This window comes from Spirosoma endbachense (assembly GCF_010233585.1).
GTDB classification, from domain to species: domain Bacteria; phylum Bacteroidota; class Bacteroidia; order Cytophagales; family Spirosomataceae; genus Spirosoma; species Spirosoma endbachense.
This window is the reverse complement of record NZ_CP045997.1, coordinates 9,644,165-9,696,774: the sequence shown is the minus strand read 5'-3', so window position 1 is coordinate 9,696,774 and position 52,610 is coordinate 9,644,165. Positions and strand designations below refer to the sequence as shown.

The window sequence follows — 52,610 nt, the reverse complement described above, 5'->3', positions numbered from 1 at the left end:
ACCAATCATTTTGCCTTGAAAGGGCGGTTATACCTCAAAGCCCTGCAAGCGGCTTTTGCGGAACTGGCCGTCCTCAAAAATCAACTCAGCCAACATCCACAAATGGAGTTGGCGTAACATCAGTTAATATTTTCTATTTCCGAATAAAGCTTTACTAAAATTTCGACAAATAATACAAAAAGGCACCTCCATGCGGGGTGCCTTTTTTGTATTATTTCAAGTCGATAAAAATAACCGCAAAAACCGATAGCCACAAAATAAATGTTTATACACGATTCATTTTAAGCAAAAAAGAAAATAATCCAATACCGGCCCATTTTTCCATTATCTATTCTATTCTATCTTAACATAATCAAAATCAGACCAATAGGACAATTTTTCCGCTACTATTCAGGCATCTATCTGTTTGTTAACTTGCCTAAAGAGTCAGTACATTTTTCCATCTCAGATCGATGTATACCTCAACAGGTGTCTTATCCAACAAACTAGTAGCGGTTATGAAAAACGTATATCTATTTAGCAAAATAGTACTAATTATAGTTTTCTTTTCGCCTGTCAAGTCGTCGGCTTTACCATCCTCAGTTTGGCATAAGGGCCAGATGATGCTCTTCAATAAAGTTACACTTGAAGGAGAGTTATCGTATAACTGGAAAACAGAGATCGTATTATTGCGCCAGTCTGACGGCCGCGTCCGTGCCTTCTCCGCTACTCAGGTCCAACAATTTGGCTGGTTTGATTACTCGTTTCATAAACAACGAAACTTTCTCGTTCTGCCAACTTTAGTCAATAAACAAGCGAAATCCGCATTTTTTGAAATCTATATGGATGGTTCATTAGCCGTGGTTCGTCGACTACGAAAGTCACAGGGCTTATTCAAGCGCCTGTTCAACCATCCAGCTTATTACAACGATCAACCGTCGCTCGCTCAAACCAACGACTTTTTTGACTACTTTGTCTACGATGCTGGTCAGTTGAGAGCATTCGACCGATTCAATCTGGACATCTACGAGCCTCTGCTAACCGCTTATGGCGAAGAGATGCGGCAGTACATAATAAGCCATAACATCAATGACCATACACTGCTTGGTCGACTGGTATTGATCGACCATTACAATTTTTTAGTACAGCACGATCCCAAAACGGCTTCAGCCAGAGGAGCTGGCTACACGCAGGAGCCCGCTCCTGTTAGCTATCCATAGGCGTTTCAGGCCCGCTTTCCGGTGTGTCTTTTGGGCGTTTTTTTCGTTTTCGAAGGGCATCGTTCAGCAGGTATTCAATCTGCCCGTTCACACTCCGAAATTCTTCCTGTGCCCAACGCTCCAGTTCCTTCAGGGTTTCAGGCTGAATACGTAATACAAAAGCTTTTTTTTCTGCCGCCATAATCTCAATAGGCAATAAGAGCAGGCAGCAGGCAAGGCGTAGTAGGCAATTCACGGATGGGATTCACACTGTCAACTGCCTATTACGCCTTGCCTGCTGCTTACACTTATTGATAAAGCGTTCCTGCATTCACAACTGGGCTAACTGATTTTTCACCACATAATACTACGAGCAGGTTGCTCACCATAGCGGCTTTACGTTCTTCGTCCAGTTCAACGACTCCTTTTTCGGCCAGTCGCATCAGTGCCATTTCAACCATGCCGACCGCTCCTTCAACAATCTGCTTCCTGGCCGCCACAACGGCCGTAGCTTGCTGACGTTGTAGCATCGCACCCGCAATTTCGGGTGCATACGCCAGGTGACTAATGCGTGCCTCCATAACGCGAACACCCGCCTGGCTCAATCGCTCGTCCAGTTCCTGCTCCAGAAATTTGTTAATCTGACCCGTATTGTCCCGCAAAGTAACTGCTTCGTGTTCGTCTTCTATGTTGTCGTATGCGTGCGAACTCGCCAAAAATCGTACGGCCGCTTCGGATTGAATCTGCACGAAATTTACGTAGTTATCGACATCAAATAATGCCCTTGCCGTATCGGATACCTGCCAGACAACGACAGCCGCAATTTCGATCGGATTCCCCATTTTATCGTTCACTTTCAGGGTCTGTCCATTCAGGTTCCGGGCACGTAAGCTAATCTTCTGTTTGCTGTATAATGGATTCACCCATTGCAGGCCCGTTTGCTTGATGGTTCCGACATAATCGCCGAAGAAGGTAGCCGCCAGTCCTTCATTGGGATAAATAATCATAATCCCTTTCAGGATAAAAGCGCCAAGCAAAGACATGAATCCCCCCAGGATGGGGCTGTAGGCAAACAGAAAGACGGCTAATCCAAAACAGCCTAAACCCAGTAGTAAAAACAGATAACCCGAAATCGATGTAAGCTTTTTCTCTTGCATAACCGTAAAATCTAAGGCCAGGAAATGATATCATTTTGATAGTACAATAGTAGCCTATCCGTTGTTGATTTTCAGCCACTTTTTGTACGAACGGTTATGTTTAATGATAGGCTCACTAAAATGGCAGCCAGCAACTCAACCAGCAAGTGGCCTGGCAACAATGGTCTGGCTCACAAGTAAATTTGTGGCTGATTGTTATAAATTAACCGAATAAAATGGGGTAGAATTAGAGAAGAGAGCCACCTGATAGTCAGGCAGCCTAAATAAAGCCAGCGACTCAAAAGTTCATCGCTTTCTGCGCTACTTTTAGCCTTTACTTAAACTACTGCAACTGGAGGACTTCCTGAGTTATACCGATCCTGTAAACAGGCGTTTCCTCATACCGGGAAGCTACAATAAGCTGGGTGTTCTGCATATGAGGAGTAAATAAGTCCCGAAGCAGGTCTGGCGAATTATTGTCTTTTGACAAGTGAGACAGCAAGACATGGCTCATAAACGAAGGCTTATGGTTTTTAAATAAATCCAGTGCCTGCTGATTAGAGAGATGCCCTTTATCCCCGCGAACTCTACGTTTTAGATAATAAGGATAGCTTCCTTTCTCTAGTAACTCATCATCATAATTAGCCTCCAGAAAGGCGGCATGACATTGACTAAAGTGGTTGATAACGTGTTCGCATGGCGCGCCAATATCGGTAAGTACCCCTATATTGATACCTTTATACGTAACAAGGAAGCTATGCGGATCGGAAGCATCATGCTGCTTGGGGAAAGCAGTGACGCAAAGTTCACCAATCCAGACGGGTTCATACCCTCGTAAGGGTTTGACAGGAAAATCGCGTTGGGGTATTCTTGAATTGTTGAGCGTGCGGGGTGTAATGAAAACAGGCAATTGATATTTCTTAGCCAGTTGCGCAACTCCGCGGATATGGTCGGTATGTTCGTGGGAAATAAAAATGGCCTTTACGGTATGCATAGACAAGCCCAGGCGCAGCATTCGCCGTTCAGTCTCCCGACAGGAAATTCCGGCATCGATTAAAACAGCCTCCTGCTCGTTTCCAACATAATAGCAGTTTCCGTTGCTGCCCGAATTTAAGGAGGTAATAAACAATTGCATAGTACTACAAAGAAACAGCTTTTTAGGGATTGTTTCTAGTGGCAATTTTTACAAAAACAGGAGTTTGTTGAGCATTAGGGGCAATCATTAACGCCCGGTTGTTGCCTTGAGAATGAACTCAACGATCGGTGTTGGATTGGGTAGGCTATGCGGATGGTGGCCGATGCCCGGTTTGTGAATTACCTGAATGTCACCCCCACTCTCCCTGACTTTCTGCTCAAAAGGGGCCGTATTCTCGCTCACCAGAACCAAATCGTCAGCGTCTCCCACCACGTGCAGGAGTGGATAATGGCCTTTTACTATATCGGCAACTTTATCCATCGGATTTCCTTTAAAGGCCATTGCCTGCTCGTCGGTTGTCAGCTCGAAATCTTTTTTAAAAATCTCCCAATCGCTCGGGCTACCCTTGCCCTGCCCTTTGCCTCCCGGCCAGCTTTTCAGATCGAGTACGGGCGCATCGACGTATACACAAGCTACCTTCTCCGGATTTTCGGCGGCCCAGTTATACGCGTAAACACCCCCGCGACTCAATCCTTCCAGTGCTACTTTTTTAGCTAATCCCGCCTGTTGGGCAAACGCATAAAAATGATTCCAGATTGACACCGCCTGAGCATTACCGAATAGCTCGGCCACATCGCAGTAAACAACATGAAAGCCACGATCCAGCAGGGCAATATCTGTTTGTGGTTCATGCCCCCAGAATCGGGCACGCCAGACCCAGGGCAGGCCTTTCGCTGGTCGTCGTGGTTTAACTACTTTACAGGCTCTTCCTTCAAAGGAAAAATCAGCGCAGTCGTAGCCATAGAAGGAGGAAACGCTGTACTCTCCTTTTATTTTCGGAAAGAAATCGAAGCCATTCTCTTCCTGCGCATTTATGGCTTCGTACAATCGTTTTGCGATAATTGTTGCGCCCGACGAGTTGGGGTGCAGTTTATCCGGAAATAGCTCCGGGTGATCGACAAAAAGCGAATGCAAATCAATGAGTTCACACTTTTCGTCGAAGGCTACCTGACGAATTCGCGGCATGATCAGCTTGGTTATGGCTTGATCGGTTTGTCGGGTCGTGTCGGTCAAAAACGACGCCACCGGCAGTAACAGGACAATACGTGGATTTGTCGGCAGCCCCTTAAAAGACCGAATCAGGGTTTTATAATCGGTGGCGAAGCTATCGATCTGCAAACGGTAGGGCAACCGGCTATCATTTGTTCCGAGCTTGATAAAAACCAGATCAGGGCTACTCTGCAAGGCTTCTTTATAGGCCGGAGTCGCCATGTACGAATTACCCGTCTGGCGAATTACTGTTCTGCCGCTCACACCAAAATTCAATACTTCATAACGGCTGCCTAACAGGTTCTGCAATTGGCTGGGATACGAATTTTGTTCCCGATTCTCTAGTCCGCTCCCGTAGGTGATGCTATTGCCAACGCAGGCAATCCGTATTTTTTTCTGAGCAACCGCTACAGAATATGACAACAGAAAGCAGCTAATAAAAACGAACAGACGCGAAAAATGAGAAGTCATAATTCAGTAATGAAGGTCTATTTATGCACAAGGACGCCATCCGTCTTTCTTACCCAATCGGCCATTATTCTTGCTTATCTATGCGTCTAATTGGGCTTCTGTCGGTCAAAGTACTGCCGCATGAATAGCAATTGGTAGTTTATTGCATTGTTCCAGTAGGCCCAGTTATGACTACCGGGCCGGGCAATGTAATCATGCGCAATGTTGCGTTCCAGAAGCTTCTCGTGCAGATTGTTATTGACGCGAAAGAAAAAATCGTCACTACCACAATCAATAATCAGCGATAGAGCACCCGGCGTAAGCAAATGAAGCAGATTAATGACCGTATTTTGCTCCCAACGTTCCGGAAACTGGGCGTACGTTCCCAGTCGCTTGGCCATATCCCAATTGTTGGGGAATGGCCGGATGTCGACACCGCCACTCATGCTTCCGGCAGCCCCGAAAACGGTCTGGTGCCGGAATGCGAGATACAAAGCGCCATGTCCGCCCATGCTAAGCCCCGTAATCGCCCGGCCCGACCGATCTTTAATCGTTTTGTAATGGCTATCGACCCAGGTTACGAGTTCACTGGCTACGTAGGTTTCGTACCGGAAGGAAGGATCGGCAGGACTATCGAAATACCAGCTGCCAATATTACCATCAGGACACACAATAATCATCTGGTGCAGATCGGCGGCATTGCGAATAGAAGCTGCTTTTTTGACCCAGTCACTATAATTACCGCCATAGCCGTGCAGCAGGTATAAAACAGGCAGTTCCTTATCATTTGTATAGGTATCCGGGGTCATGATAACGGCCTTGATCGACTTCTTCATCGACGTGCTATAGGTTTCTACCGTATCAATTTTAGCCGCCTGTACCGATTGATTTACTAAAAACAGAATTCCTAAAGCCAGCAGCGTACGCAGATAATGCATTGTGTTAAGGTTTACAAAATGAGTTGCTAAATTAAACTAGAGATGGCATAGCAAGGAGCAGTGATTTTCGTATAAAGTGACTCGTCCCGATCTATTTCCTCAAAATTCACCGTCCCGGCTTTGTCACCTTCGCTCACGCCAAAACACATAAAGCCCTTTTCGGCTATAGTCTATTCAACCTTATACCTGTAAACGCCAATCCTTTTCACTATTTTTGCGCCCTCAAATAGTGGTCAGCCCATTCAGTTGGCCGACCGACACATTGACTATCATGCTACTGAGCGAACAAGAGATAAACCGCCGACAAAAACGCGAAGAATTAATACGGATGGGTATTGATCCCTATCCTGCTGAATTATTCGATGTAACAACGACCATTGCCGATATCCGCGCTGCTTTCGACAAGGGCCCAGGAACTGAGATTGCCCCCGAAATGGACCTTTCTGGCGACGAACGCTGGGGAAACGTTCAGTTGGCTGGTCGGCTGATGGGTTTTCGTATTATGGGAAGCGCATCCTTCGCCGAAATTCAGGATTCTACCGGACGGCTTCAGTTTTATTTCCGGCGCGATGACATTTGCCCTGGCGAAGACAAAACGCTGTATAACACGGTATTTAAGAAACTGCTTGACATCGGCGATATTATTGGTGTCCGTGGGCATGTTTTCTCGACCAAAACCGGCGAACTGTCGGTTTACGTGAACGAGTTCAAGGTATTGAATAAGTCGCTGCGGCCCCTGCCCGTTGTAAAAGAAGTGGTGAACGAGAAAGGCGAAAAGGAAACCTTCGACGCTTTTACCGACGCCGAACAACGCTACCGGCAGCGCTACGTTGATCTGATCGTGAACCCGCACGTGCGCGATGTGTTCGTAAAACGGACCAAGCTGGTCAATTCAATTCGTCAGTTCCTGAGCCAGAAAGGTTATCTGGAGGTCGAAACCCCAATTCTTCAGCCAATTCATGGCGGAGCAGCGGCACGGCCATTCCGTACGCATCACAACTCGCTCGACATGACGCTTTACATGCGGATTGCCAACGAGTTGTACCTGAAACGGCTCATTGTAGGCGGCTACGACGGCGTATTCGAATTCGCGAAAGATTTCAGGAATGAGGGAATGGACCGAACCCACAATCCGGAATTTACGCAGGTGGAATTCTACGTTGCCTACAAAGATTATCTCTGGATGATGGACACCATCGAGGAAATGGTCGAAAAAGTGGCATTAGACGTGGCCGGAACGACGAAAGTGACCGTTGGCGACAACGTTATCGACTTCAAACGCCCCTGGAAACGCCTGACTATGTTCGAGGCCATTCAGGAATATACGGGTGTTGATGTGTCGGAAATGGAAGAAGCGGAACTCCGGCAGGTAGCCGAAGGTCGCGGAATAAAGGTCGACAGCACAATGGGCAAATCGAAATTGATCGATGAACTCTTTGGCGACGCCTGCGAACCCAACCTGATTCAGCCGACATTCATTACCGACTACCCGGTTGAAATGTCGCCCTTAACCAAAAAGCACCGGAGCAAGCCAGGACTGGTCGAACGTTTCGAGGCTATCTGTAATGGGAAGGAGATTGCCAATGCGTATTCTGAGCTAAACGACCCGCTGGACCAGCGCGAACGCTTCGAGGAGCAATTGCGACTGGCCGAACGGGGCGATGAAGAAGCGATGGCCCTGGATGAAGATTTTCTGCGGGCTCTGGAATATGGAATGCCGCCAACAGCGGGCGTTGGCCTGGGCATCGATCGGCTAACGATGATCATGACCAACCAGCCCTCCATTCAGGATGTACTCTTTTTTCCACAGATGCGCCCCGAAAAGAAACTGGAGCAATCGGATGAGAGTGATTTTGTTGCGGCTGGCGTTCCGGCAGAATGGGTACCGGCGGTACAAAAGCTTGGTTTCCTGACCGTTGAGCAACTCCGCACGGCGAACCCCAACAAACTCTTTAACGATTTGGGGGGTGTACGCAAAAAGCTCAAACTAGAAGTTCCGATGCCGAACATCGCCGACGTTCGTAGCTGGACGGGGCAATAAACAAACCGGCACTACCAGAGTTATAGATAAGCCTTTCGCAGAGAAGCGTGCCACGGTTCTTAATCGAGCTCATAAAAACCGTGGCACGCTTCTCTGCGAAAGGCCTAATTGAAAAACCCCGCTCAGATATTGGGCGGGGTTTGTTATTCCGTGGTCAGAGGAGAAGGTTTAATAATCTGACTCAATTTTTTTCACTTTTACGGCGTTGAGGCCTTTTTTGCCATCAACAACTTCGAACTGCACCCGGTCCTTTTCGCGGATGGTGATACCATTGAGACCCGTAATGTGGACAAAAATGTCACGATTGGAATCATCCTCAACGATAAACCCGTAGCCTTTGCTTTCGTTGAAAAACTTTACTACACCTGTTTGCATAAAACTAAAAAAAATTAAACTAATTAAACATACAAAGGGACAGAGAGTAACAAAGGACGCGAAACAGGCACCAAAGCATACAGCAGAGATAATACTTGGCTGAAACTCAACGGACTTTGTTGACAATAGCAAGCCAGTAGTTTAAATAACCACTGCCCACGCTACAACACAAAGTAAATAAATTTGTTCCAAATTCAAGGCGAAAACCACCTATTTTTAGGTAGTTTTACCCGATATGTTGCGTTTTTCTGTGTAAACGGCAAACAATCTATTGATTTCGTTCGTTAGCTTTGTCATAGCAGTAATAGCGTATAAACTTTTAGAGCCATACGCCAACTGAACTAGTATGGATAAACTTAGGTATTTTGTCGAGAAACAGGCATTTGGGGTCTGCACGTTACTGGGAGAGAAAATGAACATCTCGGCCAGCAGCATCCGGCTGTACTTTATCTACACCTCGTTTCTAACGTTAGGATCGCCGGTTGTCCTCTATCTAATTCTGGCCTTCTGGATGGAAATGAACAAGCATCTTCGTCGGCATGCCCATCCGACCATTTGGGAGTTGTAAATTACTGAGTAGTTTCAGTTTCCCGAACGGCCCTAACCAATGTCAGTTTTGAGAAACTGACGCCACATCGCGCATCTCCTTAAATAGCCTCTCCCCTTTCATAAAGTAGGACCAGACAATGCTGTGCGGATACAGAACTGCATCGGCTTTCTGTTGCTGCATTAAAGCCCTGCGTTGTCTGTGCAACTCCGGCAAATGGCGATAAAAAGCAAAGTGCGCCCGGATAATGGCCAGCACATCACGCCATTGCCCCACCTTCAGGAAAAGCAACGACGACACGCCATCCAATACGAGCCGTAGTAGAAATTTGCCCCACAGCCAGCCATCGGCAGGCCAGTTCTTATACAACATGAACAGGCTGTTTCGGTAATTCAGGTAGGTTTTTTGGGGATTCGATTTATGGAGCGTGCCACCACCCACATGATAAACTGTCGATTGGCCGCATGCCCAAACATGGTAACCTAGTCGTTGCAATCGCCAGCATAGGTCTATTTCTTCCATGTGGGCAAAGAACGATGCATCGAAACCGCCAACCTGATGAAACAAATCAGCCCGTATGAACAGACAGGCGCCCGTTGCCCAGAAAACCTGTCGATTGTCGTCGTATTGCCCATGATCGGTTTCGAAGGTAGCAAAAATACGCCCCCGGCAAAAAACGTAACCAAGCCAGTCGACAAAGCCACCAGCCGCCCCTGCATGTTCGAACTGGTCGCGCTGGCTATACGAACGGATTTTGGGCTGACACGCTGCAATCTGTGGATTAGCCTCCAATAGCGCCAATACGGGCGGGATCCAGCCAGGTGTAACTTCAATGTCAGAATTAGGGAGAACATAGTACCGGGCTCCACCGTAGTGAGTCCGAATGTAGTCAAGAGCCATATTGTAACCACCAGCGTAGCCGCCGTTATAAGGTAGTTCAATAAGCCGAACGTTGGGGAAAGTAGCCCGAACATATGCTACGGAATGATCTGTAGAGGCACTATCGGCGACATAAACCGGGTACCCTTCAGCATAGGTAAGCACTATCGGAAGAAACTTGGCTAAGAAAGATTGACCGTTATAATTAAGAATGACAATTGCGAGGGTATCCAAAATTAGTTTGCAGTTTGCAGTTTGCAGTTTTACAGTTGCAGGAAATAAGCCGACTGTAAACTGCAAACTTAAACACTTTACCCCATTAGCCCGTCCAGATTGAGGCCGGGAATATTTGGTAATAATCCTTCAGTAGCTTTCCGGAGGTGTTCACGGGCTTTGACTTCTACATTGGCCATTGCCTTATTGGTGGCAGCTACGATCAAATCCTGTAGCATTTCCCGGTCTTCGGCCGGAGACTTGATCAGATCAGGATCGATCTCAATTTTCAGAACATTTTTTAAGCCATTGACCGTAACTTTAACCAGCCCAGCCCCCGATTCACCAGTTTCGGTAACGGCGCTAAGGCTCTGTTGAGCATCCTGCATCCGGGACTGCACTTCCTTCATTTTTCCGAACATATCCATCATAGCGGTATCTTTTAAGGGGTTCTGGGCGTTGAAATTTTGACGTCAGACTGCCAAACCAGTCAACTGCCGTTGTATCTAACGTACTAATAACAACGCACCGTTACGGACAGTTTTCTGATCGGTAAAATCTATTACTTCAACCCGGTACATATATTGCCCGGCATTGGCTGGTTGCCCGTTAACCATACCATCCCACCCCTGGTTTCGATCGGTCGTTGTATAGATTGGCTCGCCCCATCGACTGAAAATTGTCAATCTGAATTTATCAAAGAAAGTACCTCTTATCAGAAACGTATCATTAACGCCATCTCCATTGGGTGTAAAGGCATCGGGCGCAAAGATTTTAGGGTCTCGCCTTAATGTAAAGAAATTCGAATAACTAACCACTCCATCAGCCGATTGAGCAACGACCCGGTATTGCTGCGATTGCAGGTTTGGATCGTTCGGGTCAGGTTCATAATGCGTATTACCGCCAAGTATGATTGTCTTACTTATGTTATTGACAGAATCGACTACTTCAAGCGAATAGCTGGCTACGTTGCCCGGAGAAAAGGGCGAGCCAGTTGTCCAGTCAAGACCCGTTGGCGACTGCGACGATAAAAAGACCGAACAAACAGTTTCCGACGGAGCCGATACCTGCCCACAGTTATTCTGATAAGTCAACTGATAACAATAAGACCCTGCCGACGCATCGGCACTCTCATCAGTAAATGTATTTTTAGAGGCTGTCCCAACGACCTGAAATGGACCTGACGGACTACTTGCCCGGCTTATTGTCATTGTATAACTAGTCGATGTATTGGTAGTGGGCAAGGCCGCAATCAAAAAAGGGTGGTTATTTTGAACGGTAACTAAAATATCGCCAAAATTCCCCGGTTTTTCGGTATTCGTTCCTATTACGCAGGTCTGTGCAGACCGAACAATGGTTTGTGCAGTTCCCGTAATCGTAGCTTCGATCGAATAACAATATTGGACTCCGCACTCAATCTTGTTATTGTCAGTATAGGAAGTTGTAGTCTGGCTAAACGTCGATCCAATGGGGGCACTTCCTCTAATAATCTGATACCTCCGGACGGGAGCGCTTCCTGAATACTGTTGCCAGGTCAAGTCATTTTGCTTATTACCGGCTTTGGCATTAAGCACGAGACTACAGACTTGATCTGATTTAATTATGTTCGAGTTATCACAAGCATCCTGATACTGTAAATCAAAACACTGAACTTGCTTAGCATCCGTCTGAACGGTAAACGTGCCAGAACCTGTACCCGTTTGCCCAGTTACCGTGTAAATGCCCGATGCGTCTTTCTGACGTAGTTGAATAGGTATACTAACATCAGACTGATACTTTATTGATATTGAGTTATCGCTCGTTGTTGTTAGTTCCGTAATTAAAGGTGCCGACGGAGTAGATACGGGCCGTATGGAAACATTTTCTTTGGGTGGTTGACACGCAACTGGTGCATTATAAAGCCCCTGGACAGTTACGACATAAGATGATCCGGCACCACTATTGGTATAGGTATGAGAAGGCTGGGCAACCATCTCGGCGCGTGTTTTTTGTTCCCGTACACCATCACCCCAGTATACTTCATATTTATCGTATTGCCCAAGCGTAGTTTCATCAGGCACAACAACAGCTTTCCGCCCTGAACATAATTTAACCGTAAACTTAACCGGGTCAACGGCCAATACCGTAACGACTTTACAGGCAATTGACCCTGAGCCAGCACTACCAACCTGTATAATCGTGTAGGAGCCTGGTTTAGTATAACCTGAATAACTAGTAATATTAGTAGGAGTCAGCGGTATACCTTTTCCGCTGTAATCATAATTATATCCGGCATTGACAACATTCGGCTGTACGGCTGTTATTCTAACTGTCTCTCCAAGACAGATCCTGTCTTTTTCCAGAGTGAATCCACCTTCGGCTGTTCCTTTTCGGTCTACACAGTAGTTATTGTTAGGGTCCTGTGCCTGTGCCACTAAACCTACAACCAAAAACAAGCCGGTCCAGAAAGCGGATAGCCATCTGGCTTTCACCCCAATTTCAATCGGCCACATTCGTAAAATTCGCACAAGGGTAGAGTTTTTTTCAATGATAATGATCTGACGGTTTCTATTCCTAAAAACGTCATAACGGACATTTTCGCGTCCAGCGAAACGTATCTTTCCCAAAAACAGTTTTGAGCATAAAAGTAAGTAGTTTTGGGCATTCAATAGACTAAAAAATCCAGAACTATAAACGCATATGCTAAAAGTTGGCACAGTTCCGCCTACACGCATCGACCAAACCAATGAGCAATAATAATACCAACATTACCGGAACCGAACCAGGGAATCAACCCGAACCGGATGCTATTCGCCTGGATCGTATTGAAGATGCTATCGCCGATATTAAGGCGGGCAAAATCGTATTGGTAGTGGACGACGAAGATCGCGAAAATGAAGGCGATATGATTTGCGCGGCTGAAATGATCACGCCTGAAATGGTCAATTTCATGGTTCGTGAAGGTCGCGGCCTTATGTGCGCTCCTCTTACTCAGGAGCGTTGCGATGAACTTGGATTAGACATGATGGTGACCAGCAACACCTCTGTTCATACGACACCATTCACCGTATCTGTCGATTTACTGGGTCATGGCTGTACGACTGGCATCTCGGCCTCCGATCGCGCCAAGACCATCCGGGCGCTGGTTGATCCAGCCACGACACCCGAAGATCTGGGTCGACCAGGGCACATTTTTCCGTTGCGCTCGGCCGAAGGAGGAGTCATTCGCCGGGCAGGCCATACCGAAGCCGCCATCGATCTGGCCCGACTGGCAGGGCTGGCACCGGCAGGCGTTCTGATTGAAGTTTTGAACGAAGACGGCACTATGGCCCGCCTGCCGCAGTTGCGTGTGATGGCCGACCGTTTTGGCATGAAACTGGTTAGTATTCAGGATTTAATTGAATACCGGCTGCGAACCGAGACCCTGATTCGACGCGAAATTGGCGTGGATATGCCTACGGAATGGGGCCACTTTGATCTGATTGCCTACAAACAAAGCAATACGGGCGACACACACCTTGCCCTGGTAAAAGGCAGTTGGGAGCCTAATGAACCCGTTCTGGTACGTGTCCACTCGTCCTGTGTTACGGGCGACATTTTTGGTTCGTGCCGCTGCGATTGTGGTCAGCAACTTCACGCAGCTATGGAAATGGTTGAAGCCGAAGGCAAGGGCGTTGTGGTCTATATGTTTCAGGAAGGCCGGGGAATTGGCCTGCTCAATAAGCTCAAGGCCTACAAACTACAGGAAATGGGCCGCGATACCGTTGAGGCTAACCTCGAACTTGGTCTGCCAATGGATTCCCGCGATTACGGCGTTGGGGCACAAATACTACGTGATCTGGGCATCCGTAAGCTCCGGCTTATCTCGAACAACCCTAAAAAACGGGCGGGCTTAATGGGTTATGGTCTGGAGATCGTTGACACGGTTCCGATTGAAATTCCATCCAACCCCTACAACGAGCGGTATCTACGCACCAAGCGTGACAAGATGGGCCACACGATCATGAATGAGCCTATTAATGAAGAACAATAAGTAGTGTGCGGTTCTCAGAAAGCAGTTCATTATAGGCTGCTTACTGAGAACTGCACACTGTTTATCTAAACCCGCCAGTGTCATAGAAACTCCGACGGCGGCTTAGTTTCAGTTCCTGAAGAATGGCCGACCGCACCCGCAGGTCAAACGAGTAGTTGCCCGACCGAATATTACTGCCCGAATAAGGAGTCCAGTTAAAGGCCATTTCCCAGCAATGCAGATCACGGTTAATGCCAATGGTTGTCAGCGTTGGGCTGTTGAACTGGAAATCATAACCCGTGTTGAATGTAATTTTCCATTTAGGTGTCAGACTTAAATCTCCCGTCAGGGTAAGGGCCTGAATCACCTGCGAAATTTCGGGCGTCAGTTTGGTCAGCCCAAACGTATAACTGATATTGAGCGACCAGGGAATCGTAAAATCAACGTATAATTCGGGATTGTTGTTGATTGACTTTAGGGTCGCGTCGGTGGCATTGGGGCTGGTTTTCTTTTTGTCGGCTTGCTTGGGGGCCAGGCGCGTACTCACATAGGCCTGGAGGTTGGTTAGCCGTGCCAGCCCCTGCCCATCCTGAAAGGCATACAGATTTGGCACACGAGCAAACTGCTGATCGCTGTAGCCAATTGTTCGCAGAAGTAATTGCGAATAGGTGTCGGGCGGAATCGCCGTTGAACCCGATGTAGCGGCTAACAATGCATAATAGGCCGTTCCGCCGTAGGGACGGGATGCATAGGGATCGAACGTAGACGAGAAGTTAAAGCTAACATTCTTGAAAATCTGCGTATTGGCACTGATTGAAATGGGCGACAGTTTATAATCAGGCGCAAGCAGATTATAGCTGCCGTTGATACTAATGTTATCAAAAATCGGAATCTTCTTAAAGTCCTGACCCGCCGAATCACCCCGCGTGCGCACTTTCATTTCCAGCTGGTTCACGATACCAAACGTGATAAACGCCGACTCAGTGCTACTGCTGGAACCGCTACCACCCAACCCACGAAATACCGATAGCGTCCGGCGGTATTCGGGCAGACTGGCGAGGCTTCCTTCGGCTGATAAAACCTGAAACTGGCCAAATGACGGGTTGGTAAAGTCAGGAACATAGCTGAAAGAAATGGAAGGTGCTACCGTATGACGAATGGCTTCAATACGCTTTCCCCGGATGAAATACGTACCGTAGAAGCGTGTATTCATACTCACGTTAGCCGAAAAATTATAGGACGGGAAGAAACCCCGCATCGTATCGATCCGAACCTTGTTCCGATCCGATAAATACAGCCCCGTAGTTGGGTCGATTGCTACTGTATTTTGGTAGCCTAAATAGGTATACTTGAGCTTCTTGGTATAAATGCTGCCCTGCAATGAAAACCCTGGTGTGAGGTTTATGTAGCGAAGCAGTTTAAAGTTCGGCAACGATATAGGAATGCTGTAATTAGCCTGAATGGTACGATTTTGCCAGATCCGGTTCAGGTTCGCCATGTTAAACGCAATCAGGTTCGGATCGGATCTTACTTCGCCATTTCGGATAGCCGTTGCCCGCGCAATACTGTCCAATGCCCGTTGAACACTGCTGATTGATCTTAGGTCTGTAACAACGGGGAAGCCCAAACCACTGGTATCGACCTGCGTGCGAATGGTGTTACTGATACCGATGGAACCACTAACGTCTAACCCAACGCGGAAGCTTTCATACCAGCGACCAGTGCCCCCTTTAAGTGCAAAGGGCGCAATCTGATTGATACCGAAGTTGAAATCCGACGACACATCCGTTTTACCATTTTCGCGAATGAGCGTTTGTGGGTTTACCTGCCCGAACTGCTGGTTTACCCGGATGTTGGCACCCGCCCGCGCATACTGTCCGAACTGACGGCTATACTGCACCGACGACCCCGCCACATTGGAGATATAAGCGTTGCTGCCCGTGCCGGAGTTAAATTGGTTGTAGCTGTTGCTGCTGACGTTAACATTGGCCGAGAAGCTCCCTCGCCCGCGAGGCACCGGCGAGTGCGACCAGGTAAATGAGAAGTCATTCCGGGGCGTCTGTGTTGTATCCACCCGGTCGCCGGAGCGGTTGCGGTTAAAGGCCAGGTTCACACTACCGCTGTACCGATAGCGTTTGTTATAGGCTGATGCAACACCCAGCCCCCAGCTTCCTCTGGAATAAATTTGCCCTTTAAACTGTAGACCAAGATTTTCACTGACGGCCCAGTAATACCCCCCATCCCGAAGATAATACCCCCGTCCATTAGGCTCTTCGCCATAGGTCGGCACCAGGATGCCGGATACGCCAATGTCTTTTTTCTTTGGAAACGGGAAGAAACCAAACGGCAGACCGAGCGGCAACGGTATCTGATTAATGACCAGATTAAACGGGCCCGCCACGACCTGTTTGTTATGAACGACCTTTAATTTGCTGGCATTGATGTGAAAATGCGGTGTCTCCAGATTACAGGTCGTGTAAATCGCTTTACCGATGTACAAATTATCTTCAGCATCTTTCTTTACGTTCTGCCCGCGAACGTTGCCTTCGCCCTGCTGCGTAATAACGCCCTGTATCTTCCCTTTTTTGGATTTGAAATTATAGCGGATCTCTTTGGTATCATATTTCCCTTCCCCATCCTGAAAAACAGGTCGGCCAATCCATTTTTTTGACGTTGAATCATACCGACCTTTAGCGTATACCTCGTTAGTAATATAATTCAGACGTATGTATTCTGCCTTGAGGGAAATATCGCCATAAATAACGCTGGCTTCCCCAAACAATTCGACCGTTTGTCCATCGGCAGCATAGATCGTTGAATCTTTGGCCTGATACTTGACAGTGGTTGCAAAGGAGTCAGCGCTTTTGAGCGAGTCGGCTTTAGCGGTGTCACCGGCAGCAATCCGGGCAGAGTCAGGCGCAATAACCGTGTTGCTCTGTGGACGAACAATATTGGGCGACACGATGCCCGGACGGATCTGGGTTTTACCAACCGGAACCGTCTGCGAACGGGGAATAGTTGCAATTGCCGTCTTGCTGGCTGGCGTTGTGGTGGCGCTGGTTGGTGTTACGGCCGTTGGATTGTTGGCAGATGAGCGCGCTGCGGGCGTACTTCCTGTGGGCACAACAGCGGGTGTATCCGCAGTGCGCTGCACAGGCGTAGTAACTGGTGGTATTACCTGCTGGCTCCCGACAGATTGCGCCCGAACGGCGGGAGTCGTTTTAATCGACCGGGACCGTAGGCTATCTTTTTTAACGGCTACACGATTTGGTTGACGACCTTTGAGTGTATCGCGCACTAGTTTGGTCGATCGGGTTGCGCGGTTAGTTGTATTCGACGATGCAGTATTCGACTGAGGTTTAGTAGCTTGCGTAGAAGCAGACCGTGACAAACCAGCCCCCAGCCGATTTAGAACGGCCGATGATGGGTTTAAGGCACGGTTCAAATTACTTGCTTTGATCGCGTCTGTAGTCGTGGTGGCTGCCAACGGTCGCGTTGATTTAACCGATGGCGAAACCAGCTTCCGTTTTGTCGCAGCAGGGCCTGTGGGTATAGTATCTTTAACCGATCGCTTAAGCGTCGGCTGGCTCTGCCCCAGTGCGCTGAACGACAGGACTGTCCAAAGGAAGCAGATTACAACTCGTATGAGCGGGGACCGTAAAATAAAGTGTCCTTTTTTGAGTTTTATCAAAAAAATTATATTTGCCATAGCGGTACTAAACCCATGGCTTACAAAGGTATTCACGAACAGTTATCCCGCTATCGCCTTGAAACGTTTTCAGCTGTTAAAAATTATTAAATCAACACGTGTTCGGTTCACGTTCCCGACTCCCGGAAAAGTGACAACATTACTGTTGGTAGCCCTGCCATTGCTGGCACTCACTGTACTTCCTGCTCCTACTGCTTTAATGCAGGATCTGAATCAGGATACAGCTCGTCGGGCTGGTACGCAGGAACCCGAAGTTTCTGCCAATGCTCCCAATCAAGTTCGTACAATTGTACTCGACGCGGGGCATGGCGGCAAAGATCCGGGTACTCATGGTCGTTACGCCAAAGAAAAAACGATCAACTTAAATTTGATTCTGCAATTAGGGCGTAAAATTAAGGATAAGTATCCAAACGTGCGGGTCATTTATACGCGGACTTCGGACCATTTCGTCGATTTATACGAACGGGGTGCCATTGCCAACCGCAATCGGGCCGATTTATTTATTTCCATTCACTGTAACGCCAGCCCGTCCAGCAGCCGAGTCTATGGCACTGAAACCTATACGCTGGGGCTGCATAGAACCCAAAGCAACCTCGACGTGGCACGGCGTGAAAATGCCGTAATTTTACAGGAAAAGAATTACCAGCAAACCTATAAGGGCTTCAATCCGAACTCACCCTTAGCAACGATTATGCTGGCTAATTATCAGCACGCATTTATAGCCAGCAGTATTAATTTTGCCGAAAAGCTGGAGCGTAGTTTCCGCCAGAATGCCAGCCGGAAGAGTAACGGTGTTAAACAGGCTGGTTTTATCGTGCTCTGGAAAACTACAATGCCTAGTGTTCTGATTGAAAGCGGTTATTTGACCAATCCAGATGAGGAAGATTACCTACGATCAGAAGAAGGTCAGGAAGAGATTACCACCGCCATCTGTAAAGCCTTTGCTCAATATAAGCAGGAGATTGAAGCGGAGGGCTAGGCTATTCCAGGCAGTAGACAGCTTTCAATGAGCCGTGTGGAGTCTACACGAATTAGCTGATTACCAATGCCACTCACTACCCGCTGTAGATCATCTACAAAAGACTACTAATTACCTACTTTCAACCGTTCATGGAAAATCCCATCTTCACGGGACAAACGGCCTCTAAAGTTGGTTATACCTTCAATCAAATTGATTGGCGAGGCCCAAAGGGTTGTTCTCCTTCTCACACGCATGAAAATTTCTAAGGAAGTAAAGGTTGGTTTGCTTGCGGTCATCTCCCTGATGATGCTGTATTTCGGATTCGAATTTTTGAAAGGTTCTGACTTTTTCTCTACTACCCGCAAGTATCAGGTCATTTACGATAACATTGATGGGCTAACAGCATCCAACCCAATACGTATCAACGGGTTATCGGTTGGGCAGGTTAAGCGCATCGAGATTTTACAGGACCAGGGCAACAAATTGCTTGTTACGCTTGAGCTTCGAGATGACATTCGTGTGACGAAGGGGTCAAAAGCCATTCTGGCCGATGATGGTTTGCTGGGCGGGAAAAATATCATGCTCAGCATAAATCCCGGAGCCCCGGAAATAGAAGATGGTGGCAAACTGGTTGCAGCTAAAGAATCGGGCCTTTCCTCGCTGATCCGGGAAAAAACCTTACCCGTATTAAACAACGTCGATTCGCTGACCTATCAACTGAATCGGGTGGTGGCTCAGTTCGATCAAACTGGCGTTGTGCTTAACCAAACGCTGAAGAGTGCTAATGCTGCGGTTGGCGCACTTGGCCTGACTGTTGCCGAGAACCGAGCTGGTTTACAGGCAACACTGGCAAACGTTAACCGATTGTCGGCATCACTGATCGAAACCGAGAAGCAACTCAAGCCAATTCTGGCCAAAGCTGACACGTTTGCCGACTCGCTTCAGGGACTTCAATTGAAGCAAACGCTCGTCAGTGTCAACAAAACGATCGAAAATCTGCAACATATTCTGGGTGACATTACTAGCGGACGCGGTTCATTAGGTAAATTAACATCCGATGAAGCGCTCTACAGCAACGTTAATAAAACCACGGCCAGTCTGGAAAAACTCCTGACCGACCTGCGTGAGAACCCCAAACGATACGTGCATTTCTCGCTCTTTGGCCGGAAAGACAAAGCTATTACGACACCCGCTGGTAGCACGACAATAACAACGTCGACGGTCGTTCCGATAGCGGCCGATTCGACTAAGTAGCCACGTAAACTTGCCTGTCTGCCGATGTTGTCGCTTGTTTCAGCATTGGAATAAATCACATGCACGTCAGTCAGTAAGAATTTTCGTATGCTTGCGTCTACGAACTGAATTTTCGTGCGATTCTCCAAACCGTTGCTGACGCGCGTGAGACCGCAGCGGTATGCTTACGTCTCTACAAAAATGACTATTCCATGCAAGCCTTCATCGACGAACTAAACCAGCGCACAGTCCAGACCCAACTGGGTGGCGGCCAGAAAAAAATTGACGATCAACACCGTAAAGGCAAACTAACGGCCCGCGAACGCATCGCTTATCTGATCGATGATGATCGTCCTTTTGTTGAAATTGGGCTGTTCACCGGCGAAGGCATGTATGCAGAACATGGTGGCTGCCCATCGGGCGGTGTGGTAGTTGGTATTGGTTATGTTTCCGGACGTCAGTGTGTGATTGTGGCAAATGATGCCACCGTAAAAGCAGGAGCCTGGTTTCCGATTACGGCCAAAAAGAACCTTAGGGCGCAGGAAATCGCGATGGAGAACCATCTGCCCATCATTTACCTTGTCGACAGTGCTGGCGTATACCTCCCCTTGCAGGACGAAGTCTTTGCCGATAAAGAACATTTCGGCCGTACGTTCCGAAACAATGCGCACCTCTCAGCTATGGGCATTCTACAGGTAGCGGCCATTATGGGTAGTTGCGTAGCCGGTGGAGCATATTTGCCCATAATGTCCGACGAAGCGCTCATTGTGGAAGGGACCGGTTCCATTTTTCTGGCTGGCCCCTATTTAGTGAAAGCCTCTATCGGCGAAGATGTAGATGCCGAAACGCTTGGTGGCGCATCTACACATACGGACATCTCAGGAGTTGTCGATAACAAATACCCCGATGACAAAAGCTGTCTGGATGCGATCAAGCGGATTTTCGATAAAACTGGTCATCACGAAACTGCTGGTTTTGATCGTATAGCCCCAGTCCCGCCTACCAAAAATCCAGAAAACATCTATGAAATTCTGCCCATCGATCGTGTAAAACCCTACGATATGCAGGAAATTGTGGATAGACTTGTGGATAACTCGGCATTCGATGCGTATAAACCGGGTTATGGTCAATCGCTGATTTGCGGCTATGCCCGAATCGATGGCTGGGCCGTTGGTATTGTCGCCAATCAGCGCAAGGTTGTGAAGGCCAAAGGTCGAACCGGACAGCCAACCGAAATGCAGATGGGCGGTGTCATTTACGGTGACGCAGCCGACAAAGCCGCCCGATTTATTATGAACTGTAACCAGAAACGGATTCCGCTTGTGTTTTTGCAGGACGTTTCGGGTTTTATGGTTGGTAGCCGCGCCGAACAGGGGGGCATTATTAAAGATGGTGCAAAAATGGTCAGCGCGATGGCCAATTCAGTCGTGCCAAAATTTACTGTTGTTATAGGTAACTCCTATGGCGCGGGCAATTATGCTATGTGCGGAAAGGCGTATGATCCTCGCCTGATGCTGGCCTGGCCAACGGCGCAGATGGCCGTCATGAGTGGGGCTTCTGCGGCAAAAACACTGCTCCAGATTCAGGTAGCTGCTCAAAAAGCAAAAGGACAGCTCATGACACCTGAGGATGAACAGGCACAATTGAAAAAAATTACGGATCAGTATAACGCACAGCTTTCGCCGTATTACGCAGCGGCCCGGCTCTGGGTCGATGCAGTCATCGATCCGCTTCAAACCCGGCAAATCCTGTCGGAAGGAATTGCAGCCGCCAATCACGCACCGATTACGAAGGCATTTTCAGTAGGCGTGATCCAGACATAGTTTTTTGGTATTCGCTGAAAATCGACAAACCGAATACGAAAAACGCTACTTCGCAGCTCGGGCCGTTTTCACCTCATCGGCGGTTATCGCACTTGCTTTATTGCCGAAATTACTGCGAACATACGTGAGCACATCGGCAATCTGATCGTCGGTTAAAAAGTCGTGTGCAGGCATTGCATTATCGTAGGCATCGCCTTCAACTTCCTGCCCCTGTAGCCCTTTTAACACCACATTGATGAGCCGGGTTTTATCGCCATTAACCCAATCCGTTCCACGAAGCGGAGGATTCAGGTTAGGAACTCCCGACCCATTGGCCTGATGGCAGGTTAGACAGTTCTGTTCGTAAATAAGTTGTCCCGGTAATTTGGCCGGTGCAGCCGCAGGTTTAGGCGCTGCTTTAGCGGCTGGTTTTTTGGTTTGCGCAACGGCAATTGATGTTGACAGACAAACAAGAAGAATCAGGAGTTTCATAGAGTCAGGTTGTTAACGTATTCGGTTTAGGGTCTTCGGTAACTGACGCCTGTGAAGATTTCGTCGTATCAGCTTTTGAGTACCCAAAATCGGTTATTATTTCCGCCATTTCAGCGTATTCAACAAATGGACGATGTCCTTGCGAATGTACTGAATAACGGGTTGTAGTGAATCGTTTTCGGTGGCGGTATTGAAGTATAGCGCTCCCCGCAGAAAATTGGTCGTCGAATCGGTCGTCACAAATTGAACCTGGCTCGGCACCTCCCCCGACAAATCAATGATACTGGCCTCTAAACCCGACTTCATTCGAATTTTCTTCTCCTCAATGGCATATGCCTTAATGTTATGCCGGGCTGCCAGTTTATACGCATCTTCCAGCATGGCTCGCAAGCGATTGATGTCGTTGCGAACCGGCTTATAGGTCAACTGAACGCTGGCATGATAAGCCGGATAATTAATGAAAATCCAGTGAGGCTCCGAGCGGGCAAACGTGTCGGGCAGAATTCGGGCAATTTTATTGTACTCGAACTGATAGGGGTGCGTTGGCTCAAGGAGTTGATAACTCGGTTCGGGCAGATCGAAACGCGGATAGCCCTTGGGCTTAGGCGTGTAATTTTCGGATGAATTACTACCGCAGGCAGCAGTAAACAAACCCGTGAGCAGAATAAGAACGAATTTCACCACAGTTTTTTGTCATGCCGACGAAGGAAGCATCTTCGGTAGCTGGACTGTATAAGTACGGGAAGATGCTTCCTTCGGCACCGGGCTGGCGTTCCAGCAAGACAAAAACAACAACGAAAAAGCCCGGCGATTTGGTGCAGGGCTTTTTAACTATGTATTGTAACGCTCAATCAGGCGTTTACATCTTCTAATTCTTCCTGTCGCACCGGTTGCCCCAGCAGCGTAGCGAAGCGGTTAATGTTAAACGTTGGTTCGAACCAGACTTCGCCCATAACCGGATGTTTAACCGGCACCTCAGGGTTCTGAATCTCATTCAGCAATACGCCCGTATCACCGGTTGTATGGCGCTTAACCTGCCGGATCGTATACAGCTGATCGCGTTTGGGTATCTGAATACCAAACTCAGCATAGAACGCCAGTACAGGCGCGGGGAAATTATCGTTTGTGCAAATGACTTCCATCTGGACGGCGATTTATCGGATTTTACTGATTAACATGATTTTGCGAAAAAATGTCTTAGCACACCGAAATAACAATCATTTTTTTTCGTCTAACTCTGTAAATCAGGCAAATCGAACGAATCCTGCACGCATCGGCTGCTCGATCCGGTTAGTCTTCAAACAGATTTCCCAATTGCCCCAATACGGAACCGCCTTCTTTATGAGCCTGTCCGCCATTAGGCGCTAATCGCTGTACGAGTTTAGAAATTGGCATCGACTGAATCCAGACCTTACCCGTTCCGCGAAGCGTTGCCAGGAATAGCCCTTCACCACCGAAAATCATGCTTTTCAGGCCACCCGACCGCTGAATATCAAAATTAATACTGGGTTCAAAACCGACGACACAACCGGTATCGACCCGAAGCGTTTCATTATTCAGCGTCCGTTCGATAACTACGCCCCCAGCATGGATAAATACCATCCCATCGCCCTGAAGTTTTTCCAGAATGAAGCCTTCACCACCGAAAAATCCGGCACCTAGCCGCTGGTTGAACTGAATGCTCAATTTCGTACCCAGAGCCGCACACAGGAAGGCGTCTTTCTGAACAATAAGCGTATTGCCGAAAATATTAGCCAGGTTAACCGGCATTACTGTACCCGGATAAGGAGCCGCAAAAGCCGCCTTACGTTTGCCTACGCCCCGGTTGGTGAAGTGCGTCATGAACAGCGATTCGCCCGTAATCATGCGCGTACCAGCCTGAAGCAGTTTACCCATAAATCCCTGATTCGGCTGGGAGCCATCGCCCATTTTGGTCTCAAATTCAATGCCGTCTTCCATAAACAGCATGGAGCCCGCTTCGGCAATAACGGTTTCGTTAGGGTCCAGTTCAATTTCTACAATCTGGATGTCTTCACCAATGATTTTGTAGTCGATCTCGTGAGAGTACATACTGAGAGCGGTTATGGTTATCGTATAGTCACCGATTGCCGGTGCGGTTATTTATGGACGAAAACTACGGAAAGACGGTCATTTTACAGTCGTTTATTCGTATAAACGGCACAAAAAATGCCCGACCGGGCGTTTTTGCGGGTCGGGCCGTTAGCGTTGGTTGATATCGTCTGGCAGATCGTTATCCGTCTCATCGAAGAGTCTTTCATCGTCCGAATCGTCATCTGTTTCGTCTGGCTCCGGCTCACCTTTGAGGTTAAGATCCGTTCGATGGCGCAGTTTCTTGTCGTCAACCGTCTTATTCAGAAACTGGTTGATCTTGTCGATATCAAAACTCGTCGTGATTTCTCCAAACGAGTTAATCTGAATATCGAAACCTTCGAGTTCTTTATGAACGCGTGGCTTATCGTTTTCGTCAGGGTTCGTTTTCTTCTTTGCCATGAGTGTTCTATCGAGATACAAACCTATAAGGTCCTTGAGACCTTATAGGTTTTAAAAATCATTAACTAACTGTGGTCTTCAGCGTATTCAATGCCTGTTCCAGCCGCTTAATCGTTTCGTCTTTACCAATGATTTCCATAGTAAGCATCAGGTCAGGACCGGCGCCAGAGCCTGTAAGAGCTAAACGCATCGCCTGCATAATTTTACCCTGTTTGATACCAGCCTGCTGCATCGCATCGCCCAGCGTGTGTTTGATGTCATCGGCAATAAACTCACCGTCGAAGGTTTGTAGCGCATCACGAAAGGCAGTCACAGCCCGTATTGCATCGTCGTTCCATTTGGCCGCAGCAATCGCTTCGTCATAGGTAGTTGGTGCATTGAAAATCGTTCCGGCTTCGGTAAAGATTTCGTGGGCAAAATTGACACGTCCTTTCAGTAACGCGACAATTTTTTCGGCTTTCTCCAGCGAGCAGCTAAACCCGGCCGCTTCAGCCTGTTGCAGAACCGTTGGAGCCAGCTCTGTATCAGGCCGTTGCCGAACATACTGGTGGTTGAACCATTGCGCCTTCTGAATATCGAAACGTGCACCAGCTTTGTGAACCTGCGCAATATCAAAACTCGCAATCAGTTCGTCCATGGTGAAGAGTTCCTGTTCGGTGCCCGGATTCCAGCCCAACAACGCCAGGAAGTTGACCGTAGCTTCGGGTAGATAGCCCTCTTCGCGGAATCCTTTCGCAACCTGTCCCGTAAAGGGATCGGTCCATTGCAATGGAAAGATGGGAAAACCTCCTAAATCGGCATCGCGCTTGCTAAGTTTCCCGTTGCCTTCAGGCTTAAGAAGCAACGGCAGGTGGGCAAATTGCGGCATGGTATCCTCCCAGCCCAAATACCGATACAAGAGCACATGTAACGGAGCCGATGGCAACCATTCTTCACCCCGAATAACATGCGTAATACCCATCAGGTGATCGTCTACAATGTTGGCCAGGTGATAGGTTGGCAAACCGTCCGATTTCAGCAGAACTTTATCATCGATGGCCGACGAATGTACATTGACCCAACCCCGAATAAGGTCATTCAGCCGGACCTCCTCTTTGCGTGGCGTTTTTAGCCGAATAACATACGGATCGCCCGCGTCTATGCGTGCCTGAACCTCATCGGGCGTCATAGTCAGCGAGTTCCGCATCTGCATCCGGGTAATGGCGTTGTATTGAGCGGCTGGCGCATTGGCTTCTTCAAGCCGTTTGCGCATGGCATCGAGTTCATCTGCCGTATCAAAGGCATAGTAGGCTTTCCCTTCGTCAACCAATCGCTGAGCTTCCTTCTGGTAAATGTCTCTACGCTCCGACTGGCGGTAAGGCGCATGAGGCCCGCCCGTTCCCTGCCCTTCGTCGATCTCGATACCAACCCAGCGAAGTGCTTCCAGAATATAGTCTTCGGCACCCGGCACAAAGCGATTCTGATCGGTATCTTCGATACGAAGGAGCATTTTGCCGCCCATTTTCCGGGCGAACAGGTAATTATAAAGCGCAGTACGCACCCCGCCAATATGCAGCGGACCGGTAGGACTGGGTGCGAAACGAACGCGAACAGTGTTTTGCATGGGAGTAATAATTAGTAAATGAGTGAATGGGCGAATGAGTGAATGAGTGAATAGCCTGGTCAGCGTATATGGTGCGCGTAAGCTATTCACTCATTCACTCATTTACTCATTCGCCCATTCACTCATTGCACAGCTATTACTGAAATTTCAACATTTACATCTTTTGGCAAACGAGCCACTTCAACGGTTTCGCGGGCGGGTGGTTCGCTGGTAAAGAACCGACCATATACCTCATTGATAGCCGCGAAATTGTTCATGTCTTTGACAAAAATACTAGACTTGACAACGTTAACATAGTCCATTCCGGCAGCTTTCAGAATGGCTCCGATGTTTTCCATTACTTTCTGCGTTTCGGCCTGAATGTCGCCCATAGGGGCCAATTCAATGGCTACCTGCCCAGAAACGAATAACATATCCTTCACCTTTACTGCCTGACTGTAGGGCCCAATCGGCGCGGGAGCCTGTTCAGTGTAAACAATTTGTTTGCTCATGGTTTTATTAGTGTTTAGTGACTGGTGATTAGTGGTTGGCTGGCATTTACGCCAGGCGACTAATCTCCAATCACTAATTTCGTTCGCAAGTTACCACCAAACCCTCGTATGGCCGAGAATCACCTTATTATCTTCGTTAAAAACCCCATTGCCGGTCAGGTTAAAACGCGCATTGCCCGAACCGTTGGCAATGAACGGGCCGTACAAGTATATCGGCACCTGCTTCAGCATACACAGAATATTACGCAGGGACTACCGTATCATAAAATTGTATACTACGGCGATTTCATAAACCCAAGCGACGGTTGGGATGGTTACGGGAAACGCCTTCAAAAGGGTGATGATCTGGGCCAACGTATGCTGAACGCTTTCCGCGAACAGATTAGCGAAGGCTCTCCTGGCGATCGTATTGTCATCATTGGCAGCGATTGCCTCGACATTACCTCAGATCATATCCAACTGGCTTTCGATGCTCTTACGGTAGCCGACGTTGTGATTGGCCCTGCTACGGATGGCGGCTATTATTTACTGGGTATGAAGCAATTGTTCCCTTTTCTGTTCGAAAATATGCCCTGGAGTCAGCCCGAACTCCGGCAACTGACCGAATTGGCTATTTTGCAAAACAGTCTGACCTTCGAACTGTTGGCTGAGTTAACAGATATTGACGAGTGGGAAGATTATGAACGTGCCATCAAACAATAATTGCCCTGTGATATTATAAATAATACATCTCATTCACTAAAACTACCTGTATGCGCTATTTTAATATTATTGGTATTCTTATCGTATTTACCTACTTAGGTTCTAAGCTTTATTTGGTCGATAAATTTGAACCTGAATATCAAATGGCTGAAAACTCGCCGAGCCATGTAATTTTAAATAATAATTGGGTAGCAACTGATGGAGCGGGACGAAGATTACCTACTTCCGTTGAAACAGGACCAGCACGTTCGAATAAATATGTAGGTATCTTTTATTTTTTATGGCATGGTGCCTACAAAGGGGCAGTTTATGATATTTCAAAATTATTACGAGCAAATCCTGTTCATCCTGCCTATGGCCCTAAAGGTGCTTTTCACTGGTGGGGGGAACCCGAAGCAGGCTATTATAAAGCTGATGATCCCTGGATTATCAGGCGTAATCTTCAAATGTTAACAAATGCCGGTATAGACATCTTATTTATGGATGTTACAAACCGGGATACCTATCTCCAAACATTAATAAAATTATGTGCAATATCGGCCGACATGCGTCGACAAGGACAAAAGACACCTTACATCTGTTTCGTGACAAATTCTAATCCGAAAGAAACTATAGCTGATTTATATAACAATTTTTATGCAAAAAATCAATATCCCGATCTTTGGTTCCGTTGGGAAGGTAAGCCACTAATTTTGGGGAAGCAAGAAGAAATCGGTGAACCGACACAACGTAATTTCTTTACCTGGCGGTTTAGTTGGCAGTTTACAGAAGCTAAGTCACAACCAGGTCATTGGCAATGGTTTGATAGTACTCCGCAGGATTATGGCTGGGTAAATGACCCCAATAAACCTGAAGAAATTCCAGTAGCCGCTGCCAGCCATCCAATATTTGGAGTTGGAAAAAGTTCAAGTAACGGCCAACAACGTCCCCTAAATCGGTACCTTACAACAACATCCACCAATGTTGGGCTATATTTTGCCGAACAATGGAAACGCGCTTTAGCTGTTGACCCATCTGTAGTATTCGTTACGGGCTGGAATGAGTGGATTGCACAACGATTTATTGCAGATACAAATGATCGGAGTATGGTGCTGAAAAGCTTCATCAACCATAAAATGCAACATGGTGAAACTTTTTTTCAGGATGAATATAATGAAGAATTTAATCGTGATATTGAACCTATGAAAGGTGGCTATACTGATAATTACTATTACCAGTTAGTAGCTAATGTCCGACGGTTTAAGGGATTGAACCCCGAAGAAACAGCTACTCCTTCTCGAACGATGTCTATTGATGGGAAATTTGATGAGTGGGCATCAGTTAAACCAGTCTTTAACGATCTTCAGGGAGATGTGGCCCATAGAGACTGGCCTCGTTATGATAACAAACTGAGATTAACCAACATAACCGGTCGAAATGATATAATAGAGTCCAGAACAACGCATGACAAAAATTCAATATATTTTTATAGCAAAACAGCTAAGCCCCTTACAACGCCAAATGGCCGAAACTGGATGCTGCTTTTTATTGATGTAGATCAATCAAAAAAGACGGGATGGGAAGGATACGATATTATTATTAATCGGCAAGTAAGCCCTAATGGTCAAACTAGTATTGATCGATGGAGCAAGGGGCGGTGGCAGTCAATTGGTAAGGCCAACTATAAAGCCGTTGGCAATCGAATGGAGATAAGCATTCCTAAAAAAGTTTTCAACTTTACATCAATTCCAAAGTTTGATTTTCATTGGGCTGATAATATCGAAAAGCTAAATGATATTACCCAGTTTTTTATAAATGGAGACAGTGCTCCCGACCGACGCTTTAACTACCGCTATATCGGACGATGACAATGGCTTTAACCATCAAATGACGACCTGGAAAGATTTTTTAGTTAGTGCCTCTAGCGACGCTGAAGCCCAGTTCAACCGCCTTAAAGAGCGTCTCTTTGGGCGGCTCGACGCAAAAAAACCGTATAAAATTGTGTATTACCGCGGCTTCGGCAGTCCTACGGCGGTTTGGATTACCGGACGTGTTTTGCGCGAGCGCGATCTGAGCACCCCCAGCGACAACGACACATTCTGGCAAAATCTGCTGGCCACCTACCAACGATTTGAGAGCGACGAAGTGCCGGGCGTAACGGTACGGGTGGACGCTTTTGGCAAATCGAACACGGCCGTAACCGATAAAGAAGGTTATTTTGAGGTAACCATCAACCCACCTGACACTCTGCCACCCGGCCGGGCCTGGTTTCCCATTCGGTATTCGCTGGATGCTATTGTGCAGCCAACCGGCGAACCGGTGATTAAAGATGGCTACCTGATGGTTTCGCCCCTTTACAGCCAGTTTGGGATCATTTCCGATATCGATGATACGGTGCTTGTAACGGGAGCTACCAGTCTTCTGCAAACGGCCCGGCTCACGTTTCTTGGTAATGCCTACACGCGCCTGCCCTTTGCGGGAGTGGCCGCTTTTTATCGGGCATTGCAGAGCGGCCCCGTCACGACACTGTTTAATCCGATCTATTTTATATCGAGCAGCCCGTGGAATTTATATGATCTCCTCGTTGATTTCTTCCGGATTCAGGGTATTCCCAAAGGTCCGATCTTGCTGCGCGACCTGAGCTTTAGCCCTGAGTTGCTTTCGTCGCAATCGCATCACACCCATAAACTGGCCATGATCCGAAAGGTGCTGGATGTAAATCCGCAGTTGCCCTTTGTACTGATCGGCGATAGTGGCCAGCAGGACCCCGAAATTTATACGCAGGTAGTTCGCGAGAATCCCGGCCGGATACGGGCAATCTACATTCGCGATGTTTCAGAAGATCGGCGCGACGAAGCCGTTCGTGAACTCATCCGAACGGCCGAAGCCTTCGATGTACCGATGCTATTGGTTCCCGATACGGTTGAAGCCGCTGAACATGCGGCCTCACTGGGACTGATCGATCCGGATACGATTCCAGAAATCCGGGCCGACAGGCGCGCCGATAAGGAATAATCAGGAATCAAGAGTGAAACGTTTGAATAAGTTATTCACGCTTTTCGCTCTTGATGCTGCACTTATATCACCTTACACACCGGCCACCATTTTTTTCATCTTCTCCATAGATGTTTTGGCGACCGTCATGGCATCCTGAGCGTAGTAGCTTTTGTTGAATACTTCCAGCGATAGGATAATCGATTTGTTTGGGTCTTTAATTCGTTTCAGCGTCTCTTTGATCGGCGCAACGCCATCGCCGGGGTACACCCGATCGGCATCGGTAATGACCTGACGAGTCATGTTGGCCGGATAATCATTGACGTGAAAGACCTCAATGGCTGGCTTACCAATTAAGGGAAGGCTATCGAGGCTGGAACCACCTTTAAAAATATGGTAAATGTCGAGCAAAAGCCGGGCCGACGGATGGCCCGTTTCAAGAGCCACGTACATGACTTCGCTCACACGGCTCAGGTTTTTCGAGAAGCCCCACATTTCCAGTTGTGGCACAACGCCCGTTTTGTCGCCTAGCTCAAGAATAGCCCGATAGCGTTCAGCGGCTTTTTTCAGGTCAATGGTGGGTGCTTCGGCTGTTTGAGCACCTATCGACGGCGTTGCTACCCGCTTGCAGCCAATTTGAGCCAGGAGTTCCATTTCGCTCTTCATCTGGTCGAGTCCTTTGGCGCGGGCCGCATCGTCATCAATAATCCAGGGCGCAAATCCAATCGCATTTTCAACCCGAATGCCCGAATCAGACAACACTTTACGGGCATCGGCTACGGTCCCACCCGATTTAATATATTGCTGCAACGTCTCAATCCAGATTTCAACATGCTGAAAGCCCGCTTTTGATGCCGTTTCCAACTCTTTGACAAAGCCAAGTTTATGCCCACGAAGGGTGCTCATATTCAGGCAGAGTGTGAAAGGTGGCGGAGTGGCCGCAGGTATAGCCAGTGGAAGCTCCGACGGCGAGGATGCCAAAGCAGGTGAAAAGGACGCGCCAGCGGCAGCGGTCAACGTTGCCATCAGTTGGCGACGAGTCACGGATTGGGACATAAACGTTGGAAATCGTGCAGGTTATTTTTAGATGTCATGGTAAACCGTGGCACAGTTTACCATGACATCTAAACCAGAAAAGTGCCCGAACCTACTGTTTACAATAGCGGTTCGTTTACCTGAGTATCGAAGACACCCGTTAGAACACGACCATTTCGTTTCACCTGTACCCAGATTCGATAGTGTCCGGCACGTGGGAAAGCATACGGAAACTCAACCATATTGTTGGTTTTCATCGCATGGCTCATCGTGGGCATGGTTGTCTGCAGCAACTTATTCTTTTCGGCCTCGGGCAGTGCGTTTAATTTGGCGACATAGGTGTCGATACTATCCCGGAACCTGGCCGCATCAGGGTAATGAAATGTACGGGCAGTATCCGCAATACGACCTACCAGAGAGCCTTCGGCAGCCATTGAATAGGTCCCGACCGGATGCAGATGAATGTATACAGTTCCATCCGATCGCAGGATAACCGCATGGCCACCCATCCCCAGATAGGGTTCTAATGGGGCCGCTTTTCCCTGTGCATCAGCGACTGCAAATTTCAGATTATACAATTTGCCAGCCTCCAGAACCGGCGACGCTTTATCCATCCAGAGCATACTGGAGCCATCCTCCAGTTTCATGCTGGCACCCGGTTTGCCGCATACGACCATATCGTTATCCAGATGGGGCATATTCACGGCATTGGCTTTTACGCCCATCGGTTCCGTTACGAGCCAGCTGTCATCACGATCCGTCGGTTTCGCATTGGCAGCAACTTCGGGGCTAATTTTTAACGAAGGTATTTCTACTATATCGGTCAGGGTTTCGGCAAAACCACTGCGATACACAACATCGGCATAAAGCAGGTATTTACCCCCCGGCAAAGGCGGAAGTGCCGCGTTATAGTGCAATGTGTCCTGCCGAACAGGATGTAAATGCGCGAACGCATCCAGGCCCGGCATTCTGACTAAAAAGGCGTGCATGAGCTTGCCATGATCAGGAAGTATATAACTCAGTGTCCGCCGACGCGCATTTTTCCTAAAATCAGTTGTGTCAATCTGAATCGTCAGTTGACGCTGGCCATTTGCCATGTTCACGGATGCATGAATTGGCAAAGGCTGATACAGTTGTTGCGTTCGATATTGTTCCGATGTGCTGTTCCACCACGACCGCCATCCGGCCAAAATCAGCACTAACACGACCAGGCCAATGCCCATTCCGAGCAGTCGCCGTTTCCGAAGTGCTGCAACAATTGGCTGATCAGGCGCCACGATTCCGTCGGCATTGCTCGCTCCAATAATTGTGATCAGCATAACAACCAGCAACAGACCCATAGCAGCCAGTCCCCAGCCTGTTCCAGCGGGCATATCACGCAGAGCCGTTGCCAGCGCCATCACGGGTACAACAACTTGCTGCTTTCCATCGGGTCCGTCGATGCTTAGCTCAACACTCGACGAGCCTGATGCCATTAGCCACAGGTCACCTTCATACCGGTTGTCGCCTACCGGTGTCAGCACATCGTGGGTTGGCGCACCTTTATCGCCCGAACGGAAATAAATTGGCCGTGCACCAATACTACTGACCCGCCCCTGCTCAACAAATACCGTAACCTTAGCCGTTCCGGGCACCACATCGGGCGGACTGATCTGGATCAATAACTGATATTTACCGGCCTGTTTTTGCACAATCACGCCTGAACTACCAACGTGAGCCGTTACACTGAGTGAATGAGTCAATAAGTGAATGAGCGTATACAGAAACACAAACCACTTTATTCGACTGTAAACGCTACTTGTATCTTTAGTCATACCTATTTCTGTTTGAATGCAACTCATCTCGCTACCCGTTTCATCCAGTTCCCCCAGAGTAGACCAACACGGGCCGACAGCGTGGCATATACTAAAGCCCTACCGAAGCTAATCCAGAAATCAGTGGTCGACTCGATATTCCAGGGGGCAAATGCATAGCGATACTCCCAATCGGGAGGGCTATCGTATGACCAGGAATTAGACAGAAAAAAACCATTATGGGCATAAGGCGATGTAAGTAAAAACCCGCCGAATGGCCACTGAACGGCCAGTAGTACGATCATAAATGCCACAGCATATAGAACAGCCAGCACCCAATCATTCAGCTTTCGTTTTCCATTGGCGGGGAGCTCAAACCGGTGCATCAACCAGTCAAGAGCCAGTGCCGGAACAATTAACACCACCGGAAACAGAAATGGCTGATAATGGGTGATCGGATTGAGAACGGGGCCAAGCCGCGGGGTAGCCGAAAAGTACGGAAGAATCCAGCTTGGCACTAGCATACCAAGCATATAGATAGCTGTAATGGCTGTAATTGGCCAGCGAAGCATGGAACCGCGCCCTACGGCCAGCAGGTAAAATGGGAAGATGATGGCCGCGGTGACGTAGTAGCTGGAATGGTGCGATTCGCGCATTCCCATTGACTCGGAAAGCAGCGTATAAAGCATCATCAACAGCAAGCCGGCCGAAATAGCAAACAACCACTTCAGTAGCGAAAGGCGCCGATTGCCCCCAGCAACCTCACTTACGGTTTGATTTCGATATTGATTCTGTAAAGCCAATACACCGACCATCGCTCCAAACTGTACGGTCATGATACCAATGGCCAGAATCGTGTGGGGTGGGGTTAGTATCTGAACATCGAGGCCATAGGTATTATGCCACCAGTCGTCAAATGGTGCTGATGTCAGCATAGCCAATGCACCCCAAACGCAGAACATGGCCCCCAATGGCCCATAAAAAACGCCCCAGAAAGGAACTGCCTGAGCCCTACCCGGATGATTTTTTGTGAGTGTTAATTTCAGGATCTGGTAGGCTGAAAACAGGCCGGACACGACCGCTCCGACGTAGATCACAACATGGGGTGGTGCAAACAGGCCATCGCGACCGATACTCATGTGCCACATAATGTCCCATAATAGGCCCATCATTACACAGAATGACGAGAAAACAACAGCATAAATGTAGTTGGACGTCCAATTAGTAGGTAAGCGGCCTACGCGCTCATTCGGATGCATAAACGGGAAGTTATTGGTTTGGATACGGATGCAGAAAAATACAAAAAGGTTGTCATTTATACCTACAAATAGTCCTAATGAGGCAACATTCTCATTGGCCTACGGCTCTTATAAATCAAGCTAATACATTTATATACTCATCTTTATTCGTTAGGTAATCTAAAAATTATTATACCGATCGATAATTTCTGACTGATCAAACGGGATACCGATTCGTTTATTTATAGCGTTATTTGCACAAAAGTTACCTCTTTCTGTTTCATCGTTATGCTTCGTTTTGATTCACCGGTACGCTCTTCGACACTCGCAGCTAAAGCTCTTCTTGTGGGCCTTTGCCTGTTCATGAGCGCGTGCGTGCCCGATTTCCTGCTATCAAATCCAGATTGGGTTGTCATCGAAGAAGGGGAGCATGAGCCAATGCCCAAACGTAAGGTTGGTTTGCTGATCAGTCCGGGCCAGATAACGGCTGAAGTCACCTTCGATAGTAGCTGTATTTACGATATTGGGGCTGTTGATGCCGACGACTGGAATAAAGTTATTGGCTTAGGTTTCGTTGGGTCAAAAGATCAGTCGCTCGATGGTGTACCACCCCATCAGGTCGATGGTGCACGGGTAGGCTGGCGGTGGAATCCCAAAACTGGTCGTATCGATCTGGGTGCTTATGTGTATGTGGAGGGCAAACGAATCGACTTTAAAGTAGCCGAAACGGCCATCAACCAACCCACCCGGATGACCATAAAAATTGATTACGACCGGAAGGTTTATCAGATACTCGGTGGTACGCCCATTCCGTTTACACACGACAAAACATTTGCCTACAGCACCGGGCTTTATTTCGGTGGTAACCAGCCCGCACCGCACCGAATTCGGGTAAAAATTGTGGATTAGTGACTTTTCCCAGAAATAGCAGGCCAGCATATCAAGTGAAATGCGCCCGTATCGATAGGCCTTTTCTACATGACTATTTCTCCCTTTGACCTGATCTTACTGCTGGGTGCCCTTCAAGGATTTATTCTGGCAACGCTCCTGTGGGCTAACCGAAAGGGTCGGCAATTATCGAATCGGCTGCTGGCGGCACTCATTGGTTCACTATCGCTGATGAGCTTTGCGGTGGGTGTACCTGTTTCCAGTCGATGGTTGAGCCTTGCCATAGAAATCCTTCCCTTCTTTCTGGCCATGCCCATTGGGCCACTTATCTATTTCTATACAAAATCGGTTCTTGATCCCGCTTTTCGATTGGGCAAATCGGAACGACGGCATTTTTACTCAGTCATTCTGGATCTGGGCGCGCCACTGATGGGTTGGGTATTTATTGGCGGTCTACTCCTGGGTTTCTTTCCCCAAAAAGCAGGACCGACCTGGGGGCATGTCATGGACGAATACAATACCTATGTCGATATTCCTCGCTGGCTTTCGGTCACCATCTACTTATTTCTGACCAAACGCCTGCTGAACCGGCAATCATCGCCTTCGCAGGATTCAGATGCTGTCCAGCAGCGTTTGCGCTGGCTTCGTCAGTTCATCAACGCCTTTCTGCTCTTTCAGTCAATCTGGCTGTTGTTCATGATCCCGTATATCGTACCGGGCTGGCGTGGTCCGCTGCTCGATCAGTTAGGCTGGTATCCGGTTTATATTCCCATCGCTATTCTGATTTATTGGCTGGGGCTAAAAGGTTACCTGAACACACGGTCAGAAGCCCCCAGTAAATTACCCCCAAAATCAGTCAGTTCTTCCGATTTACCTGGTGAAACAATTACTCAGGTTGTCGGACTGCTTTCGACAGCCATGCACACAGAGCGTCTTTTTTTAGACCCCGAGTTGACCGTTGAAAAATTAGGACAACATACCCGATTACATCCTAAGATCATTTCGGCTGTATTGAACCAGCATGTAGGGAAAAATTTCAATAGCTTCATTAACGAACACCGTGTTAACGAAGTGAAACAGCGGCTAACTGATCCGGCCTACGAATACCTCACACTGACTGGTATTGCGTTCGATTGTGGTTTTAATTCGCAGGCTACCTTTCAACGAACATTCAAGCAACTGGCGGGTATGTCGCCGGGTGAATACGTCGCCCAACAGAAGAAAGCACCTCTCAAATCGGGATTTGAGTAGATAAGCGCGTCGATTTTAGGCTGTTTTGGCAAAAAACAACCTAAAATGAAGCTCCTTTACGGTTTTCTTATTGTCCTGTGTTCGTTCACACTCAGCGCTCAACCGGGTGTTGATACCCTAAAAACTAAAGTCCTACAACCCGCCGATATGCAGGCCGACTTCCGGTATTTGCGCCGACTGCTGGAAGAAACACATCCGGGGCTATACCGCTATACGTCTAAACCCATCATGCAGGCTAAGCTGGACAGTATTGCCGCGACATTAACAAACCCGCTCCCTTTCTACGAGTTTTACAGGACAATTGAAGCGCTCATTGCCGACATTCGCTGTGCCCATACGCATTCCCTTCCGACAAAAAACTGGCAAAAACTCTTTACAGTCCATTGGAAAACACTTCCTTTCTTTCTGTTTCCTGTGCAAAATCATTCCTATGTTCTGTTCAATGGCACAACCGACCAGCGGATCAAACCAGGGTTCGATTTGCTCAGTATCAACGGGCAATCGATGGACAGTATCAGGCAGGTATTTTACCGCTATCACTGGGCCGATGGCTATAATCAAACATCGAAACAGGCAGCCTTACAGGGCCAGCTTTTCGCCTTGTTTTATTACTGGTTCATTGATCAGCCGGATACGTTTCGACTAACATTCAGGAGTCTGACGGGCGATACGGTACAGGTCGATGGACCCGCGCAAACCTTTTCGGGTTCTATGGCAGCCTATAAGAAAAACCCGGTCAATACGCAGATGCTGGCCTGGTATGGCAAAAATCAATCGAAACACCCCTGGCGTTTATCGTTTCTGAAGGATACGACCCAGACTGCCTATTTGCGAATCGATAGCTTCGGTGGCAAAGGAGCCAACAGCAGCGAAACGGCAGCAGCCCGCTTCAGAACATTTATGGATGAGAGTCTGGCGAAAATCGAGAAGAAGAAAGCCCGCCATCTGATTATTGACCTCAGGAGCAATCCGGGTGGCTGGGATATTCAGGGCGTAGAACTGTTCACGTATCTGATGAAGTCGGACTCGGCTGTTCGTTATTATGCTCACCAGCACACTGTTACAGACAGCTCCGAGTTTCTGAAATTTTCGGACCTGTCAGCCGAGGATCTAAAAAATGTCAAAACTGAGTTAATCCCCGAAAAAGACGGTACGTTCACCGTCAAGGAAGACGATAACAGCCGGGAACTGAAACTCCAGTATCCCAAGCCAAATCGATTTAAGGGTCAGGTCTATATGCTGATGAATGGACGCAGCGGTTCAACAACCTCCGAATTTTTGGCCGTGGCACATGCCAACCGAATCGGCATCTTTGTGGGTGATGAATCTGGCGGAGCTTATGAAGGTGGTAATGGTGGGAGTTATATTCACCTTGAGCTACCCCATTCCAGGATATACATAGGTACGCCCTTAGTCTATTACAATAACGCCGTCGGAAAACCCACTCAAACCGGACGCGGAACGATGCCGGATTATGACGTTCCGATCAGCATTGATTCTATTTTAAATCACACCGATAACCAGCTTGAGTTCATCAAGAAACTCATTCGGGATAGCATGGGAGACCTATAAGGTTTTCAAAACCTTATAGGTCTGTCTGTTCAGGGAATTTACTGCTGCATACCCGATGAAGTTGGGTAATACACTTTGTCTTTGATAGCGATCACTTCTGGAGAACCAAGGTTAGCAAAAAGACTTTTTTGAGTTCCGGCTATGGCATCTAATTGATATAGACCATTTTTAGACGCTATGTATACAATCCCATTCGCTGCAATGGGAGCGCTGATAGCGTAACCAGATGAGGCACTGACTGGATTATTGAAGGCAAAATCCCATTTCCTAGCTCCCGTTTTCGCATCAAGGGCGTAAAATTTTCCACCGTGTTTGGTCATACCATCATCACCAAAATAAACGATACCATCGGTTAGGTAAGGGCTTGTACTTACACCCAGTTCCGGCGAAAACTCCCATTTTTTGATACCTGTAGCTGCATCAAAAGCATACATTTTTTTGCCGCCTATATATAAAAGGCCATCACCAACTGTACAAACTCGGGAAAGTGCATACTGGTCATCCGATAAATTAGCTACTTTCCACTTTTGTGTACCAGTTGCCGCATCCAGAGCGTAGAGAGCATCGTAATTACTAACATAAATTATATTTCCTACGACAGTTATCGAGACGGTATTAAAACCATCTTTACTCCATATTTTTTTACCCGTGTTATCTAACGCTACGAGTCTGCTCTGTTTATCAGCGTTAAAATACACGATTCCGTTCATGGCCGTCATAGCCCTTATTGTTGTAGCTCCGCTTTCCTGATATTCCCATTTTTTTTCACCAGTGTTCGCATCTAAGGCTATCAACTTTTCATTTCCGCCATATTGTTTTCCCCCATCCTGAAAATACAGCAACCCGTTTGAGAGTATTGGAACACCAAGCGGTATGTCTTTAACGTCTTTATTATATTGCCATTTTACTGTTCCTGTCTTGATCTCAACAGCCCTCATGTCGGCTGAACTCGAACCGGGAGTCCCACTGGCTCGAGTAGTGTATAATATCCCATTATACACTACAGGCATACTGATCCCGGAGACAATCTGATTTTGATCAGCATAGTCAATCAATTTATTTCCAGTCACTAAATCATAAGATGCAAAAGTTGGTTTTGAACTGTTTGGGGATGCAGCAAACAGTATCTGATCCGACGTATTTACGACCGGCTTATCGACGGTCACGGTAGTCGTGTACGCCTGCGTGCTGCCATCTTCCGCAGTCACTGTATAAGTAACAGCTCTCGAAAAATCCTGGGCTACGCCTGATGCTGGCGAAACCGTCGCTTTGTCAGCGATGGTGATGGTAGGCACCAATTTCGTCACGTCCGTGCCCAACGCGACAGTAGCCGAAATGGTTTTTGCTGTAGCATCAATTGTAGCATTTACGGCTGGACTGAGGGCCGCCAACGTAAAGGCAGTAATGGTTTTGGCTGAGCTTTTGGTACCCGTCGTGCTGGTATTTGAGCCAGGGCCAGTAGTGCTACCGGGTATTACAACGGGATCGTCGGTTTTCTTACAGGAGACGAACCACAACAGCAATAGGCAAAACAGGGTAGATAGAACTGAGAATCGCGTTTTCATTCGTTTGTTTGGTTTTGAAAAATGGTGCGAATAGAGTCGGAATCACTAGGTGTGTGTTGTCTATTACTCTAAGTTGCCAACGCCACTTACCTCAACGCCCGCTCAGTTGGATGAGTGAGCAGGTTTTCAGAGCAGAGGAAAATCAAGCATCGTAAACAGCAACTTCAAGACGACCAGGGTTACTCTTAATAGTTTGGCCAGAATCAACACCTCAAAGGTCGGCACGTGGTTTCTATCCGGAAATCCCTGATCCTGATGATTTTGCATCCTAGAATTTAAGGATATTACAACAGCTATGCACCCGGCAGGAAGGCTTGGAAATAAAAGGAGACTATGTAAGTTTGCCTCAAACCCACACATGTATGAAAAACCTGCTACTTTTCTTCTGTTTAGTCGCTCAGGTAGGCTTTTCCCAGACGCATCGGCTCGACAGTCTCAAAAAAGAGTTGGGGGAATTGCAGAAACAGCCCGATGGGTATGCCAAAGACACGCTCATCTACAGGATGATAAAAGTCGTTATGAACGACTATGTCGATGTAAACCTAGACTCGTCGGTCCATTACAATACCCTGATGATTAAACTCTGCAGGGCACCAACGTTACAAAAAGAACTGATCTATGCTTACCAGTTCGCAGGCTTTCTTTATGAAGTAAAAGGAGATCATTATCAGAGCATAGAATTTCACTATAAAGCACTTTTACTGGCCGAAAAATTAAAACAATACAACCGGTTGGCCATGTCCTATGGATCATTAGCTCATGCCTATGCCAGCCTTAAAGAGTATAGTAAAGCAACGGTACTTTCTAAACAAGGGCTATCAGTCCTTAAAATGCACCCGGATGCACGTGCCAGACAATCTATTTTAAATGTACTGGGGTCGGTATATCGGGATCAGGGTAAGTTAAAGGATGCCTTAAAAACCAATCAGGAGCTGTATGAACTAGCTAAGGCAAACGGTGATGAATGGACTGAATCCCAGGGCTTACATGCACTCGGGTGGGTGTATAAGGCCATGGGCGACATGCCTAAAGCTCTTGACCATTTTCAAAAAGCCCTGGCCTTATCCCGAAAAATTGGGAGTATCGATCTGGAAGGAAGTATACTACTTAATATCAGTGATTTATACATCCGTCAAAGCAACTGGCAGGCCGCTTTAAGGTATAGCAGGCTCGCTAAACAACGAGCACTTCAGGTAAATAATAGCAGTGTTGTGGTAGAAGCGGAAGAGCTGCTGTATAAAATTTACAAGAATACCGGCGAGTCTGCCAAAGCGCTAAAAGCCCATGAAAATTTTGCCTCCCTAAAAGATAGTTTGTCGAAAGAACGGACAAAGCAACGAATCGAATCCTTGCAAGCTCAGTACGATAACGTACAGAAAGAGAATACTTTACAGAAGCAGCAAGTACAACTACTGGCCCAGCAAAACCAGAATCAACAATTGGCGACGACACGCAATGGGTTGTTTTTAGGGATAGCTGCGGTATTGTTTATTGCGGCTTTGCTCTTTTGGAATAATCGACGGCTACAAACAAAAAACCAGGAAATTAATCGCCAAAGTGCCTTACTCGAAAACGCCAGAAAACAGCTTGCAGAGATCAATAAAACTCTGGAAACGAGGGTAGAAGAACGTACTCTGGAACTCGTTAATGCCAATCGCGAGCTGACCACCAAAAATGAAGAAATTAAAGAAGCCCTCTTTAAAGGCCAAACTATTGAACGTAAGCGAGTAGCGATCGAACTCCACGACAATCTGAGTAGCTTGCTCAGTGCAGTGAACATGAGTATCCAATACCTTAATCCCAAAAACCTATCAGAGTCGGAACAATCCGTTTATCAAAACGTAAAACTGCTTATTCAAAATGCCTACGCTGAAGTCAGAAACATTTCGCATAATATCCTCCCGGCCGAACTCGAAAAAGAAGGGCTTGTCAAAACACTAACGGCGCTTGTTGGCAAATTGAACCAGAACTCTCCACTACAGTTTCTTCTCACTATCGAACATTTAGCCGAACGCCTTCCGATAGGAATTGAATTCAATGTATATACTATTGTTCTGGAACTGATCAATAATGTCATTAAACATGCAAAGGCGACCACCGTAGGCATCAGTCTATGCCGTACCGAATCAGGCATTCACCTCTCAGTTACTGATAATGGGATAGGATTAGGCCAAAGTCATGACAAACGAGGTATCGGATTGAAAAATATAGTAACCCGACTAGAATCACTTGGAGGAACGTTTGACACTAATTTGCCAGAAGAAAAGGGCACTCGGATAGTAATAAAAATCCCCATTGAAACGATTAGGATCAATGAGCATTCCAGTACGTATAAATTAGGGTAATTATTGCTCAGAAGAAATAATTACCCTAAAGAACGAGTTAGTCGGCACTTTCCTCTTCTGGACGAACAGGTGGGTTTTTAGGTTCAGCCTCCAGTGCTGCGAATGAGTTTTCTTCAATAGTCTCCAGGATACCATCCTCAATTTCTGGGCGAACAGGTGGATTTTTAGAATCAGCCATGCGTTTAATAGAGTTAAAAAATGAAACGATTTAATTAAACAAGTTGAAATTTAAGCGCATACTTTACCAGTCCAATTGTTGTCTGTACGCCCAGTTTTTGCATCAGGTGTTTTCGGTGCGTTTCAACGGTGGTTGGGCTGATAAATAGCTTTTCGGCAATCTGAGTACCGGAGAACTCCTGTGCTATCAGTTTTAGTACATCAAGTTCCCGTTGCGTAATGGCGATTTTCTGCGGTTTGTCAATAGCAGGCGTTAACTCCATTCCCGCTTCCATGGCTAATTGCATCAAGACCTGTTCACTGTAATATTTATGTCCTTTCGCAATCATGTCCAGGGCTGTTTCCAGCTCGATACGTTCGGCACTTTTTAGCACATAACCATCGGCCCCCGCACGCAGCGCTTCTTTAATAGCATCGGGTTGGTCAGCCACGGTCAGCAAACAAATCCTTACGTGTGGAAAGCGTTCGCGGAGTTGGAGGGTCAGCTCAATACCGCCCATAATGGGCATTTGCAGGTCAGAAACCACCATAGTAATATCCGAGTCAATGTCCAGAGCAGTCAATACCTGTTTGCCATTTGTGTGTTTCGACACGACCTCGATACCGTCGATACTCGACAGAAGCATAGCAAGGCTGTCGAGCAGAATTCGGTGATCTTCGGCAACGAGAATACGCATGGCTGTGGATATAAAAATAAATCGGCTGTAATCTGACAAATAAATACCCCAAATACAATTCTGGGTAAATCAGTCAGTCAGGCGAGTCTTACTATAACTTTTCGCTAAGCAAATTTCCTGCCCTATCACCCTAATTCCTATCCTCTTATCCTAGGTTTTGGCATCCTTAAATTTGAGGATTTTTCGGTTTCCCTTTCTCTCTGCATTGGTTATACCCAAAGCCCAGTGTAATTCATCCACGAAGCCTGCCCTGTTTTGCACCAGCGAAACCCAAAGCAAACTACTCGATTTAGGAAGCAGTGCCATTTCTACAATTCAGCCCGGCAATTCTGGTTCACCAAACGCTTTGGGTGGTTAGGTTATAAAAACGATCTGACCTAAACTCTGTTCCGGTTTTGTTCGTTAGGTAATGACCCATTCCCTGTTTACCTATGGCGCATTACCAACTTCTTCACGACTGGACTGTTTCACCCGCCGAAGCCATTGCTCTGCAACAGCAACTGCGCTCGCAGATTCGCATTGAGCCATTGGCTGAACCACCCAAAACCATTGCAGGCTGCGACATCTCATTCAATAAATTTGAAGAAACGGTTTATGCCGGAATCGTAGTACTCCGACTCGATACGCTCGAAACAATCGAGGAAACGGGCGTGATCAGCACAGCTCCGTTTCCGTATATTCCAGGTTTGCTATCGTTTCGCGAGATTCCATCGCTGTTGCAGGCATGGGCGCGATTAAAAACCGAACCCGATGTGGTCATGTTCGATGGTCACGGTACGGCCCATCCGCGACGGATCGGTATTGCTTCTCATGCCGGACTTTTTCTGAACCGCCCGACGTTTGGTTGTGGTAAATCGGTGCTCGTTGGCAAGTATAACGACCCAGCCCCCGAACGCGGCTCATGGTCACCCATGACGCATTATGGTGAGGTAATTGGGGCAGCCTTGCGGACAAAAAACAAAGTCAATCCGGTATATGTCTCGCCAGGTCATTTGATTGATCTCGAAACGGCCATTTCGCTCACACTCGATTGCGATGGTGGCTACCGAATTCCCGAACCTACCCGCAGGGCACACAATCTGGTCAATGCACTTCGGAAGGGAGAACGACCCGACCTATCTGCCTAATAACTATGTTCTTCCAGTTTCACTTTCCCCCGGAATGTCCAGAACATAAACACGGTGTACATGCCAACCAGCGGCATACCGATGAAGGCAAACAGCAGCATTGTCCGCAGGGATCCATCCGATGACGCGGCTTCGTAGATGCTAATGTGGCCTCTGGGGTCAATGTTCGACAGGACGAGGTTGGGATAGAGTCCCATTGCAAACAGGATCAGTAGCAACGCCGTTGTGACGGAAGACGATACAAAACCACGCCGATATTGCCGCTTTTCGATACTCCGTCGGATATTCAACACTATGAGCACGGCCCCAATCGGTAAGACAAATAGTTCTGGATAATCTTTGAAGATGGCTGTCATGTGAGGCACGTAAATCAGCGTTGCCAGCGAGGTAGCCATGAAGCACAGAATAAAAAACTTACTGGTATTGTTGGCAATAATTGTCAACCGGGCAAAGATGCGGTCTTCGGTTTTCATGATCAGATACATAGCCCCGTGCATCATAAACAACGACAGCACCGTGATGGCAACCAGTAAGGCATATGGGTTGAAGAAATCGCGCAGACGGCCAACAAATTCGTGGTTGGCATTCAGCGGAATACCCTGAATCAGGTTGCCCAGAATCAGACCCAACAGCATTGAAATGGCAATACTGGACAGGCAAAAACTTATATCCCAGAGCTTTCGCCACCACTTCATTTTTTCTTTACTCCGAAACTCGATCGAAATTGCCCGGAAAATAATGGCGACTAAAAACAGGATGAAGGGCAGATAAAATACCGACAAAATCGTGCCGTATACGAGTGGGAAAGCCGCAAACAACGATCCCGCTCCAATTACGAGCCAGACTTCATTTCCGTCCCAAACCGGCCCAATGGCATTGAGCGCAATCCGGCGACTTTCTTCTTTACGGAAAAACAGGTGTAGCGCTCCGGCTCCGAGGTCGAAACCGTCTAAAATGCCGTAGCCACTAATCAGCGCCCCAATTAGCAAAAACCACCACGTAGGCAGATCAATACCAAGAACAGTATCCATAAGTAATGAGTGAATGGTGAAAGAGTGAAAGACCGATCCGTGTCTGGTTCGCTCATTCGCTCTTTAGTTAAATACCGGGTTCATTCGCGACGAAGGTTCCTCCTGATCAGAGTCTATCACATCGGGGCCGTGCTGTATTTTCTTGTTCAGCAAGTACAGAAACAGGCCAAACAGCATCATGTAAATGAACGTAAACAGAATTAATGAGGCCAGGACATGTTCTGCTTTAACCGCCTGCGACAACGCATTTGACGTTCTGAGCAGGCCATAGACAACCCACGGTTGCCGACCTACCTCTGCCGTATACCAGCCAACCTGATTGGCAATCTGCGGCAGCAACACCGAGAACACAAAAATGCCCATCAGCCAACGGGTTTCAAACAGTTTTTTTCGGTAAAGCATGAACAAACTGAACAGCGTTAGCCCGATTAGCGTGATGCCAATGGCAACCATCAGGTGATAGGTCTGAAACACGAAGTTAACGGCCGTCGGGCGGTCTTCTGGTCTAATGCTATTGAGGCCGGGAATTGGCGCTTTCGAATCCTGATGTACTAAAAACGACAAACCACCGGGAATTTTAATGCCCGTGGTTTTCTGCTCTTTCGCATTAACCCAACCCACCAGATACATATCGGCAGGCGCTAACTTGTCAAAATGGCCTTCCATGGCAGCGAGTTTTGCTGGCTGGTATTTTGTGACCACTTCTGCCGACTTACTACCGGTGAACAATTGTGCCAGCGATGATACAGCTGCTACCCACAACGCGATCCGAAACGCAGCCTGGGCATGAAGAATATACTGTTTTTTAAGGATATACCATGCGCTAACGCTCAGTACCAGAAACGATCCGGCCAGCAACGCACCGATCAACACATGTGAATACCGCTCAATCGACGAAGGATTGAAGACCATTGCCCAGAAGTCGGTCACAATAGCGCGGGCATGCATGCCTTTTCCTTCAATGCGATAACCGGAGGGCGTTTGCTGCCATGAGTTCGCGACCACAATCCAGAGGGCCGAAAAAATAGAACCCAGCGCAACGAGTACCGTTGCCATGAAGTGTACCCGTGGGCTTACTTTATTCCAGCCGAACAGCAGAATACCCAGGAAAGCCGACTCCAGCGCAAACGCAAAAATACCTTCAGCTGCCAGCGCCGATCCAAAAATATCGCCGACATAACGCGAGTAGGTGGCCCAGTTCGTGCCAAATTCAAACTCCATGACAATGCCGGTGGCAACGCCAATACCGAAAATGAGCGCAAAAATTTTGACCCAGAAACGGGTTAGTTCTTCGTAAACTTTGTTTTTTGTTTTCAGATACAGTCCTTCCATCACCACCAGGCAAACGCCTAGGCCAATGCTAAGGGGCGGGTAGATGTAATGGAATGCGATGGTGAAAGCGAACTGAATCCGGGAGAGTAATTCTACGTTGTCCATAACCAGAACGATAGCGGGGACAGATCGCCGAGGTCGCAGACAGTCAATGCGATTAGGGGCGAACAGGGCGAGAAAACTATCGCCCGAAAGGTACAACCGGATGCTGAAACAGCGGACGTTTATCTAGTATATTTTACCAGAAAACTAAGGCATCGGTTATTCTCGCTGACCATTGATGGCCGCACAATCGTTCAACCGGTCGGGAAACCGGCTCTTGTCTCGATAAAAGTTTGGTTGATTCTTAGTGCTTTTTACCAAACTTAAGGGTTGTCTTACCGCCCGTAACTCGGCCATTGTCGTATTGGTAGGACGATTCAACACGTTGGTTTTTAGGCTTTTCAATACCCAATGCGGGTGTCTGGCCAGATGTAGCCGTCGAACTACCTACGTTAAGCTGGCTCTGGAAACGACCATTTTCTTTATATTTCGCCAAACCAGATGGATTTTTCGATTCTTTCGGCTGAACTTTTGCCGAATCGGCCTGCTGAGCAAAACTACCATACGAAAGTAGCAGTGCAAAAAAGAGGAAATTCGCCTTCATACGTGTAAAGGTTTAGAAGCAATAGATCCAGTAAATTTATGTCTATAAAACCGTATACCCCCGGCAGAAGTTTAAACTATGCCGTGTACGTTTATTTATCGTAATTGCTTGTGCAACCTGCCGAACCCCGATCCTTTCAGCACCAGATTAAAAATTACATCATTGCGTTTTATCAGACGCAGCGCAAGGCGTTTGTCATTATCATTACGCTACTCGTTGCGCTCTACGTGCTCACCGTGCCCGATCAGGCCGACGACATGGTCAATGCGGTCACTGACGAAGGTGTCTTTAGCCGCCTATTCCAATATATTCTGCTCAGCACATTCATATGGAGCTGGATAGTTTATGGCTGCACACGCATGATTCTGCATATTTCGCCGGTTGGCCTACGGCTTAACAAAGAATGCGATCTCCTGCTCCGATGGTTACCCAAACTAGGCGGTATGATTCCGGCGTTGATTCTGGCCTATTCCTTCTGGAAGCCCAACCACTGGCAGCCTTACCTCCTGGTATTCCAAAGTGGCCTTTTGCTAGGCCTATTTCTGGTGGTCGAGCAATACGTACCGGTTTTTGCCTTACCCGTTCATTGGAAATTTTCGGAACGCTATACCAACTTCACGCAGAATATACGCGCTCTTTGGCGGAATCCGCTCGGGCGGGTCGTGGTTACGGGTGGGCTCGTGTTCAGTATTGTTCTGACTCTTGTGTTCAGCTTACCCGTCGAATGGGGAATTGCCCGAAGCTTTCGCCCTACAGCCATCATTATTTTCGGAATCACGCTCTACACTTTTGCGGGAAGTCTGGTGGTGTATTTCAACGATTACCGGTACCGTCCACTCATGTTGATGGTATTCGTCTACCTGATCGTGATTAGTGCGTTTAATGACAACACAACCGTTAGAGAGGCCACAGACTCGTCAATACCCCCGATTTCGCAACGCCCAACGGTGGAAGCACACTTTGCCCAATGGGTTGCCGCCCGCAGGCAGGAAGAAGGCGACACGATTCCGCTGGTGCTGGTTGCCGCCGAAGGTGGAGGTATTCGCGCACTGAACTGGACTGCCGAAACACTCATCCGGCTCGACTCGATTATTCCGGGCTTCAGTCGTCATGTATACGCGCTCAGTGGCGTGTCGGGCGGGGGCGTTGGAACGGTTTTTTACACCGCTTTTCTGCGCGATGTTGCCGAGGCTGACCGCAATAACCGATTTGGGCAATTCAGAAAAGTAATCCGAGACGATTATTTATCCGGCGTATCGGCCGCTCTGTTATTTCCGGAATCCATACAACGGCTTGTGCCTTTCCCCCTACCGGCTCTCGAACGCGCCAAATGGCTGGAAGACTCCTGGTCTGGCTCCTACCGCGACAATCTGGGCCTACGTACGCTCGACTCCTCACTGACTCAATTGTATTATACGTCCAGTGGCTACAATTACAACTTACCTTCTCTACTGCTAAACGGAACCCTTGCCGAATCGGGCCAGAAAATCATTACCTCGAATCTGCAACTCGATCCGCATTATTTCAAGAATGTGGTGTCGACACTGGATGTACTTGGAGCGGATGTGCCGCTCAAAACGGCGGCCTCGTTATGCAGTCGCTTTCCGGTAGTGACCAATGGTGGTCTGGTTCAGAAAGATACGCTCGTGGGTAATGGCCAAAAACAGCGATATGGCGGGCACGTGGTCGATGGCGGTTATTTTGATAATTCGGGCGTCGAAACCTGCATTCAGCTTCTAAACAACCTTGTCCCTTCCATTCGACGGCTGGATACGGCCGAACGAGTCACCATCATTCCCTACATCCTCTTTATTCAGAACAGCAATACGATTGGCAGTCTACCACAGAAGCGGTCCATATTGCAGGAAGTACAGATTCCGTTGCTGGCTTTTTTCAATGCCTGGGACAACGGCTCGACCACCCGCGACAATATGTTCAACTCCTTTATGGATCGTTTTACCAACCCCCGAACAAACTATCTCACCCTCCGACTGGCTTATAACGATAAATATCCGCTGGGCTGGTTCCTCTCCGACAGCGTTGCCCGTAGCATTAGTCAACAGGCGAAAGACTCAATCAGCCTGAAAAATAAAGAGTTGGTGCGGCTAAAGAGCGCATTCGGTCGATTAGGTGTAAAACGCGTGACGAACTAGGTATTCGGCTACCTTTCAGGCGATTAGTTTCCAGTTTTTGTAGGATTCCATAGACCAGACCTTTGAGAAATGGCCTATGGAATCTTAGCCCTATTCTGCAAAAATCCAACCTTGTTGTACATTCGCCCCCAAACAAATTTCTTTCAACATGAACCTTCGCATTAACGGCCGTATCTGGCTCGAAACAGCCTCCACCGACGGCACCGAACGGTTTATGGGTATTGGTCGACTGGAATTGCTCGGTCATATTCAGCGTACTGGTTCGATTAACCAGGCGGCAAAAGCCATGAATATGTCTTACAAACGGGCCTGGGAGCTGGTCCATTCGATGAATACGCAGGCTGATTCACCACTGGTAACGACCCAGACCGGGGGCGAAAAAGGGGGTGGAACCATTATAACGGCTGAGGGAGAAAAATACCTCAGTCATTACCGGGCTTTGCACGAACGGTTCGAGAAATTCCTGGCCGATGAGTTGGCCAATCTTCCGGCTTAACAACTGCCAGCTAGCCCATTCATAACAAAACGGCATCGTTATTTTCGAACAAATAGAACGATCGTTATCTTTCGGAGGAAATAACGACGTTCATGAAACACCTGTTCCTGCTGTTTTTTTTAACAAGTCCTGCCCTATTAGCGGCTAACCTGCCCGACAGTACCATCAATCCAACCGATTCGCTGCGTAAAATTCAGCTAAGTGAAATCGTTGTTACGGCTTCCCGCATATCCGAAAATGTGTTAAAATCGCCCGTTAGTATTGAAGTACTCGATGCGCGGCAAATTCGACTTTCGGCTCAGCCTTCGTATTTTGATGCCATCGAAAACCTCAAAGGTGTTCAGTTACTGACACCCAGCCTTGGGTTCAAGGTATATAACACACGTGGTTTCGCTAATCCCACCAATGTTCGGTTTGTTCAACTGGTAGATGGCATGGATAACCAGGCCCCACACATTGGCGGGCCCATTGCCAATGCGCTGGCTCCGTCGGATCTGGATATTCAGCGGGTCGAGATTGTGCCGGGAGCAGCTTCGGCACTTTACGGTCTGAATGCACTGAATGGATTGGCACAACTCATTACGAAAGATCCGTTTTCGTCACCAGGGCTAAGTATCAGTCAAAAAACCGGGGTTAACCATGTCAGCGATCCGCTCAGTTCCGCAAAAGTATTTAGCGAAACTAGTTTACGTTATGCCCAGACGATTGGCTCCCGGCTGGCTTTTAAAGTGAACCTGACCTATCAGCGTGGCTACGACTGGATTGCCCGCGACGCGTCGGATCTGAACCCGAATGCCAACGCATCACTTGGCCTGACCGGCACCAGTAATCCGGGCAGTGATCTGGTCAATAATTACGGAGACGAATCGGCCAACCGCCGTACGTTGACCATTGATGGCAAAAAATATGTAGTATCGCGTACCGGCTATTTTGAAAATGAAACGACCGATCTGAGCCTGAATAATCTTCGGGGCGATGTAGCTGTTTTCTGGCGAATCCGACCCACGCTGACCGTGTCGTACCGTTACAAAGCCGCTACGCTCGATAATGTCTACCAACGCACCAATCGATTCCGGCTCGACAATTATGTGCTCGATCAGCATGGTCTGACGCTCGAATCACCATCCGTTCAAATTCGGGCCTACCGAACCCGCGAAAACACCGGCGACTCCTACAACATCCGCTCAATGGCCGAGAATATCGACAAGTCTTTCAAGTCAGATAACCAATGGTTTGCCGATTTTACGACTCAATTCACCAATAGCATCACAGCGGGTCAGGCGGTTACGCAGGCACTACAGAACGCCCGCAAACTTGCCGATTTTGGCCGGCCACAACCGGGTTCAGAAGTATTCAATAATCAGGTGGCCAAGCTCCGTGATATTAACAATTGGGACATTGGTGCGGCTCTGCGCGTAAAATCGTGGATGTATCATGTGGAAGGGCAGGTAGAGCCGACGCGCGTTTTATGGTCAGGCTTTCGGCAGAAAACCGGAATCGACCTGCTGGCTGGATTCGACTATAGGCAATACATTGTTTATCCAGATGGCAACTACTTCATCAATCCTGACCGAACGGATCATAACCTCATTTACGACAAAACCGGTGGCTTCGTTCAGGCATCACGGTCGTTTTTCAGCGATCGGCTGAGCCTTCGTGGGTCGTTGCGTGTGGATAAAAACCGCTATTTCGATCCGCGCGTAAATCCCAGACTATCGCTTGTGTTTTCGCCAACCGAGAATCATAATTTTCGGGCGTCCTATCAAACAGGATACCGATTCCCGTCGCTGTTTGAGGCTTTTTCCAACGTCAATTCCGGCGGAGTGAAGCGCGTAGGCGGTCTAAAAATCATGTCGCAGGGCATTTTCGAAAACTCCTATTTCCGTACGTCTATCGACGCGTTTCAGGCAGCCATTAACACCGATGTCAATACCTATAAGTTAACGACTGATCAGGCTATCCAGAAAAACAAGGGTCTTCTGAAGCCCAATACGTATACCTATCTGAAACCCGAGCAGGTCAACAGTATCGAAGTGGGGTATAAAGGGCTATTTTTTACCAAGAAGCTGTATGTAGACATCGATTTTTACTATAATGTCTATCGGAATTTCATTGCGCAGGTTGAAGCCAATATCCCCAGAGGCACCAATCGGGACTCGCTCGCCTATTACCTGGCCGACCGCAACCAGCAGGATCGATACCGACTCTGGACCAATTCTAAAACAACGGTCTATAACTACGGCTCCAGCCTGGGCATCCGGTATTCGGCGGGTCGCAACTGGGTACTTTCGGGGAATGCATCGCTGGCACGGCTCGACCGGACCGATCAGGGCGATGGCCTTGAAGAAGCCTTTAACACACCGAAATGGATAACAAACCTGGGTGTATCAAATACCGACATCTGGCAAGGCATTGGCTTTTCGGTCAATTATAAATACCAGAGTTCATTTCTGTGGCAGTCGTCGCTGGCAACGGGTACGGTTCCGGCCATCAATACCTTCGATGCCCAGGTCAGCTATGCATTACCCAACCGAACCTTTGGATCGCTTTCCTTTAAAATTGGCGCTACCAATCTCTTAAACCGACCGTACACTACGTTTACCGCTGGCCCTGCCGTAGGTGGTTTTTATTACGCAACAGTGGTACTAAACGTGCTGGAATGAACCTTGCGGTCAGGCTGCATCCGACTGCCATTGCGCATGGGCTGATCGCTCACGAATTTCTGACGACAATGCAAAAAGCGGGCGTTCCTGATGGCGATCCAGCCAAACTGGATTTGAAGAGTATTGTCATACAATGCTCCAATCAAGATTATGCATGAAAGTTATGACAATACGGAAATGGCAAAGTGGCTATTGAAAATATTGACACGAT

47 protein-coding genes and 1 pseudogene are annotated in these 52,610 nt (G+C 47.8%); 21 read left to right on the top strand and 27 right to left on the bottom strand.

Going from position 1 to position 52,610, the window contains the following annotated elements; all coding sequences use genetic code 11:
- Together GJR95_RS43010 and GJR95_RS39045 are read left to right on the top strand one after the other, a co-directional pair.
- A pseudogene (locus GJR95_RS43010) lies at positions 1 to 117 on the top strand (IS701 family transposase); the annotation flags it as partial.
- A 380-nt stretch (positions 118 to 497) separates the two neighbouring features.
- On the top strand, positions 498 to 1,199 hold the full coding sequence (locus GJR95_RS39045) for a hypothetical protein (RefSeq protein ID WP_162391022.1): 702 nt from the start codon (positions 498 to 500) through the stop codon (positions 1,197 to 1,199).
- Here the strand turns inward: GJR95_RS39045 and GJR95_RS39040 are convergent.
- The 5 genes from GJR95_RS39040 to GJR95_RS39020 form a co-directional block, all read right to left on the bottom strand.
- The gene (locus GJR95_RS39040; RefSeq protein WP_162391021.1) at positions 1,186 to 1,380 is read right to left on the bottom strand and encodes a ribbon-helix-helix domain-containing protein; all 195 of its coding nucleotides are present in this window, start codon (positions 1,378 to 1,380) and stop codon (positions 1,186 to 1,188) included. The two genes, GJR95_RS39045 and GJR95_RS39040, sit on opposite strands and share 14 nt — an antisense overlap.
- A gap of 106 nt (positions 1,381 to 1,486) precedes the next feature.
- Positions 1,487 to 2,335 (bottom strand): SPFH domain-containing protein, encoded by an 849-nt coding sequence (locus GJR95_RS39035; RefSeq protein ID WP_162391020.1) that lies wholly within the window; start codon positions 2,333 to 2,335, stop codon positions 1,487 to 1,489.
- Positions 2,336 to 2,657: 322 nt separating this feature from the next.
- A complete protein-coding gene (locus GJR95_RS39030) occupies positions 2,658 to 3,449 on the bottom strand; it encodes an MBL fold metallo-hydrolase (RefSeq protein WP_162391019.1) in 792 nt (263 codons plus the stop codon).
- Positions 3,450 to 3,536: 87 nt separating this feature from the next.
- Complete coding sequence (locus GJR95_RS39025; RefSeq protein ID WP_162391018.1) at positions 3,537 to 4,970, bottom strand: GDSL-type esterase/lipase family protein; 1,434 nt, start codon at positions 4,968 to 4,970, stop codon at positions 3,537 to 3,539.
- 86 nt (positions 4,971 to 5,056) lie between these two features.
- The gene (locus tag GJR95_RS39020) at positions 5,057 to 5,887 is read right to left on the bottom strand and encodes an alpha/beta hydrolase (RefSeq protein WP_162391017.1); all 831 of its coding nucleotides are present in this window, start codon (positions 5,885 to 5,887) and stop codon (positions 5,057 to 5,059) included.
- A 271-nt stretch (positions 5,888 to 6,158) separates the two neighbouring features.
- Here GJR95_RS39020 and lysS point away from each other — a divergent pair, with 271 nt between their 5' ends.
- On the top strand, positions 6,159 to 7,928 hold the full coding sequence (gene lysS, locus GJR95_RS39015) for a lysine--tRNA ligase (protein ID WP_162391016.1): 1,770 nt from the start codon (positions 6,159 to 6,161) through the stop codon (positions 7,926 to 7,928).
- A gap of 168 nt (positions 7,929 to 8,096) precedes the next feature.
- Here the strand turns inward: lysS and GJR95_RS39010 are convergent, their stop codons facing one another.
- Positions 8,097 to 8,303, bottom strand: coding sequence for a cold-shock protein (locus GJR95_RS39010; RefSeq protein ID WP_162391015.1), 207 nt, complete (start codon positions 8,301 to 8,303; stop codon positions 8,097 to 8,099).
- Between the two features lie 346 nt (positions 8,304 to 8,649).
- On the opposite strand from GJR95_RS39010, the gene GJR95_RS39005 reads away from it, so the two are divergent.
- Positions 8,650 to 8,871, top strand: a complete 222-nt coding sequence (locus GJR95_RS39005; protein WP_162391014.1) for a PspC domain-containing protein — start codon at positions 8,650 to 8,652, stop codon at positions 8,869 to 8,871.
- A 42-nt stretch (positions 8,872 to 8,913) separates the two neighbouring features.
- Here the strand turns inward: GJR95_RS39005 and GJR95_RS39000 are convergent, their stop codons facing one another.
- The 3 genes from GJR95_RS39000 to GJR95_RS38990 form a co-directional block, all read right to left on the bottom strand.
- Entirely contained in the window at positions 8,914 to 9,963 is a 1,050-nt protein-coding gene (locus tag GJR95_RS39000; protein WP_162391013.1) for a glycosyltransferase family 2 protein, read from the bottom strand.
- Positions 9,964 to 10,040: 77 nt separating this feature from the next.
- Entirely contained in the window at positions 10,041 to 10,373 is a 333-nt protein-coding gene (locus tag GJR95_RS38995; RefSeq protein WP_162391012.1) for a YbaB/EbfC family nucleoid-associated protein, read from the bottom strand.
- A gap of 75 nt (positions 10,374 to 10,448) precedes the next feature.
- Positions 10,449 to 12,449, bottom strand: a complete 2,001-nt coding sequence (locus tag GJR95_RS38990) for a T9SS type B sorting domain-containing protein (RefSeq protein ID WP_162391011.1) — start codon at positions 12,447 to 12,449, stop codon at positions 10,449 to 10,451.
- Positions 12,450 to 12,667: 218 nt separating this feature from the next.
- Here GJR95_RS38990 and GJR95_RS38985 point away from each other — a divergent pair, with 218 nt between their 5' ends.
- Positions 12,668 to 13,954, top strand: coding sequence for a bifunctional 3,4-dihydroxy-2-butanone-4-phosphate synthase/GTP cyclohydrolase II (locus GJR95_RS38985; protein ID WP_162391010.1), 1,287 nt, complete (start codon positions 12,668 to 12,670; stop codon positions 13,952 to 13,954).
- A gap of 61 nt (positions 13,955 to 14,015) precedes the next feature.
- Here the strand turns inward: GJR95_RS38985 and GJR95_RS38980 are convergent, their stop codons facing one another.
- Positions 14,016 to 17,642, bottom strand: coding sequence for a putative LPS assembly protein LptD (locus tag GJR95_RS38980; protein WP_232541007.1), 3,627 nt, complete (start codon positions 17,640 to 17,642; stop codon positions 14,016 to 14,018).
- Positions 17,643 to 17,772: 130 nt separating this feature from the next.
- On the opposite strand from GJR95_RS38980, the gene GJR95_RS38975 reads away from it, so the two are divergent.
- From GJR95_RS38975 to GJR95_RS38965, 3 genes are all read left to right on the top strand, one after another.
- The gene (locus GJR95_RS38975; protein WP_162392027.1) at positions 17,773 to 18,621 is read left to right on the top strand and encodes an N-acetylmuramoyl-L-alanine amidase family protein; all 849 of its coding nucleotides are present in this window, start codon (positions 17,773 to 17,775) and stop codon (positions 18,619 to 18,621) included.
- Between the two features lie 234 nt (positions 18,622 to 18,855).
- On the top strand, positions 18,856 to 19,857 hold the full coding sequence (locus GJR95_RS38970; protein ID WP_162391008.1) for an MlaD family protein: 1,002 nt from the start codon (positions 18,856 to 18,858) through the stop codon (positions 19,855 to 19,857).
- Between the two features lie 191 nt (positions 19,858 to 20,048).
- Positions 20,049 to 21,659 (top strand): acyl-CoA carboxylase subunit beta, encoded by a 1,611-nt coding sequence (locus tag GJR95_RS38965; protein WP_162391007.1) that lies wholly within the window; start codon positions 20,049 to 20,051, stop codon positions 21,657 to 21,659.
- Positions 21,660 to 21,704: 45 nt separating this feature from the next.
- On the opposite strand, the gene GJR95_RS38960 is transcribed toward GJR95_RS38965, so the two are convergent.
- Positions 21,705 to 22,130 carry a c-type cytochrome gene (locus tag GJR95_RS38960; RefSeq protein WP_162391006.1) on the bottom strand — a complete coding sequence of 142 codons (426 nt, stop codon included), beginning with the start codon at positions 22,128 to 22,130 and terminating at the stop codon, positions 21,705 to 21,707.
- 96 nt (positions 22,131 to 22,226) lie between these two features.
- Positions 22,227 to 22,814: a gliding motility lipoprotein GldD gene (gene gldD, locus GJR95_RS38955; RefSeq protein ID WP_162391005.1), complete on the bottom strand. Its 588-nt coding sequence runs from the start codon at positions 22,812 to 22,814 to the stop codon at positions 22,227 to 22,229.
- 11 nt (positions 22,815 to 22,825) lie between these two features.
- On the opposite strand from gldD, the gene GJR95_RS38950 reads away from it, so the two are divergent.
- Entirely contained in the window at positions 22,826 to 23,002 is a 177-nt protein-coding gene (locus GJR95_RS38950; RefSeq protein WP_162391004.1) for a hypothetical protein, read from the top strand.
- Here the strand turns inward: GJR95_RS38950 and GJR95_RS38945 are convergent.
- The 5 genes from GJR95_RS38945 to GJR95_RS38925 form a co-directional block, all read right to left on the bottom strand.
- Entirely contained in the window at positions 22,982 to 23,272 is a 291-nt protein-coding gene (locus GJR95_RS38945) for a hypothetical protein (RefSeq protein ID WP_162391003.1), read from the bottom strand. The two genes, GJR95_RS38950 and GJR95_RS38945, sit on opposite strands and share 21 nt — an antisense overlap.
- 148 nt (positions 23,273 to 23,420) lie before the next feature.
- The gene (locus GJR95_RS38940) at positions 23,421 to 24,200 is read right to left on the bottom strand and encodes a TIGR00266 family protein (RefSeq protein WP_162391002.1); all 780 of its coding nucleotides are present in this window, start codon (positions 24,198 to 24,200) and stop codon (positions 23,421 to 23,423) included.
- 150 nt (positions 24,201 to 24,350) lie between these two features.
- Positions 24,351 to 24,641 (bottom strand): hypothetical protein, encoded by a 291-nt coding sequence (locus GJR95_RS38935; RefSeq protein ID WP_162391001.1) that lies wholly within the window; start codon positions 24,639 to 24,641, stop codon positions 24,351 to 24,353.
- Positions 24,642 to 24,702: 61 nt separating this feature from the next.
- Positions 24,703 to 26,244 (bottom strand): glutamate--tRNA ligase, encoded by a 1,542-nt coding sequence (gltX, locus tag GJR95_RS38930; RefSeq protein WP_162391000.1) that lies wholly within the window; start codon positions 26,242 to 26,244, stop codon positions 24,703 to 24,705.
- Positions 26,245 to 26,366: 122 nt separating this feature from the next.
- Positions 26,367 to 26,735, bottom strand: a complete 369-nt coding sequence (locus GJR95_RS38925) for a Rid family detoxifying hydrolase (protein ID WP_162390999.1) — start codon at positions 26,733 to 26,735, stop codon at positions 26,367 to 26,369.
- Positions 26,736 to 26,843: 108 nt separating this feature from the next.
- Between GJR95_RS38925 and GJR95_RS38920 the strand changes: the two genes are divergently transcribed.
- The 3 genes from GJR95_RS38920 to GJR95_RS38910 are packed head-to-tail and all read left to right on the top strand — an operon-like array spanning position 26,844 to position 30,431.
- Positions 26,844 to 27,437 (top strand): TIGR04282 family arsenosugar biosynthesis glycosyltransferase, encoded by a 594-nt coding sequence (locus GJR95_RS38920; protein WP_162390998.1) that lies wholly within the window; start codon positions 26,844 to 26,846, stop codon positions 27,435 to 27,437.
- Positions 27,438 to 27,487: 50 nt separating this feature from the next.
- Complete coding sequence (locus GJR95_RS38915; RefSeq protein ID WP_162390997.1) at positions 27,488 to 29,284, top strand: glycoside hydrolase family 71/99 protein; 1,797 nt, start codon at positions 27,488 to 27,490, stop codon at positions 29,282 to 29,284.
- A gap of 19 nt (positions 29,285 to 29,303) precedes the next feature.
- On the top strand, positions 29,304 to 30,431 hold the full coding sequence (locus GJR95_RS38910; RefSeq protein WP_162392026.1) for an App1 family protein: 1,128 nt from the start codon (positions 29,304 to 29,306) through the stop codon (positions 30,429 to 30,431).
- Positions 30,432 to 30,503: 72 nt separating this feature from the next.
- Here GJR95_RS38910 and GJR95_RS38905 read toward each other — a convergent pair whose 3' ends face one another.
- The 3 genes from GJR95_RS38905 to GJR95_RS38895 all read right to left on the bottom strand — a co-directional run bounded on the left by GJR95_RS38905 (position 30,504) and on the right by GJR95_RS38895 (position 34,410).
- Entirely contained in the window at positions 30,504 to 31,466 is a 963-nt protein-coding gene (locus GJR95_RS38905) for a sugar phosphate isomerase/epimerase family protein (RefSeq protein WP_162390996.1), read from the bottom strand.
- A gap of 98 nt (positions 31,467 to 31,564) precedes the next feature.
- A complete protein-coding gene (locus GJR95_RS38900; protein ID WP_162390995.1) occupies positions 31,565 to 33,259 on the bottom strand; it encodes a hypothetical protein in 1,695 nt (564 codons plus the stop codon).
- Positions 33,260 to 33,282: 23 nt separating this feature from the next.
- Positions 33,283 to 34,410 (bottom strand): hypothetical protein, encoded by a 1,128-nt coding sequence (locus GJR95_RS38895; protein ID WP_232541006.1) that lies wholly within the window; start codon positions 34,408 to 34,410, stop codon positions 33,283 to 33,285.
- A 354-nt stretch (positions 34,411 to 34,764) separates the two neighbouring features.
- On the opposite strand from GJR95_RS38895, the gene GJR95_RS38890 reads away from it, so the two are divergent.
- From GJR95_RS38890 to GJR95_RS38880, 3 genes are all read left to right on the top strand, one after another.
- The gene (locus tag GJR95_RS38890; protein ID WP_162390993.1) at positions 34,765 to 35,385 is read left to right on the top strand and encodes a hypothetical protein; all 621 of its coding nucleotides are present in this window, start codon (positions 34,765 to 34,767) and stop codon (positions 35,383 to 35,385) included.
- A 69-nt stretch (positions 35,386 to 35,454) separates the two neighbouring features.
- Positions 35,455 to 36,615 carry a helix-turn-helix domain-containing protein gene (locus tag GJR95_RS38885; protein ID WP_162390992.1) on the top strand — a complete coding sequence of 387 codons (1,161 nt, stop codon included), beginning with the start codon at positions 35,455 to 35,457 and terminating at the stop codon, positions 36,613 to 36,615.
- Between the two features lie 45 nt (positions 36,616 to 36,660).
- Positions 36,661 to 38,187 (top strand): S41 family peptidase, encoded by a 1,527-nt coding sequence (locus GJR95_RS38880; protein WP_162390991.1) that lies wholly within the window; start codon positions 36,661 to 36,663, stop codon positions 38,185 to 38,187.
- A gap of 38 nt (positions 38,188 to 38,225) precedes the next feature.
- On the opposite strand, the gene GJR95_RS38875 is transcribed toward GJR95_RS38880, so the two are convergent.
- Together GJR95_RS38875 and GJR95_RS38870 are read right to left on the bottom strand one after the other, a co-directional pair.
- A complete protein-coding gene (locus GJR95_RS38875; RefSeq protein WP_162390990.1) occupies positions 38,226 to 39,752 on the bottom strand; it encodes a PQQ-binding-like beta-propeller repeat protein in 1,527 nt (508 codons plus the stop codon).
- 126 nt (positions 39,753 to 39,878) lie between these two features.
- A complete protein-coding gene (locus tag GJR95_RS38870; RefSeq protein ID WP_162390989.1) occupies positions 39,879 to 40,019 on the bottom strand; it encodes a hypothetical protein in 141 nt (46 codons plus the stop codon).
- A 95-nt stretch (positions 40,020 to 40,114) separates the two neighbouring features.
- Here GJR95_RS38870 and GJR95_RS38865 point away from each other — a divergent pair, with 95 nt between their 5' ends.
- On the top strand, positions 40,115 to 42,097 hold the full coding sequence (locus GJR95_RS38865) for a tetratricopeptide repeat-containing sensor histidine kinase (protein WP_162390988.1): 1,983 nt from the start codon (positions 40,115 to 40,117) through the stop codon (positions 42,095 to 42,097).
- 37 nt (positions 42,098 to 42,134) lie between these two features.
- On the opposite strand, the gene GJR95_RS38860 is transcribed toward GJR95_RS38865, so the two are convergent.
- Positions 42,135 to 42,275 (bottom strand): hypothetical protein, encoded by a 141-nt coding sequence (locus GJR95_RS38860; RefSeq protein ID WP_162390987.1) that lies wholly within the window; start codon positions 42,273 to 42,275, stop codon positions 42,135 to 42,137.
- Positions 42,276 to 42,309: 34 nt separating this feature from the next.
- Positions 42,310 to 42,951: a response regulator gene (locus tag GJR95_RS38855; protein ID WP_162390986.1), complete on the bottom strand. Its 642-nt coding sequence runs from the start codon at positions 42,949 to 42,951 to the stop codon at positions 42,310 to 42,312.
- 431 nt (positions 42,952 to 43,382) lie between these two features.
- Between GJR95_RS38855 and nfi the strand changes: the two genes are divergently transcribed.
- The gene (gene nfi, locus GJR95_RS38850; RefSeq protein WP_162390985.1) at positions 43,383 to 44,078 is read left to right on the top strand and encodes a deoxyribonuclease V; all 696 of its coding nucleotides are present in this window, start codon (positions 43,383 to 43,385) and stop codon (positions 44,076 to 44,078) included.
- Here nfi and cydB read toward each other — a convergent pair.
- From cydB to GJR95_RS38835, 3 genes are all read right to left on the bottom strand, one after another.
- Positions 44,075 to 45,109, bottom strand: coding sequence for a cytochrome d ubiquinol oxidase subunit II (gene cydB, locus GJR95_RS38845; RefSeq protein ID WP_162390984.1), 1,035 nt, complete (start codon positions 45,107 to 45,109; stop codon positions 44,075 to 44,077). The two genes, nfi and cydB, sit on opposite strands and share 4 nt — an antisense overlap.
- Positions 45,110 to 45,172: 63 nt before the next feature.
- Entirely contained in the window at positions 45,173 to 46,546 is a 1,374-nt protein-coding gene (locus tag GJR95_RS38840) for a cytochrome ubiquinol oxidase subunit I (RefSeq protein WP_162390983.1), read from the bottom strand.
- Positions 46,547 to 46,787: 241 nt separating this feature from the next.
- Positions 46,788 to 47,087, bottom strand: coding sequence for a hypothetical protein (locus tag GJR95_RS38835; RefSeq protein WP_162390982.1), 300 nt, complete (start codon positions 47,085 to 47,087; stop codon positions 46,788 to 46,790).
- A gap of 110 nt (positions 47,088 to 47,197) precedes the next feature.
- On the opposite strand from GJR95_RS38835, the gene GJR95_RS38830 reads away from it, so the two are divergent.
- From GJR95_RS38830 to GJR95_RS38815, 4 genes are all read left to right on the top strand, one after another.
- Positions 47,198 to 49,240 carry a hypothetical protein gene (locus GJR95_RS38830; protein ID WP_162390981.1) on the top strand — a complete coding sequence of 681 codons (2,043 nt, stop codon included), beginning with the start codon at positions 47,198 to 47,200 and terminating at the stop codon, positions 49,238 to 49,240.
- A 148-nt stretch (positions 49,241 to 49,388) separates the two neighbouring features.
- Positions 49,389 to 49,736, top strand: coding sequence for a winged helix-turn-helix domain-containing protein (locus tag GJR95_RS38825; protein WP_162390980.1), 348 nt, complete (start codon positions 49,389 to 49,391; stop codon positions 49,734 to 49,736).
- Positions 49,737 to 49,828: 92 nt separating this feature from the next.
- On the top strand, positions 49,829 to 52,399 hold the full coding sequence (locus GJR95_RS38820) for a TonB-dependent receptor (protein WP_162390979.1): 2,571 nt from the start codon (positions 49,829 to 49,831) through the stop codon (positions 52,397 to 52,399).
- Positions 52,396 to 52,557, top strand: a complete 162-nt coding sequence (locus GJR95_RS38815; RefSeq protein ID WP_162390978.1) for a hypothetical protein — start codon at positions 52,396 to 52,398, stop codon at positions 52,555 to 52,557. The genes GJR95_RS38820 and GJR95_RS38815 overlap by 4 nt, the downstream gene beginning before the upstream one ends.
- Positions 52,558 to 52,610 lie beyond the last annotated feature (53 nt).

What these genes read in the sequence shown, in the direction of transcription:
- GJR95_RS39045 (WP_162391022.1), top strand. Translation starts at nt 498, where the DNA reads ATGAAAAACGTATATCTATTTAGCAAAATAGTACTAATTATAGTTTTC.
- GJR95_RS39040 (WP_162391021.1), bottom strand. Translation starts at nt 1,380, where the DNA reads ATGGCGGCAGAAAAAAAAGCTTTTGTATTACGTATTCAGCCTGAAACC.
- GJR95_RS39035 (WP_162391020.1), bottom strand. Translation starts at nt 2,335, where the DNA reads ATGCAAGAGAAAAAGCTTACATCGATTTCGGGTTATCTGTTTTTACTA.
- GJR95_RS39030 (WP_162391019.1), bottom strand. Translation starts at nt 3,449, where the DNA reads ATGCAATTGTTTATTACCTCCTTAAATTCGGGCAGCAACGGAAACTGC.
- GJR95_RS39025 (WP_162391018.1), bottom strand. Translation starts at nt 4,970, where the DNA reads ATGACTTCTCATTTTTCGCGTCTGTTCGTTTTTATTAGCTGCTTTCTG.
- GJR95_RS39020 (WP_162391017.1), bottom strand. Translation starts at nt 5,887, where the DNA reads ATGCATTATCTGCGTACGCTGCTGGCTTTAGGAATTCTGTTTTTAGTA.
- lysS (WP_162391016.1), top strand. Translation starts at nt 6,159, where the DNA reads ATGCTACTGAGCGAACAAGAGATAAACCGCCGACAAAAACGCGAAGAA.
- GJR95_RS39010 (WP_162391015.1), bottom strand. Translation starts at nt 8,303, where the DNA reads ATGCAAACAGGTGTAGTAAAGTTTTTCAACGAAAGCAAAGGCTACGGG.
- GJR95_RS39005 (WP_162391014.1), top strand. Translation starts at nt 8,650, where the DNA reads ATGGATAAACTTAGGTATTTTGTCGAGAAACAGGCATTTGGGGTCTGC.
- GJR95_RS38995 (WP_162391012.1), bottom strand. Translation starts at nt 10,373, where the DNA reads ATGATGGATATGTTCGGAAAAATGAAGGAAGTGCAGTCCCGGATGCAG.
- GJR95_RS38985 (WP_162391010.1), top strand. Translation starts at nt 12,668, where the DNA reads ATGAGCAATAATAATACCAACATTACCGGAACCGAACCAGGGAATCAA.
- GJR95_RS38980 (WP_232541007.1), bottom strand. Translation starts at nt 17,642, where the DNA reads ATGGCAAATATAATTTTTTTGATAAAACTCAAAAAAGGACACTTTATT.
- GJR95_RS38970 (WP_162391008.1), top strand. Translation starts at nt 18,856, where the DNA reads ATGAAAATTTCTAAGGAAGTAAAGGTTGGTTTGCTTGCGGTCATCTCC.
- GJR95_RS38965 (WP_162391007.1), top strand. Translation starts at nt 20,049, where the DNA reads ATGCAAGCCTTCATCGACGAACTAAACCAGCGCACAGTCCAGACCCAA.
- GJR95_RS38960 (WP_162391006.1), bottom strand. Translation starts at nt 22,130, where the DNA reads ATGAAACTCCTGATTCTTCTTGTTTGTCTGTCAACATCAATTGCCGTT.
- GJR95_RS38950 (WP_162391004.1), top strand. Translation starts at nt 22,826, where the DNA reads ATGCCGACGAAGGAAGCATCTTCGGTAGCTGGACTGTATAAGTACGGG.
- GJR95_RS38945 (WP_162391003.1), bottom strand. Translation starts at nt 23,272, where the DNA reads ATGGAAGTCATTTGCACAAACGATAATTTCCCCGCGCCTGTACTGGCG.
- GJR95_RS38940 (WP_162391002.1), bottom strand. Translation starts at nt 24,200, where the DNA reads ATGTACTCTCACGAGATCGACTACAAAATCATTGGTGAAGACATCCAG.
- GJR95_RS38935 (WP_162391001.1), bottom strand. Translation starts at nt 24,641, where the DNA reads ATGGCAAAGAAGAAAACGAACCCTGACGAAAACGATAAGCCACGCGTT.
- gltX (WP_162391000.1), bottom strand. Translation starts at nt 26,244, where the DNA reads ATGCAAAACACTGTTCGCGTTCGTTTCGCACCCAGTCCTACCGGTCCG.
- GJR95_RS38925 (WP_162390999.1), bottom strand. Translation starts at nt 26,735, where the DNA reads ATGAGCAAACAAATTGTTTACACTGAACAGGCTCCCGCGCCGATTGGG.
- GJR95_RS38920 (WP_162390998.1), top strand. Translation starts at nt 26,844, where the DNA reads ATGGCCGAGAATCACCTTATTATCTTCGTTAAAAACCCCATTGCCGGT.
- GJR95_RS38915 (WP_162390997.1), top strand. Translation starts at nt 27,488, where the DNA reads ATGCGCTATTTTAATATTATTGGTATTCTTATCGTATTTACCTACTTA.
- GJR95_RS38910 (WP_162392026.1), top strand. Translation starts at nt 29,304, where the DNA reads ATGACGACCTGGAAAGATTTTTTAGTTAGTGCCTCTAGCGACGCTGAA.
- GJR95_RS38905 (WP_162390996.1), bottom strand. Translation starts at nt 31,466, where the DNA reads ATGTCCCAATCCGTGACTCGTCGCCAACTGATGGCAACGTTGACCGCT.
- GJR95_RS38900 (WP_162390995.1), bottom strand. Translation starts at nt 33,259, where the DNA reads ATGACTAAAGATACAAGTAGCGTTTACAGTCGAATAAAGTGGTTTGTG.
- GJR95_RS38895 (WP_232541006.1), bottom strand. Translation starts at nt 34,410, where the DNA reads ATGATGGGCCTATTATGGGACATTATGTGGCACATGAGTATCGGTCGC.
- GJR95_RS38890 (WP_162390993.1), top strand. Translation starts at nt 34,765, where the DNA reads ATGCTTCGTTTTGATTCACCGGTACGCTCTTCGACACTCGCAGCTAAA.
- GJR95_RS38885 (WP_162390992.1), top strand. Translation starts at nt 35,455, where the DNA reads ATGACTATTTCTCCCTTTGACCTGATCTTACTGCTGGGTGCCCTTCAA.
- GJR95_RS38880 (WP_162390991.1), top strand. Translation starts at nt 36,661, where the DNA reads ATGAAGCTCCTTTACGGTTTTCTTATTGTCCTGTGTTCGTTCACACTC.
- GJR95_RS38875 (WP_162390990.1), bottom strand. Translation starts at nt 39,752, where the DNA reads ATGAAAACGCGATTCTCAGTTCTATCTACCCTGTTTTGCCTATTGCTG.
- GJR95_RS38870 (WP_162390989.1), bottom strand. Translation starts at nt 40,019, where the DNA reads ATGCAAAATCATCAGGATCAGGGATTTCCGGATAGAAACCACGTGCCG.
- GJR95_RS38865 (WP_162390988.1), top strand. Translation starts at nt 40,115, where the DNA reads ATGAAAAACCTGCTACTTTTCTTCTGTTTAGTCGCTCAGGTAGGCTTT.
- GJR95_RS38860 (WP_162390987.1), bottom strand. Translation starts at nt 42,275, where the DNA reads ATGGCTGATTCTAAAAATCCACCTGTTCGCCCAGAAATTGAGGATGGT.
- GJR95_RS38855 (WP_162390986.1), bottom strand. Translation starts at nt 42,951, where the DNA reads ATGCGTATTCTCGTTGCCGAAGATCACCGAATTCTGCTCGACAGCCTT.
- nfi (WP_162390985.1), top strand. Translation starts at nt 43,383, where the DNA reads ATGGCGCATTACCAACTTCTTCACGACTGGACTGTTTCACCCGCCGAA.
- cydB (WP_162390984.1), bottom strand. Translation starts at nt 45,109, where the DNA reads ATGGATACTGTTCTTGGTATTGATCTGCCTACGTGGTGGTTTTTGCTA.
- GJR95_RS38840 (WP_162390983.1), bottom strand. Translation starts at nt 46,546, where the DNA reads ATGGACAACGTAGAATTACTCTCCCGGATTCAGTTCGCTTTCACCATC.
- GJR95_RS38835 (WP_162390982.1), bottom strand. Translation starts at nt 47,087, where the DNA reads ATGAAGGCGAATTTCCTCTTTTTTGCACTGCTACTTTCGTATGGTAGT.
- GJR95_RS38825 (WP_162390980.1), top strand. Translation starts at nt 49,389, where the DNA reads ATGAACCTTCGCATTAACGGCCGTATCTGGCTCGAAACAGCCTCCACC.
- GJR95_RS38820 (WP_162390979.1), top strand. Translation starts at nt 49,829, where the DNA reads ATGAAACACCTGTTCCTGCTGTTTTTTTTAACAAGTCCTGCCCTATTA.
- GJR95_RS38815 (WP_162390978.1), top strand. Translation starts at nt 52,396, where the DNA reads ATGAACCTTGCGGTCAGGCTGCATCCGACTGCCATTGCGCATGGGCTG.